General features: G+C 62.7%; 48 protein-coding genes, 1 tRNA gene and 1 pseudogene (1 of these 50 running past the window's edge). 24 read left to right on the top strand and 26 right to left on the bottom strand.

Translation table 11 applies throughout. The features are described from left to right. The first annotated feature begins 28 nt into the window (after window positions 1-28). From NKI54_RS24840 to purH, 3 genes are all read left to right on the top strand, one after another. Entirely contained in the window at window positions 29-1,375 is a 1,347-nt protein-coding gene (locus tag NKI54_RS24840; protein WP_352692619.1) for an RsmB/NOP family class I SAM-dependent RNA methyltransferase, read from the top strand. 146 nt (window positions 1,376-1,521) lie between these two features. Continuing rightward, complete coding sequence (locus NKI54_RS24845; protein ID WP_023678121.1) at window positions 1,522-3,270, top strand: heparinase II/III family protein; 1,749 nt, start codon at window positions 1,522-1,524, stop codon at window positions 3,268-3,270. 84 nt (window positions 3,271-3,354) lie between these two features. Next, entirely contained in the window at window positions 3,355-4,971 is a 1,617-nt protein-coding gene (purH, locus tag NKI54_RS24850; RefSeq protein ID WP_023678122.1) for a bifunctional phosphoribosylaminoimidazolecarboxamide formyltransferase/IMP cyclohydrolase, read from the top strand. A gap of 39 nt (window positions 4,972-5,010) precedes the next feature. On the opposite strand, the gene NKI54_RS24855 is transcribed toward purH, so the two are convergent. After that, window positions 5,011-6,387: an MFS transporter gene (locus tag NKI54_RS24855; protein WP_023678123.1), complete on the bottom strand. Its 1,377-nt coding sequence runs from the start codon at window positions 6,385-6,387 to the stop codon at window positions 5,011-5,013. 188 nt (window positions 6,388-6,575) lie between these two features. Further along, the gene (locus tag NKI54_RS24860) at window positions 6,576-11,372 is read right to left on the bottom strand and encodes an NAD-glutamate dehydrogenase (RefSeq protein WP_352594378.1); all 4,797 of its coding nucleotides are present in this window, start codon (window positions 11,370-11,372) and stop codon (window positions 6,576-6,578) included. A 130-nt stretch (window positions 11,373-11,502) separates the two neighbouring features. Here NKI54_RS24860 and NKI54_RS24865 point away from each other — a divergent pair, with 130 nt between their 5' ends. Together NKI54_RS24865 and NKI54_RS24870 are read left to right on the top strand one after the other, a co-directional pair. Then, complete coding sequence (locus NKI54_RS24865; RefSeq protein WP_023678125.1) at window positions 11,503-12,066, top strand: peroxidase-related enzyme; 564 nt, start codon at window positions 11,503-11,505, stop codon at window positions 12,064-12,066. Between the two features lie 136 nt (window positions 12,067-12,202). Continuing rightward, the gene (locus NKI54_RS24870) at window positions 12,203-12,526 is read left to right on the top strand and encodes a YciI family protein (RefSeq protein WP_023678126.1); all 324 of its coding nucleotides are present in this window, start codon (window positions 12,203-12,205) and stop codon (window positions 12,524-12,526) included. A 9-nt stretch (window positions 12,527-12,535) separates the two neighbouring features. Here NKI54_RS24870 and NKI54_RS24875 read toward each other — a convergent pair whose 3' ends face one another. Next, window positions 12,536-13,150 (bottom strand): LysE family translocator, encoded by a 615-nt coding sequence (locus NKI54_RS24875; protein WP_352623030.1) that lies wholly within the window; start codon window positions 13,148-13,150, stop codon window positions 12,536-12,538. 393 nt (window positions 13,151-13,543) lie between these two features. Between NKI54_RS24875 and NKI54_RS24880 the strand changes: the two genes are divergently transcribed. Continuing rightward, a complete protein-coding gene (locus NKI54_RS24880) occupies window positions 13,544-14,170 on the top strand; it encodes a DUF1062 domain-containing protein (RefSeq protein ID WP_352692607.1) in 627 nt (208 codons plus the stop codon). Between the two features lie 110 nt (window positions 14,171-14,280). On the opposite strand, the gene NKI54_RS24885 is transcribed toward NKI54_RS24880, so the two are convergent. Then, the gene (locus NKI54_RS24885) at window positions 14,281-15,027 is read right to left on the bottom strand and encodes a M48 family metalloprotease (RefSeq protein ID WP_023678129.1); all 747 of its coding nucleotides are present in this window, start codon (window positions 15,025-15,027) and stop codon (window positions 14,281-14,283) included. Between the two features lie 241 nt (window positions 15,028-15,268). Next, window positions 15,269-17,098 carry a translational GTPase TypA gene (gene typA / locus NKI54_RS24890; protein WP_023678130.1) on the bottom strand — a complete coding sequence of 610 codons (1,830 nt, stop codon included), beginning with the start codon at window positions 17,096-17,098 and terminating at the stop codon, window positions 15,269-15,271. 198 nt (window positions 17,099-17,296) lie between these two features. Here typA and NKI54_RS24895 point away from each other — a divergent pair, with 198 nt between their 5' ends. Beyond that, window positions 17,297-17,578 carry a hypothetical protein gene (locus NKI54_RS24895; RefSeq protein ID WP_352451242.1) on the top strand — a complete coding sequence of 94 codons (282 nt, stop codon included), beginning with the start codon at window positions 17,297-17,299 and terminating at the stop codon, window positions 17,576-17,578. Window positions 17,579-17,624: 46 nt separating this feature from the next. Here the strand turns inward: NKI54_RS24895 and NKI54_RS24900 are convergent, their stop codons facing one another. Together NKI54_RS24900 and NKI54_RS24905 are read right to left on the bottom strand one after the other, a co-directional pair. Then, entirely contained in the window at window positions 17,625-19,199 is a 1,575-nt protein-coding gene (locus tag NKI54_RS24900) for an alkaline phosphatase D family protein (RefSeq protein WP_023678132.1), read from the bottom strand. 279 nt (window positions 19,200-19,478) lie between these two features. Continuing rightward, window positions 19,479-20,762: an MFS transporter gene (locus NKI54_RS24905; RefSeq protein WP_352636916.1), complete on the bottom strand. Its 1,284-nt coding sequence runs from the start codon at window positions 20,760-20,762 to the stop codon at window positions 19,479-19,481. A gap of 82 nt (window positions 20,763-20,844) precedes the next feature. Between NKI54_RS24905 and NKI54_RS24910 the strand changes: the two genes are divergently transcribed. After that, window positions 20,845-21,450 (top strand): TetR/AcrR family transcriptional regulator, encoded by a 606-nt coding sequence (locus NKI54_RS24910; protein ID WP_352636917.1) that lies wholly within the window; start codon window positions 20,845-20,847, stop codon window positions 21,448-21,450. Between the two features lie 97 nt (window positions 21,451-21,547). Continuing rightward, complete coding sequence (locus tag NKI54_RS24915) at window positions 21,548-22,138, top strand: hypothetical protein (protein WP_352636918.1); 591 nt, start codon at window positions 21,548-21,550, stop codon at window positions 22,136-22,138. 17 nt (window positions 22,139-22,155) lie between these two features. On the opposite strand, the gene ppa is transcribed toward NKI54_RS24915, so the two are convergent. The 6 genes from ppa to NKI54_RS24945 all read right to left on the bottom strand — a co-directional run bounded on the left by ppa (window position 22,156) and on the right by NKI54_RS24945 (window position 26,625). Next, complete coding sequence (ppa, locus tag NKI54_RS24920; RefSeq protein WP_352451245.1) at window positions 22,156-22,686, bottom strand: inorganic diphosphatase; 531 nt, start codon at window positions 22,684-22,686, stop codon at window positions 22,156-22,158. 116 nt (window positions 22,687-22,802) lie between these two features. Continuing rightward, entirely contained in the window at window positions 22,803-23,309 is a 507-nt protein-coding gene (locus NKI54_RS24925) for a GNAT family N-acetyltransferase (RefSeq protein ID WP_023678138.1), read from the bottom strand. A gap of 117 nt (window positions 23,310-23,426) precedes the next feature. Then, entirely contained in the window at window positions 23,427-24,065 is a 639-nt protein-coding gene (locus NKI54_RS24930; RefSeq protein ID WP_352569496.1) for a TPM domain-containing protein, read from the bottom strand. Between the two features lie 10 nt (window positions 24,066-24,075). Next, the gene (locus NKI54_RS24935; protein WP_352636960.1) at window positions 24,076-24,918 is read right to left on the bottom strand and encodes a TPM domain-containing protein; all 843 of its coding nucleotides are present in this window, start codon (window positions 24,916-24,918) and stop codon (window positions 24,076-24,078) included. Between the two features lie 52 nt (window positions 24,919-24,970). Then, window positions 24,971-25,813, bottom strand: a complete 843-nt coding sequence (locus NKI54_RS24940; protein ID WP_352636919.1) for a TPM domain-containing protein — start codon at window positions 25,811-25,813, stop codon at window positions 24,971-24,973. Window positions 25,814-25,980: 167 nt separating this feature from the next. Continuing rightward, the gene (locus NKI54_RS24945) at window positions 25,981-26,625 is read right to left on the bottom strand and encodes a LemA family protein (RefSeq protein ID WP_352470713.1); all 645 of its coding nucleotides are present in this window, start codon (window positions 26,623-26,625) and stop codon (window positions 25,981-25,983) included. Between the two features lie 161 nt (window positions 26,626-26,786). Between NKI54_RS24945 and NKI54_RS24950 the strand changes: the two genes are divergently transcribed. From NKI54_RS24950 to NKI54_RS24960, 3 genes are all read left to right on the top strand, one after another. Then, window positions 26,787-27,038 carry a hypothetical protein gene (locus tag NKI54_RS24950; RefSeq protein ID WP_352636920.1) on the top strand — a complete coding sequence of 84 codons (252 nt, stop codon included), beginning with the start codon at window positions 26,787-26,789 and terminating at the stop codon, window positions 27,036-27,038. An 8-nt stretch (window positions 27,039-27,046) separates the two neighbouring features. After that, complete coding sequence (gene pdxY / locus NKI54_RS24955) at window positions 27,047-27,931, top strand: pyridoxal kinase PdxY (RefSeq protein ID WP_023678143.1); 885 nt, start codon at window positions 27,047-27,049, stop codon at window positions 27,929-27,931. A gap of 62 nt (window positions 27,932-27,993) precedes the next feature. Further along, window positions 27,994-28,761 carry a DUF429 domain-containing protein gene (locus tag NKI54_RS24960; protein WP_352636961.1) on the top strand — a complete coding sequence of 256 codons (768 nt, stop codon included), beginning with the start codon at window positions 27,994-27,996 and terminating at the stop codon, window positions 28,759-28,761. An 11-nt stretch (window positions 28,762-28,772) separates the two neighbouring features. Here the strand turns inward: NKI54_RS24960 and NKI54_RS24965 are convergent, their stop codons facing one another. After that, window positions 28,773-29,975: an aromatic ring-hydroxylating oxygenase subunit alpha gene (locus NKI54_RS24965; protein WP_352692608.1), complete on the bottom strand. Its 1,203-nt coding sequence runs from the start codon at window positions 29,973-29,975 to the stop codon at window positions 28,773-28,775. Between the two features lie 414 nt (window positions 29,976-30,389). Here NKI54_RS24965 and NKI54_RS24970 point away from each other — a divergent pair, with 414 nt between their 5' ends. Then, complete coding sequence (locus NKI54_RS24970) at window positions 30,390-30,794, top strand: hypothetical protein (protein ID WP_352636922.1); 405 nt, start codon at window positions 30,390-30,392, stop codon at window positions 30,792-30,794. 90 nt (window positions 30,795-30,884) lie between these two features. On the opposite strand, the gene NKI54_RS24975 is transcribed toward NKI54_RS24970, so the two are convergent. Together NKI54_RS24975 and NKI54_RS24980 are read right to left on the bottom strand one after the other, a co-directional pair. Next, window positions 30,885-32,972, bottom strand: coding sequence for a PAS domain S-box protein (locus NKI54_RS24975; protein WP_352636923.1), 2,088 nt, complete (start codon window positions 32,970-32,972; stop codon window positions 30,885-30,887). 39 nt (window positions 32,973-33,011) lie between these two features. Further along, window positions 33,012-33,791: a response regulator gene (locus tag NKI54_RS24980; protein WP_352636924.1), complete on the bottom strand. Its 780-nt coding sequence runs from the start codon at window positions 33,789-33,791 to the stop codon at window positions 33,012-33,014. Between the two features lie 46 nt (window positions 33,792-33,837). On the opposite strand from NKI54_RS24980, the gene NKI54_RS24985 reads away from it, so the two are divergent. Next, complete coding sequence (locus NKI54_RS24985) at window positions 33,838-34,524, top strand: response regulator transcription factor (RefSeq protein ID WP_292663715.1); 687 nt, start codon at window positions 33,838-33,840, stop codon at window positions 34,522-34,524. 76 nt (window positions 34,525-34,600) lie between these two features. Here NKI54_RS24985 and NKI54_RS24990 read toward each other — a convergent pair whose 3' ends face one another. Further along, the gene (locus tag NKI54_RS24990) at window positions 34,601-34,768 is read right to left on the bottom strand and encodes a hypothetical protein (protein ID WP_352451255.1); all 168 of its coding nucleotides are present in this window, start codon (window positions 34,766-34,768) and stop codon (window positions 34,601-34,603) included. A 588-nt stretch (window positions 34,769-35,356) separates the two neighbouring features. Here NKI54_RS24990 and NKI54_RS24995 point away from each other — a divergent pair. Continuing rightward, window positions 35,357-35,821: a L,D-transpeptidase gene (locus NKI54_RS24995; RefSeq protein ID WP_352569490.1), complete on the top strand. Its 465-nt coding sequence runs from the start codon at window positions 35,357-35,359 to the stop codon at window positions 35,819-35,821. Window positions 35,822-35,864: 43 nt separating this feature from the next. Here the strand turns inward: NKI54_RS24995 and NKI54_RS25000 are convergent, their stop codons facing one another. Together NKI54_RS25000 and NKI54_RS25005 are read right to left on the bottom strand one after the other, a co-directional pair. Further along, window positions 35,865-38,951: an efflux RND transporter permease subunit gene (locus tag NKI54_RS25000; RefSeq protein ID WP_352692610.1), complete on the bottom strand. Its 3,087-nt coding sequence runs from the start codon at window positions 38,949-38,951 to the stop codon at window positions 35,865-35,867. Next, the gene (locus tag NKI54_RS25005) at window positions 38,948-40,225 is read right to left on the bottom strand and encodes an efflux RND transporter periplasmic adaptor subunit (protein WP_502897348.1); all 1,278 of its coding nucleotides are present in this window, start codon (window positions 40,223-40,225) and stop codon (window positions 38,948-38,950) included. Before NKI54_RS25005 ends, NKI54_RS25000 begins: the two co-directional genes overlap by 4 nt. Window positions 40,226-40,375: 150 nt before the next feature. On the opposite strand from NKI54_RS25005, the gene NKI54_RS25010 reads away from it, so the two are divergent. From NKI54_RS25010 to NKI54_RS25035, 6 genes are all read left to right on the top strand, one after another. After that, window positions 40,376-40,912, top strand: a complete 537-nt coding sequence (locus NKI54_RS25010; RefSeq protein WP_352636925.1) for a TetR/AcrR family transcriptional regulator — start codon at window positions 40,376-40,378, stop codon at window positions 40,910-40,912. A gap of 144 nt (window positions 40,913-41,056) precedes the next feature. After that, the gene (locus tag NKI54_RS25015) at window positions 41,057-42,661 is read left to right on the top strand and encodes an inorganic phosphate transporter (protein WP_352692611.1); all 1,605 of its coding nucleotides are present in this window, start codon (window positions 41,057-41,059) and stop codon (window positions 42,659-42,661) included. A gap of 86 nt (window positions 42,662-42,747) precedes the next feature. Continuing rightward, window positions 42,748-43,773 carry a transporter gene (locus tag NKI54_RS25020; protein WP_352594108.1) on the top strand — a complete coding sequence of 342 codons (1,026 nt, stop codon included), beginning with the start codon at window positions 42,748-42,750 and terminating at the stop codon, window positions 43,771-43,773. Window positions 43,774-43,939: 166 nt separating this feature from the next. Then, on the top strand, window positions 43,940-44,584 hold the full coding sequence (locus NKI54_RS25025; protein ID WP_352636927.1) for a carbonic anhydrase: 645 nt from the start codon (window positions 43,940-43,942) through the stop codon (window positions 44,582-44,584). A 10-nt stretch (window positions 44,585-44,594) separates the two neighbouring features. Then, complete coding sequence (locus NKI54_RS25030) at window positions 44,595-45,005, top strand: nuclear transport factor 2 family protein (protein WP_352636928.1); 411 nt, start codon at window positions 44,595-44,597, stop codon at window positions 45,003-45,005. A gap of 766 nt (window positions 45,006-45,771) precedes the next feature. Then, window positions 45,772-47,826, top strand: coding sequence for a M3 family metallopeptidase (locus NKI54_RS25035; protein ID WP_352636962.1), 2,055 nt, complete (start codon window positions 45,772-45,774; stop codon window positions 47,824-47,826). A gap of 381 nt (window positions 47,827-48,207) precedes the next feature. On the opposite strand, the gene NKI54_RS25040 is transcribed toward NKI54_RS25035, so the two are convergent. The 4 genes from NKI54_RS25040 to NKI54_RS25055 form a co-directional block, all read right to left on the bottom strand. Next, window positions 48,208-49,545: an LGFP repeat-containing protein gene (locus NKI54_RS25040; RefSeq protein ID WP_352636930.1), complete on the bottom strand. Its 1,338-nt coding sequence runs from the start codon at window positions 49,543-49,545 to the stop codon at window positions 48,208-48,210. A 221-nt stretch (window positions 49,546-49,766) separates the two neighbouring features. After that, window positions 49,767-52,979 carry an AfsR/SARP family transcriptional regulator gene (locus NKI54_RS25045; protein ID WP_352692612.1) on the bottom strand — a complete coding sequence of 1,071 codons (3,213 nt, stop codon included), beginning with the start codon at window positions 52,977-52,979 and terminating at the stop codon, window positions 49,767-49,769. A 120-nt stretch (window positions 52,980-53,099) separates the two neighbouring features. Next, entirely contained in the window at window positions 53,100-53,558 is a 459-nt protein-coding gene (locus NKI54_RS25050) for a hypothetical protein (protein WP_352636932.1), read from the bottom strand. A gap of 238 nt (window positions 53,559-53,796) precedes the next feature. After that, a tRNA-Ala gene (locus NKI54_RS25055) sits at window positions 53,797-53,872 on the bottom strand. Between the two features lie 166 nt (window positions 53,873-54,038). On the opposite strand from NKI54_RS25055, the gene NKI54_RS25060 reads away from it, so the two are divergent. From NKI54_RS25060 to NKI54_RS25070, 3 genes are all read left to right on the top strand, one after another. Beyond that, the gene (locus NKI54_RS25060) at window positions 54,039-54,341 is read left to right on the top strand and encodes a YggT family protein (protein ID WP_292657287.1); all 303 of its coding nucleotides are present in this window, start codon (window positions 54,039-54,041) and stop codon (window positions 54,339-54,341) included. Continuing rightward, entirely contained in the window at window positions 54,338-54,670 is a 333-nt protein-coding gene (locus NKI54_RS25065) for a DUF167 family protein (protein ID WP_352636933.1), read from the top strand. The genes NKI54_RS25060 and NKI54_RS25065 overlap by 4 nt, the downstream gene beginning before the upstream one ends. A gap of 247 nt (window positions 54,671-54,917) precedes the next feature. Then, window positions 54,918-55,673 (top strand): haloacid dehalogenase type II, encoded by a 756-nt coding sequence (locus tag NKI54_RS25070; RefSeq protein ID WP_352636934.1) that lies wholly within the window; start codon window positions 54,918-54,920, stop codon window positions 55,671-55,673. A 16-nt stretch (window positions 55,674-55,689) separates the two neighbouring features. Here NKI54_RS25070 and NKI54_RS25075 read toward each other — a convergent pair. From NKI54_RS25075 to NKI54_RS25085, 3 genes and pseudogenes are all read right to left on the bottom strand, one after another. Further along, window positions 55,690-56,657 (bottom strand): annotated as a pseudogene (locus NKI54_RS25075) (ABC transporter ATP-binding protein). After that, entirely contained in the window at window positions 56,657-57,667 is a 1,011-nt protein-coding gene (locus NKI54_RS25080) for an ABC transporter ATP-binding protein (protein ID WP_352636963.1), read from the bottom strand. Before NKI54_RS25080 ends, NKI54_RS25075 begins: the two are co-directional and overlap by 1 nt. Continuing rightward, window positions 57,664-57,671, bottom strand: partial view of a dihydrodipicolinate synthase family protein gene (locus NKI54_RS25085; RefSeq protein ID WP_352451273.1) — the final stretch only. The gene runs 910 nt beyond the window's last position; the window shows 8 of its 918 coding nt (coding positions 911-918); its start codon lies beyond the right edge, outside the window — the gene reads right to left on this strand; the stop codon is at window positions 57,664-57,666. Before NKI54_RS25085 ends, NKI54_RS25080 begins: the two co-directional genes overlap by 4 nt.

Below are 57,671 nucleotides of genomic sequence, written 5' to 3' on the forward strand. Positions count from 1 at the left end.
CCCCCCGCCCGGCACTTTATTCCGGGTCCTGCTACAAAATTATGCCCGGGGCGGGCCCTGCGCGGCCCCCCCCCCGCGAAAGGCAGCTGCGCGCCTGCTTGCCGCCGTCATTGACGCGAAAACGCCGCTCGACGGGCTGACCGACCATGAAAACGGCCATCCACAATACAAGGCGCTCGACCTGCGCGACCGCGCCTTGGTGCGCGCCATTCTGGTCACCGCCCTGCGCTACCGCATGACCATATCAGGCCTTTTGGCCCGTCGCCTGGAAAAGCCGCTGCCGCCCAACGCCACGGCGCTTTCGCACATTTTGCATGTGGCGGCAGCGCAGATCCTGTTCCTCGATGTTCCCGACAGCGCCGCCGTCGACCTCGCCGTGACACACGCCAAGTCCGATCCGCGCACGGCGCGCTTTTCCGGCCTCGTCAACGGCGTGCTGCGCACGCTGGCGCGGGCCAAGCAGGACGAGCTCGCGGCAGCACTTGCCGCTACCGACGAGGCGCCAAAATGGTTTTCCGACCGTTTGAAAACGGTCTACGGCCTCGACAAGGCCAGGCAGATACTGCTCGCCCATCGCCATGAGGCACCGGTCGATTTCTCGGTCAAGTCGGACCCGGCGCTGTGGGCCGAACGGCTCGGCGGCTTTGTCTTGCCGACCGGCACGGTGCGGGTGGAAAAGCTCAGCGCTTCCGTGACCGAACTGCCCGGCTTTGGGGAAGGCGCCTGGTGGGTTCAGGATGCAGCGGCCAGCCTGCCGGCCCGGCTGTTCGGCGACATCAATGGTTTGCGAATCGCCGACCTCTGTGCCGCGCCGGGCGGCAAGACCGCCCAGCTGATCCTCGCCGGCGCCCACGTCACCGCGCTCGACATGTCCAAAACGCGGCTGGCACGGCTGACGCAGAACCTCGAACGGCTCGGTCTGGCCGCCGAGATCGTCCAGGCCGATCTGCTCAAATACGAGCCGAAGGACCTCTTCGACGCCGTCCTCCTCGACCCACCATGCTCTTCGACCGGCACGGTGCGGCGGCATCCCGACGTTCCCTGGACGAAGACGGCGGCCGACGTCGAAAAACTGGCCGACCTGCAACGCCGGCTGCTTGCCCGCGCCGTCACCCTGGTCAAGCCTGGTGGACGCATCGTCTTTTCCAACTGTTCGCTCGATCCGCTGGAAGGCGAAGAGCTCTATCGCGACTTTCTCGCCGGCAATGCGGAGATTGTCGACGACCCGCTTCGGCCGGGTGAGATCGCCGGCATCGACCCGTTTCTGACGCCGCAAGGCACGTTGCGCACCACGCCTGCCGATCTGGAGCTAGGCTCGCCGGGCCGCTCCGGGCTGGACGGCTTCTTCGCCGCCCGCATGCGCAGAGCCGGCTAAGGGCCGATCTTGAAGCGCCGTCCGGCTTCATGGGGCGAGGAGGCATGGAAAACAGGCTGAACGGCCCCACTGCCGCGGAATTCGCCTTCGCACAAGTTCTTGAATCATATAAACTTGTGCTTGGGTGAGGACGATCAGGAGGGGTTTTGGCAATCGCTGCCGGTAACACGACGCGTCTTTGGACGCTTGTCGCGAGGGAGTTCTGGCGCAAGACGCGCCGGCGCTTGCGCGCCGGGCCACTCTATCGCTGGCGCTACTCAGGCCGCACGCCGGAGCGCGTCCTGATCGCCCCACCGGACCTGCGGCTCGCCGATCCTCAGATCGCGCTCGAGATCTATTACGGCCGCTATCCGCTTTCGGGGCATCTGGTCGAGACCGGCGGCAAATCGCCCTTCCAGATCGACGTGCCCAATCCCGGCTGGCAAAAAACGCTGCATGGCTTTCGCTGGCTGCGCCATATGCGTGCCGCCGGTACCGAGCTCGCCGCCGCCAACGCGCGGGCGTTGGTTTCCGACTGGATTGCAATCCATGGCAGCCATATTTCCGGCGTCGCCTGGGAGCCCGGCACGACGGCCAAGCGTGTCATTGCCTGGCTGCAGCATTCCTCGATCGTGTTGCAGGGCGCCGAATTTCCGTTCTACCGCGCGTTCTTGAAATCGCTCGCCGTCCAGATCCGCTATCTGCGCGCCATGGTGCGCGAGATGCCGGACGGCAAGGACAGGCTGCGCGCCCGCATTGCGCTGGCCTTTGCCGCTTTGTCGCTGCCGGCGCCGGCCTCGGCGCTACGCGGTGCTACCCGCAATCTCGCCGAGGAGCTCGACCGCCAGATCCTGCCTGACGGCGGCCATATCTCGCGTAATCCGATGACCGTGCTTGAAATCCTCGCCGACCTTCTGCCGTTGCGCCAGACATACGCCAATCAGGCCGAGACGCCGCCGGCCGCCCTGATCGGCGCCATCGACCGGATGCTGCCGGCACTGCGCTTCTTTCGCCATCAGGACGGCAGCCTTGCCCGCTTCAACGGCATGGGCGCCACCATTCACGACCGTATCGCCAGCATCCTGCATCACGACGACACCGCCGGCGCACCGTTGCTGCACGCGCCGCATTCGGGTTATGAGCGCCTGTCGATGGGCGGTGTCACTGTGATCGCCGATACCGGCCCGCCGCCCCCCGTCGACGTATCCAATGCCGCTCACGCCGGATGCCTCGCCTTCGAATTGTCGTCGGGCCGCCAGCACTATATCGTCAACGCCGGAATAGATACTTATGGCGCCGCCGAGTTCCGGCCGCTTGCCCGCGCCACCGCCGCCCACTCGACCGCCACCATCAACGACACGTCGTCGGCGCGCTTCAATCACTCCTTGCGCGTCAACGACCTGCTCGGCACGCCTTTGATCGGCGGACCGCAGCATGTACCTTGCAAGCGCACCGACCAGAAGGGCAGCCAGGGCTTCATCGCCCGCCATGACGGCTATGTGGCGCGCTTCGGCTTCCTGCATGAGCGCGAGCTGAAATTATCGACCGAAGGCAATGTGTTTGCCGGCAGGGACCGTTTCCTGCGCCCGGGCGGCGCTTCTATCCGCAACAATGGACGTGACTTCGTCACGGTGCGTTTCCATGTCCATCCCGATATAAGCCTGCTCCAGGATGAGCATGACCGTCTGGTGCTGGCCGCCGACCATGCCGACACCTGGGTGTTTACCTCTACCGAAGTGGTGCCAGAGGTCGAGGAATCGATCTATTTCGCAGGGCTTGGCGGCCCGCGCCGCAGCCGCCAGATCGTGCTTGCGTTCAAGGCCTCGGAAATTGCCGAGGTCCACTGGCAATTGACGCGCACCATCATCGCCGGCCGTCCGGAAAAAGCTGAAGCCGGTGGCAACGGCAGACACTGATCAAGTCTTGCGGCTTGATTTCCGGGCCTCATATGCTACGGCCCGCGGACGCTCTCCAACCAGAACTGGAAAGGCCGCCAGCCCATGGCCGTCGCCGCCAAGAACATTCCCGCGCCCGACCTTGTACCCATCCGTCGCGCGCTCCTTTCCGTCTTTGATAAGACCGGCCTGATCGATTTCGCCAGGGCGCTGGCTTCGGCCGGCGTCGAGCTAGTCTCGACCGGCGGCACCGCAAGGGCCCTTGCCGAGGCGGGCATGGCGGTGCGCGACGTGTCCGAGCTCACCGGCTTTCCCGAGATCATGGACGGCCGCGTTAAGACGCTGCACCCGTCGGTGCATGGCGCACTGCTTGGCGTGCGCGACGATCCCGAGCACGCCGCAGCGATGCGCGACCACGGCATCGAGCCGATCGATCTCGTCGTCTCCAATCTCTATCCGTTCGAAGAGGTGCGTCGCTCCGGCGCCGACTACGCGGCGATCGTCGAGAACATCGACATCGGCGGCCCGGCGATGATCCGTGCCTCGGCCAAGAACCACGCCTATGTCGGCATCGTCACCGATCCCGATGACTATGCCTCGGTGCTCAACGCGCTGGAGATGAATTTCGGGTCGTTGTCGCTGGATTTCCGCAAGAAGCTGGCAGCCAAGGCCTTTGCCCGCACCGCCACCTACGATGCGGCGATCTCGGGATGGTTCGCCGAGGCGCTTGAGATCGAGCATCCGACATGGCGCGCCTTCGGCGGCAAGCTGCAGTCGGTGATGCGCTATGGCGAAAACCCGCATCAGGGCGCCGGCTTCTATGTCAACGGCGACAGGCGGCCGGGCGTCGCCACGGCGCGCCAGCTTCAGGGCAAGCAGCTTTCCTACAACAACATCAACGACACCGACGCTGCCTTCGAGCTGGTCGGCGAGTTCGACCCGTCGCGCTCCGCAGCAATTGCCATCATCAAGCACGCCAACCCGTGCGGCGTCGCTGAGGACGCTTCGCTGCAGGCGGCCTATGCCAAGGCGCTGGCCTGCGACCCGGTCTCGGCCTTCGGCGGCATCGTCGCCATGAACCGCATCCTCGATGCCGGAACCGCCGAAGAGATCGTCAAGACCTTTACCGAAGTGATCATCGCACCGGAGGCGTCCGAAGAAGCAGTCCGCATCATTGCCGCCAAGAAGAACCTACGCCTGCTGGTCACCGGCGGCCTGCCCGACCCGCGCGCGGCGGGCCTTGGCTTGAAATCGGTTGCCGGCGGTTTGCTGGTCCAGGGCCGCGACAACGCGGTGGTGGATGACCTCGAGCTGAAAGTGGTGACCAGGCGCGCTCCGACGCCGGCCGAATTGGCCGATCTGAAATTCGCTTTTCGCGTGGCAAAGCACGTCAAGTCGAACGCCATCGTCTATGCCAGGGATGGCGCTACAGTCGGCATCGGCGCCGGCCAGATGAGCCGGGTCGATTCCTCGCGCATCGCGGCGCGCAAGGCGCTCGACGCGGCCGAGGCTGCCGGCCTGACGGAGCCTTTGACCAGGGGCTCGGTCGTCGCCTCGGATGCCTTTTTCCCGTTCGCGGACGGGCTTTTGTCGGCAATCGAAGCCGGCGCCACCGCCGTCATCCAGCCCGGCGGCTCGATGCGCGACGACGATGTCATCGCCGCCGCCGACGCTCACGGCATTGCCATGGTCTTCACCGGAGTGAGGCATTTCCGGCATTGAACGCGTTACCCTCCCGCTGTGGGAGAAGGCAAGAGCAGCTCACTCCGCCGGCCGATCTGCCGGATAGGGCGTGCCGATCAGGATCGCCATGCCGGCGCCAAGGAACAGCACGATCGCCGCCATGCCGAGCCGCGCCGAGCCGCTGGCCAGGGTGATCGTGGCCACCATGAAGGGTGCGGCAAAACTGGTTGCCCGGCCGGCCAGCGCATAGATGCCGAAATAGCGGCCCGATTCGGCAGCGGAGACGCTGCGCGCCATGTAGGAGCGCGACGATGCCTGCACCGGGCCGAAAGCAAGCCCGATCAGCAGGCCGTAGAAAATGTAGGCTTTTTCCGCCGCCGTGCCGAACAATCCGCCACCATCCAGTCCGGGCATCACCCAGGCGCCGAACAGCGTATAGCCCGGTCCGGTCGAAACGATGCCGATCGTGGCAATGCTCAGCATGACCAGCGAAATCATCACTATGGTCTTGGAACCCAGCGCTGTGTCGAGGCGTGCGGCAACCAGGCAGCCGACGATGGCAACGACGTTGAGGATGATGCCGAACAGGCCGATCTCGGTAATCGACCAATGGAACATTGCCGCCGCAAACGTTCCGCCCAGCGCCAGCAGTGCATTGACGCCGTCCTGATAGATCATACGGGCGACGAGAAAGCGAAAAATGCCGCTGCGCTTGCGCACTTCGGCCAGCGTCGACTTCAGTTCCGACAGGCCTTCGCGCACCGCCGGCCCGATTGGAATGCCTTTGATCGCATCAGGCGTGAAGAAGAACATCGGCAGGATGAACAGGAAATACCAGCCCGCCGACAACGGCCCGGTAGCGCGCGCGTCCTCGCCGAGCCTGGGGTCGAGGCCGAAGATCGGGTCGAGCCCAACGACGGTCTTGCCGGTTTCAGGCGAGCCGGCCATGACGGTAACGACGAAGATCAGTGCGATCATGCCGCCGAGATAGCCGAGTCCCCAGGCCATGTTCGAGATCCTGCCGATGTCGCTCTTCGGCACCAGGCGGGGCATCATCGAATCATTGAACACGGTCGAGAATTCCGCCGCGACCGACGCCAGCGAGAACAACGCCACGACCAGAAAAAGATCAGAGCCGGGCGCGGCAAACCACAGCAGGGTGAGGCAGGTGATCTTGACCGCGGCGAAGAAGGCTATCCACGGTTTGCGTGGTCCGGTCTGATCGGCGATCGAGCCGAGGACCGGCGACAAAACGGCAATGACGAGGCCGGCGGCGGCAATGCCGTAGCCCCAGGCCGCTTGCCCGGTCTCCGGATTGCTGGCCATACGCGAGACGAAATAAGGACCGAAGATGAAGGTGGTAACGACCGTGAAAAACGGCTGTGCCGCCCAGTCGAACAGCATCCATCCCCAGATGCCGCGTCCCGATGCCCGCTGCACTGCCATCTCAGCCATGTCCCTCCGCTGGAGCTTGCTCCATGCCGATCGAATCGGAATGATGCTCCGTCTTCTTGTTGAGCACGATCTTGTCCAAAAGCCGATCGTCACTTTTTGGGATCATGGTCCGGCGCCCCCCAAAGCAGCGCGCCGTTTGCTCTATAGCGCGGTTCTTGCCGGCAATCCCGCGCGATATGGAAGACGTCTCACAGCTGCGTCAGATCACTCATCAGGCCGGATGCCACCGACAGCCGCGACACGGTGATGTCGCCGCCCTCGGTCAGAGCCTGCAACCGCTCGCGGATGCGTCCGACCCGTTCGCCGCCGGCCTCCAACCATGCCGTCACCGGATCCGCCGCCTCGGCATGGCCGGTCAGCGCCGCCACCGCGATGCCGCGCCTGGCCGCGCCGATCGTGTCGGTGGCGCGGGAAAGCGCCAGTTGATCGTAATAATCCGAGGGCGTGATCGAGCGCGCCGCATCTTCGACGCGCGGGATGCGGAAGACATCGCTGACTGCAAAAAACGCCTTGGCGGCAGCGACGATGCCGGCATTTGCCGTCCGCGCCGTCAGCGCTATGTCGGGGATGAGTTCCGCCACATCGGTCAACGCCAGTTGCTCGGCAAGGCTCTCGGGCGCGCCGCCCTTCGACAGGCTGTGCCGCCGCTCCTCGATCCGCTCGCGCGAGAAGGCCGGCAGCAGCGAAACGAGCTTCGGCTCCAGCGCCTTGCGCGCATCCTGCAACTCGGCAATCCGCTGCCCGAGCAGTGCAGTGTCGGCATCGTTCTTCAGGTACCAGCCGCTGGTCACATAGATCAGCCGGCTGACCGCCTGATAGAGGTCGAGCTGGATCTGTCCGTCGATCTGGTTGTCGAGCGCGTCGATCTGGCGATAGAGCGCCGGCAGTGCAAAGCCATCCCGCACCACGGCGAAGGTGCGCACGACATCGGCGGCACTGCGCCCGGTCGCTTCCTGCAGCCTGTTGACGAAGGACGGGCCGCCGCGATTGACCAGATCATTGGCGACGACACGGGCGATGATCTCGCGGCGCAGGCGATGGCCGTGGATTTCCGCCGCATATTTCTTTGCCATGCCGTCGGGAAAGTAACCCATCAGGTCGCGGTCGAAATGCGGATCGTCCGGCACGTCGCTGGCGACGATATCGGAAAACAGCACGATCTTGGCATAGGCAAGCAGCACGCCGAGCTCGGCCCGGGTGAGCGGCTCGCCGCGCGCTTCGCGCTCGGCAACAGCCGCCGGCGACGGCAGCGTCTCGACGGCACGGTCGAGCAGCCCGCGCGCCTCGAGCGCCTCCATGAAGCGGCTCTGATGGGCAATGTCGGCAAGGCCGCGCTTGCGAGCAAGGGACAGCGCCAGCGTCTGCTGGTAATTGTTGGACAGCACCAGGGCGCTGACCTCGTCGGTCATCTCGGCCAGCAATTTGTTGCGCGACGGCCGCGTCAGCGATCCCTTTCGCATGGCGGAAGCCAGCGCGATCTTGATGTTGACCTCGACGTCTGAGCAGTTCACGCCGCCCGAATTGTCGATCGCATCTGAGTTGCAGCGGCCGCCATTCAATCCGAATTCGATGCGCGCCCGCTGCGTGACGCCGAGATTGGCGCCTTCACCGATGACCTTGGCACGCAGGTCGAGCGCGGTGATGCGGATCGCGTCATTGGCACGGTCGCCGACGTCCTGGTTGGTCTCGCCCGATGCCCTGACATAGGTGCCGATGCCGCCGAACCACAAAAGATCTGCCGGCGCCTTGAGGATGGCACTCATGATCTCGACCGGCGTGGCCGTTGTCTTGCCGAGGCCGATAGCTGCAGCCGCGGCGGCCGGCAAGGTGATCGACTTCTGGCTGCGCGAGACGATGATGCCGCCTTCGGACAGCTTCGTCTTGTCGTAATCCTGCCAGCTTGAGCGGGCGAGAGCGAACATACGCCGGCGCTCGGCCATCGAAGCCGCCATGTCGGGATCGGGATCGATGAAGATGTCGCGATGATCGAAGGCGGCGATCAGCCGGGTCTGCTCCGACAGCAGCATGCCGTTGCCGAACACGTCACCTGACATGTCGCCAACGCCGATGGCGGTGAACGGCGTGGTTTGGATGTCGCGGTTCATCTCGCGGAAATGCCGCTTGACCGCTTCCCAGGCGCCCTTGGCGGTGATGCCCATCTTCTTGTGGTCGTAGCCGGCCGAACCGCCGCTGGCGAAAGCGTCGTCGAGCCAGAAGCCGTGCCTTTCGCTGATGGCGTTGGCGATGTCCGAGAAGGTCGCCGTGCCCTTGTCCGCGGCGACGACGAAATACGGATCATCCTGATCGCGCCGCACGACGCCGGCTGGCGGGATGACGCCGTCCAGCCCGATATTGTCGGTGATCGACAACAGGCTGGAAACGTAATTCTTGTAGGCGGCCGTGCCGGCCTCGAAAATTGCGTCGCGCCCGGCGCTCATCGGCAGCTTTTTCGGGTAGAAGCCGCCCTTGGCGCCAACCGGCACGATCACCGCATTCTTGACCTGCTGTGCCTTGACCAGGCCGAGCACCTCGGTGCGATAGTCCTGCGCACGGTCCGACCAGCGCAGGCCGCCACGCGCGACCGGGCCGAAGCGCAGATGCACACCCTCGACCTCGGAGCCGTAGACGAAGATCTCCCGCCATGGCCGCGGCGCCGGCAGCCCGTCGACCGATTGCGAATCGAGCTTGATCGCCAGCGATTGGCCTTTCTGTTTCGTATCGGAAACGAAATGATTGGTGCGCAGCGAGGCTTCGATCAGGTTCAGATAACGGCGGATGATGGTGTCGTCGTCAATGTTGGGAACGTCTTCCAGCGCATCCGTGATCTTGGCTTTCAGATGTTTGGCCTGAACGACGCCTTCCGTCTCGGCCGTCGGGCTGAGGCGGGCGACAAACAGCGCATGCAGGCCGCGGGCGATCTCGGGATAACGGTTGAGTGCGGCGGCGATGAAATCCTGGCTCTGCGGGATGCCGGCCTGCTGCAGATAGCGGCCATAGGCGCGCAGGACGGTGATCTCGCCCGACCACAGGCCGGCGGTCTGGGCAAGGCCGTTATAGCCGTCATTGTCGACATCGCCGCGCCAGACGGAAAGGAACGCATCCTCGAACAGCGCGCCGCCATTGCCGAGGTCGATCGGCCTGCCGTAGCTGTTCTCGAGTTCCATGTCGTGGATGAAGACCATGCCGGATTGAATGTCGCCGACCTCGAAAGTGCGCTCGCTGATGACGCGGAAACCGATGTTTTCCAGCACGGGCACGCGCCGCGACAGCGCCACCGGGCTGCCATGGTGATAGATCTTCAGCGCCGCCTGATGCGGCTTCTGGACGGTGTGACGGTAATAGTCGATGGCGATCGGATTTGACGCATCGAGCTTGGCGATGCGCCTGGCGTCGGCAAGCGCCACGGCCGGCGGAAAACTGTCGCGATAACTTTCCGAAAAACGCGAGGCGATGGCCGTGAGTCTCGCATCGGCGCCGGTCTCTGTCGCGGTCTCGCGCAGTGCATCGTCCCAGGTCCGTACGATGTCGCGGATCGCCGCCTCGATCGTCGCCTGCTCGACCTTCGGCGTCTTGCCGCCGGAGCGGCCGATGATGAAATGGACGCGCGCCAGCCCGCCTTCCGGGAAGGCCGGATAATAGGCCGACAGCCGGCCTTCGAAGACGGTCTTCAGATAGGTGCCGATCTTCTCGCGCACGACGCTGTCGTAGCGGTCGCGCGGCACGAAGACGAGCACGGAGACGAAGCGGTCGAACTGGTCGACACGCACCAATGCCCTGACGCGCGGTCGCTCGATCAAGCCCAGTATGGCTTCGGCATGCTTGCGCAGGATCGGCACCGGAACCTGGAACAGCTCGTCGCGCGGATAGCTCTCCAGCACGTTGATCAAAGCTTTGCCGGAATGGTCGCTTGGATTGAAGCCGGATTTGGCAATGACGGTTTCCGCCTTCGAGCGCAGGTAGGGGATCTTCATCACCGAGCGCGTATAGGCAGTCGAGGTGAACAGGCCGACGATACGGAGCTCGCCTGAAAGCACGCCTTTGCCGGTGTAGGTCTTGACGCCAATGTAGTCGAGGTAGATGCGGCGGTGCACCGATGACTTGGCGTTGGCCTTGGTGACGATCAGCGGTTCCGGCCCATGCAGGAAGGCACGGATTTCCGGCGTCGTGCTCACCGCTTCGGTGCCGCGCCTGAGCACCAGCACGTCGGGATCGGAAAGGATGCCGAGGCCGGGCTTTTCGGCGCGCTCGAGCATGCCGCTCGTCTCGCCGCCGGTGTAGTTGAATTCGCGCATGCCGAGAAAGGTGAAATTGTCGTCGCGCAGCCATTCGAGGAAGGCGATCGCCTCGGTGACATGGGCCTTGTCGAGCGGCACTGGCGAGTAGCGGAATTCCGAGATCGCCTGGTCGAGGCGGGCAAGCATCGGCTTCCAGTCGGTGACGGCGGCTCGCACCTGGCCGAGCAGCTTCGTCAGGCGTGCGGCCAGGCCTTCGGCCTGCTCGGCCGAAAGGCGGCCGATATGGACATGGATGACGCTCAGTCGGTCATGGCTGTGGTCGCCCTTGGCATAACCGCCATCGCCGAGGATTTCCTCGACGCCGTTCTTGCCGTGCCTGACGACTATGACCGGATGGGTAACCAGCAGCGGCTCGCCGGCGCTTTCTGTAATCTCGCCGAGGACGGAATCGAACAGGAACGGCATGTTGTCGTTGACGACGGTGATCACCGTCATCGGCCGGCGCTGGCGGACGACACCGGAATCAACGTCTATAGCAACGACGCAGTCGTCCTTCTTGTGCCTGGCCACTGCGCGGCCGGCGAGTTCGGCAGCGCGTTCGAGATCGATGACGTCGTAGGCGGCGACATCTTCGGCCGGAGCTCGGGCCAGCAAGTAGTCGGCAAGCCTGCCGGGCTTTTCGCCACCCGCGGCTTCACCCCTCGTCACGCCGGCTTTTTTCAACCGGCTCGCTGACTTTACGCTGGCCATGAGTCCCTCCCGTCACATGTTTTTGCGGCTATGCTAACAGATGACGGGTATTTGGCGACAAAGGTTTGACGGCTTGCGACGAAATGTCGAAATTCACCGGCAGCCTGGCGAAAACGAGGAGAAATCCGCCATGACGGAGAAAATTACCGCGCTTGACCTGGCACCGGCGGAGCTGAGCGACGCGACCAAGGCCTATTTCGCCAAGTGCCGGGAGAAGCTCGGCCTCGTTCCCAATGTGCTGCTCGCCTATGCCTTCGACGAGAAGAAGCTGCGCGCTTTCACCGACATGTACAATGATTTGATGCTGGGTGAATCCGGCCTGTCGAAACTCGAGCGCGAGATGATCGCGGTGGCCGTCTCGTCGATCAACCATTGCTACTATTGCCTGGTCGCGCATGGCGCGGCGGTGCGCCAGCTTTCCGGCGACCCGGCCTTCGGCGAGATGATGGTGATGAATTTTCGCGCCGCCGAGCTGTCGGACAGGCAACGCGCCATGCTCGAATTCGCGGTGAAGCTGACCGGGCAGCCGGCAAAGATCGTCGAAGCGGACCGGGCGGCGCTGCGGCAAGTCGGCTTTTCCGACCGCGACATCTGGGACGTCGCCTCGACCGCGGCGTTCTTCAACATGTCGAACCGGCTGGCATCGGCAATCGACATGCGGCCGAACGATGAATACCATGCGATGGCGCGATAGGCACCGCCGTTGCGAGCCAACCACACATTATATTAGCTACTTCGCATTCTCGTTGCTTGTTTGCCGGTTTGGTCCGATGATCGGCATGCGGCATGACCGCATGCCGGTTCGATGCCGCCGATCAAAGGAGGAGAACATGGCGAAATTTCTCTACGTCTATCACGGCTCGGGCAAGATGCCGACCGAGGAGGCCGAACGGAAGGCAGCGATGGATGCCTGGAACGGCTGGTACGGCAAGCTTGGCTCAGCCGTGGTCGACGGTGGCAATCCAGTCGGCATGTCGAAGACCCTGCTGCCCGGCGGCAAGGTCGAGAACAATGGCGGTAGCAATCCGACCGCCGGTTACACCATCATCGAAGCGAAAGACATCGACGATGCCGTCGGCAAAGCCAAGGATTGTCCTATCCTGACGGACCCGGGTTTCAGCGTCGAGATTGCGCCGATAATCGAAATGGGTTGACGCGCCGGCTCAGGACCGCGCCGCGATAGCCGCCGCAGCGCCGGCCATGGTTCCGGCGCTGACGCGGTTGGCGATCTTCATCGCCCGCTTGCTTTTGAGCAGCTTGCGCGCCTGTGATGCGGCGAGCACCCAGGTCAAATCGATAGCGACCAGGACAACGGCCATGGTCGCGGTCAGCTCGACCCAGCCGATCATGCTGACCGAACCGAGGTCGATGATGGTCGGCAGCAGCGCCAGGTAGAACATCATGATCTTCGGGTTGCCGAGCGTCACCGCCATGCCGGCAAAGAACAGCTTGACGGGCGAATCTTCGCGCGGCAGCGAACCTTCTTTTGCCTCGACCGGCGCCGTCCACATCTTCCAGGCCAGCCAGGCGAGATAAGCAACGCCAACCCATTTCACGACGACAAAGGCAAAATGGAACGTCTGCGCCACCACGGCGAGGCCAAACACCGCCAGGGACAGCCAGATCGCTTCGCCGATCCACATCGCAAGCAGGAACGGAAACACGTCGCGAAACCCTTTCGAGATGACCCGCGCCACAAGAGCGGCGATCGATGGGCCGGGCGAGCCGGCTGCAACAAGCAGGGCGCCGGCAAAAATCAGCAGCGACGTGAAATGCATGACGCGGTCTCGTTTGACATGTTTGGGTCGTTCAACATAACCCAACTGTTCCGGCGACGGTAGCGTCTACCGAAAGAAGGCTTGTCGGCCAGGCACCTCACGGCTAGAGATGTCGTTCCGAAATCCTTTCCGAGCTTCACTTTGCCTACGTAACCGCCGGTCTCGTCAACTCCCCCAACACAGAGCAGGGCGTCGCAGTCGCGATGCCTGTTTTCACATCATGTGTTCCTCGGGTGGCGGTTCGAGACCGGTTTGGCACTGCTGAACCGCTGTCGCGCATAACCACCCGCGACACCTGATTTCCAACTGCCGCAGTCTCTCGCCACGCCGTGCCCGCAAGGGTTCTCGATATCGCCGATCTGACGAACTTCCCGACGGGAAGGGCTTTTCGGCATGCCTTCGATATTGCGTATCCGCTGGGCGATCACATCCAAGACCGCACCTCGACCTCACCTCAACTGCAATCGCTGCGGCGGCCTGAAAGCCTATCGCTGCAGCGGCAAATTCCGGGTCAATGCCAACGGCAAGCGCATTGACGCCTGGTTGATCTACCGCTGCATCGACTGCGACAATTCCTGGAATTTCGGCATTCTGGAGCGCTCAAGCCGCCGCGATATCGAACCGGCAATATTGCAGGCGCTCGAAAGCAATGATCCGGTCCTGGCGCGGCGCCATGCTTTCGATGTTGCCGCATTGCGAAGCAGGATCGGGCGCGTCGAGGCGTTTCCTGAAGCCATCGTTCATAAGCAGGTGCTCGGGGACAGGCCGGAAAATACCAGCGCTCTCGAACTTCAGCTCTGGCTCGAAATGCCGACAACGCTGCGGCTCGACCGGTTGCTCGCCAACGAACTCGGTGTCTCGCGATCGCGGCTACAGGTTTGGGAAGAGAAGCGATTGCTGGTCATTGGTCCGGACGGGGGCAAAGCCTTGCGCAAGCCGGCTCGAACGGGAACGACGATCCGCGTCTATCTCGTCGGCGAGCCCGACCGGGAAGCCATCATCTCGGCTGCCGGCGGATGAAACAACGAGGGAAGGGAGCACACGAGTGCTCCCTTCCCTCGTTGTTGTAGACTACAAGAAAGAAACTTGCGCCGCGCCGACCACTTTCGCCGATTTCCCGAAACGCAATCCTAAGCTGTTTCCAAATCCTTGGCATTTTTCCTTCGCTGAAACGCGCCAAGGAATCGCAAGGGAAGAGTAAGCATCGATAGATTGGGATGTGCCTTGCGCATCATTTTCCATGCGTAACGGTCTGCCTGCCGTTCCTGATCAGGATCCTGTCCAGATTCGACATGCTGCAGCGCGTGGTGTCCTACCTCATGATAGAGCGTTTTCTCGATCATGAATCTCCGAACTACGTTCCCAATCCTGTGCTCGGACGGGCGTCGCCAGACAATCTCGATGACCGATACCGCCTGGAGGTAGGTACCGGCGAATTCGGGCTCGGGAGGTTCCGGGATTATGTAGATTCGCGAAATGCCAACCAGATCGGCTTCAGGTACATTTGCGAGCCAGCGGCCAACGTGCCGAGAGGCTTCAAAGCGACTGTCGAGCTTGCCATGCTCCAGAACAATGATGCCGCCGACCGAAGACCGCCGCCAGTCGTCCATTGTAAAGCGGACGATGCTGCGGAGCGCAGCTCGCATGAGGGGAGTTATCGGTCTTGCGAGCGAAGCCGACATATATCGTCGGGATGCGTCTTCGTTGATATCGTGCAGAGCAGTAGCGAGGCCCGCCACAAGCGTTGTGATTTCGTGATGAGAAACCTTGCCTAGATCGATCCTTGCAAGTTCGTGCTCGATCGCTGGCAATACTGCATTGCCAAATCCAACAAGATTCTTGTGAGCAACGAGCCTTCGCCGCATGTCATCTTGCATAAGGCTCCGGACGAAAGCCAGAACGGCATTTCCCACACCCGTTTCCCCGCCTTTACCCACAGCTAAACTACCGTGACAAAGAAGGAGAGAGCGAAAATATCATGGTATTGCGACGACTCCGCTGTAGCCTCTGAAGAGACACTGAGCGGCCGGCGCCACATTCCTTCTGGCGACAAGCCGTGTCCGCTCAGCGGGAAGGAACGCGTGTTTCGCCCCTCCATTCCGCCCAGAATAAAAGCTCTTACGCCGCGCCGACCACTTTCGCCGACTTCTCAAAACGCTTGCGCTCGTTCGGATCGAGATAGAGCTTGCGCAGGCGGATGGTCTTCGGCGTCACTTCGACCAGCTCGTCGTCCTGGATCCAGGCCAGCGCGCGTTCCAGCGTCATGCGGATCGGCGGTGTCAGCTTCACCGCCTCGTCCTTGCCGGCGGCGCGGATGTTGGTCAGCTTCTTGCCCTTGAGCACGTTGACTTCGAGGTCGTTGTCCCTGGAATGGATGCCGATGATCATGCCCTGATAGACCTTGACGCCGGGGTCGATGACCATCGGGCCGCGGTCTTCCAGGTTCCACATGGCGTACGCCACCGATTCACCCTGTTCGTTGGAGATCAGCACGCCGTTGGTACGGCCCGGCAGCTCACCCTTGTAAGGTTCATAGGCATGGAACAGCCGGTTCATCACAGCGGTGCCGCGCGTGTCGGTCAACAGTTCCGACTGGTAGCCGATCAATCCGCGCGTCGGTGCGTGAAAGACGATGCGCTGGCGATTGCCGCCCGAAGGGCGAAGCTCGACCATCTCGGCCTTGCGCTCCGACATCTTCTGCACGACGACGCCGGCATGCTCCTCGTCGACGTCGATGACGACTTCCTCGACCGGCTCCAGTAATTCGCCGCTGTCGCCCTTCTGCATGACAACGCGCGGCCGCGACACGGCGATCTCAAAACCTTCGCGGCGCATCGTCTCGATCAGCACGGCCAGCTGCAATTCGCCGCGGCCGGAGACGAAGAACGAATCCTTATCCGGCGATTCCTCGATCTTCAGCGCGACATTGCCTTCGGCCTCGCGCAGCAGGCGGTCGCGGATGACGCGGCTGGTCACCTTGTCGCCTTCGGTGCCGGCCAGCGGCGAATCATTGACCAGGAACGACATCGTCACGGTCGGCGGATCGATCGGCTGCGCATGCAGCGGTTCCGTCACCGACGGGTCGCAGAAGGTGTCGGCGACGGTGCCCTTCGACAGGCCGGCAATAGCGACGATGTCGCCCGCCTGCGCCTCGTCGATGGGCTGGCGCTCGAGCCCGCGGAAAGCGAGGATCTTCGAAATGCGGCCGGTTTCGACCTGGGTGCCGTCATGGTGCAGCACCTTGACAGCCTGGTTGGATTTCAGCGTGCCGGATTCGATACGGCCGGTGATGATGCGGCCGAGGAACGGATTGGCTTCCAGGATGGTGCCGATCATGCGGAACGGGCCGGGATGAACGGTCGGCGCCGGCACGTGCTTGATGACGAGGTCGAACAGCGGCGCCAGAGCCTGGTCCTTCGGACCTTCGGGGTTTTCCGAGACCCAGCCGTCGCGGCCTGAACCATAAAGGATAGGGAAGTCGAGCTGCTCGTCGGTGGCGTCAAGTGCTGCAAAAAGATCGAACACCTCGTTGACCACTTCGACGTGACGGGCATCGGGCCGGTCGATCTTGTTGATGACGACGATCGGCTTCAGTCCAACCTTGAGCGCCTTGCCGACGACGAATTTGGTCTGCGGCATCGGCCCCTCGGCGGCGTCGACCAGCACGATGGCCGAATCCACCATCGACAGAATGCGCTCGACCTCGCCGCCGAAGTCGGCGTGGCCGGGCGTGTCGACGATGTTGATGCGGGTGTCCTTCCAGTCGACCGAGGTCGCCTTGGCCAGGATGGTGATGCCGCGTTCCTTTTCGAGGTCGTTCGAATCCATGGCGCGCTCGGCGACGCGCTGGTTGTCGCGGAACGAGCCGGACTGTTTCAGAAGCTGGTCGACAAGGGTGGTTTTTCCATGGTCGACGTGCGCGATGATCGCGATATTGCGGATTTTCATGTTTCGGTCTCGGGAGCGTTGCAGGCAGCAGGCCAAAAGGCGCTGCCTCTTTCGGTTGGGCGGCTCATACAGGGTTTTTCGCAATTGCGAAAGAGGAGGCGAGCCACCAAATAAAGTCACCAAATCTTAAATGTCTTGGTGTGAAGTGGAATTATTAACCAAGGCGGAACCTTTCATGGTCCGGACAGTTCGAATTTCATGATCGAGATAGGCATCAAACTCCGGCCGATTTTGGCATGTACCGCGCTCGCCGTCCTCCTCGCGGCCGGCGCGGCGCAGTCGGCGGCGTCGTTCAAGGAGACGCGGTCTGCTTTGCCGTCCGACAAGCCGTCGGCGGAGCAGCTTTTTGCCGATGCTCCCGATGGCGTCGATCCGGTGGTGACCGGGCCGGTCAGCGCCGCCTTCAAGCAGCGGCAGCAAAATGCCGGATGCGACAGCGCCGTCTGGCCCAACATTCCCGTCGTCTGCTATCCCGATTGATATACGCCCTACCCTCGGGCTGGCCCGAGGGTAGTGGCGCCGTCGCTCACGCCGACCGCACCGGATCGAGCGTGACCTTGTAGAGTTCGCTGTCGTCGCGATCCATCAGCCGCACCGTCAACTGCTCGGTGGCGCCATCGATTTCGACGAGCCCGAAGAACTGCAGGCCGGCCGAAGGCGCCAGGTTTTGACCCTGTTCGGCAGTTGGTGCCTTTATGAACTTCAGCTCCGGGCCGAATGTCATATCGAAACCATTAGGCCCGAACGTGCCGGAATGGATCGGACCCGAAACGAATTCCCAAAACGGATTGAAGTCCTGGAACTGCGCCTTGTCCGGATTGTAGTAATGCGCGGCTGTGTAATGCACGTCTGCGGTGAGCCAGACAGTGTTGCTGATACCCGCATTCTTTATATAGCGAAGAAGGTCGGCAATTTCCAGCTCACGCCCTTTGGCCGGGCCATTGTCGCCATTGCTGACCGCCTCGGCCCCTACCTTCTTGGTGCCGTCGTTCCAGACGACGAGGCCGAGCGGCATGTCGGCGGCGATGATTTTCCAGGTTGCGTTGGAATTCGCCAGTTCACGCTTCAGCCATTTGATCTGCTGTTCACCGAGGATGCGCGATTGCGGCGTCATCGTCTCCTGCATATCCGGACCGTTGGGGCCGCGGTAGGAACGCATGTCGAGGAAGAACACGTCGAGCAGCGGACCATAGGCGATCTTGCGGTAGACGCGGCCGGGCTCCGACGGCTCGTAACGGATCGTCGTCATTTCGTGGAAGGCGCGCGCCGCACGTGCCGTCAGCACATGGATGGATTTTTCAGTGTAGCGATCGTCGGCGCTCAGGTCCTTCGAGTCCGACCAGTTGTTCAGCACCTCGTGGTCATCCCACTGATAGAAGGTCGGACAGATGGCGCTGAGCGCCAGCACATGCCTGTCCATCATGTTGTATTTCCACTGCGCCCGGTATTCGTCCAGCGTCTCGGCAACCTTGCGCTTCTCGTCGATCAGCACTTTGTTTTTCCACTTGCCGCCGTTGGGCAGGTCGACCTCGTCCTTCATCGCACCATCGGCATAGATCGTATCGCCCGAATGCAGGAAGAAGTCGGGCGTGTGCTTGGCAATGGTGGCGTAGGTCTTCATGCCGGTCTCGTCGATGCCCCAGCCTTGGCCGGCGGTGTCGCCCGACCAAGCAAAGCGAATGTCGCGCTTCGAGGCAGGTGCCGTGCGGAAGCGGCCGACGACCGGCTCGGAAACGGCGTTGATGTCGGCAAGATCGGCCGCGACCATGCGGTAGAAGATGTCCTGGTCGGAGGCGAGATCGGTAAGCAGCCGCTTCACCGTATAATCGCTGGCCGGCGAGGTATCGAGCGGCGCCAGGCGGACGGCATTGGTGAAGCTTTCGGTCGGCGACACCTCGAACATGACGCGCGACGGCCGGTCGGTGCGTGTCCAGACCATGCCGCTGGTGGCGTCGACGTCGCCGGACTGGATGCCATGGGTGAAAGCCGGGCGCTGATTGGCGCGCGAGTAATAGGGAAGCGCCAGGCCCGAGGCGCCGACCAGGCCAACGGCGCTGGCCGACGTGACGAAAGCGCGCCGCGTCATCGAAATCTTGTTCATGGCTGTCTCCTGGATGGCATTGAACGTCGCCGCCAAGCTCCAGCTTCAATGTTTCAGGCACATTTCGAAACGATGAAGGTTTCGTAACAGTGAACAGGCTGGCGAATCTCCCTCCTCGAGGGGGAGATGTCGCCGAAGGCGACAGAGGGGGTCGTCTCGCGCGGAGCGCCGGCCTCCTGCATCGGCGATAAGGGGCCGAGCCCAGTCGGACCGACCCCCTCTGGCCGCTTCGCGGCCATCTCCCCCTCAAGGGGGGAGATTAGCACGGCCGATCGCGCCCTACGCCGCTTGCGGTTCCGGGTCGAACGCCGGGCGGCTGGTGTTGATCAGCAGCGAGATGCAGGCGGCGGCTATTGCCGTCATACCGGCGATCAGGAAGGCAAGCTCGTAATTGCCTTGCAGCTCGCGCATGGTGCCGCCGAAGAAGGCCGCTGTCGCGGCGCCAACCTGATGGCCTGCGACGATCCAGCCGAAGACGATCGGCCCGCTGCGGTCGCCGAACGCCTCGTTGGAAAGCCTGAGCGTCGGCGGCACCGTGGCGATCCAGTCCAGTCCGTAAAACACGGCGAAGATGATCAGGCTGGTCGCCGAGAAGCCGGAATAGGGCAAATAGATCAGCGACAGGCCGCGAATACCGTAATAGACGCCGAGCAGCTTGCGCGGGTCGAAACGGTCGGTGAGCCAGCCCGACAGCGTCGTGCCGATAAGATCGAAGATGCCCATCATCGAGAGCAGGCCTGCAGCCTGCACTTCGCCAATGCCCATATCGCCGCAAAAGGCGATCAGGTGAGTGCCGACCAACCCGTTGGTGGTGAAGCCGCAGACGAAGAAAGTGGCGAACAGATACCAAAAGACGCGCGTGCCGGCGGCGCGGCGCAGCGTGCTCATCGTATGCGCGAGGAAATTGCCTTGCGCGGCAGGTGGTGACGGCGGCACGTCGTCGAGCTCGGCGCCATAGCGCACCATGCCGATGGAGGCCGGCCGCTCCGGCACCAGCAGCCAGACCAGCGGCAGCAGGCAGGCGGTGGCAACCGAGACCGCGATGACAATCGGCCTCCAGCCGCCCGACTGGGCGAGCGAGGCGAGCAGCGGCAGGAAGACCAGCAGCCCGGTGGCACTGGACGCCGACATCAGTCCCATCACCAGGCCGCGATTGGTCTTGAACCAGCGGTTGACGATGGTCGCGCCGAGCACGGTGGCGACGGCGCCCGAGCTGACGCCGGAAAACACGCCCCAGGTGAGGAGCAGATGCCACGGTTTGGTCATCAACAGGCTGAGCGCGGTCGATCCCGACATCAACAGCAGCGCGGCAAGCAAGGTGCGGCGCAGCCCGATCCGCTCCATCAGCGCCGCGGCAAACGGCCCGGTCAGGCCGTAGAGGAAGATGCCGGTGGCCGCCGCCAGCGACACCACGTCGCGCCGCCAGCCGAAACTGTTCTCCAGCGGCAGCATCATGACTGCCGGCGCCGAACGCAGGCCCGCTGCGATCAGCAGGCAGAGGAAGATGACGGCGACCACGACGAAAGCGTAGCGCTGGCCAAACGGGCGGGATTGAGCTATCATGTTACTGACCGGTACGTTGCAGGAGCGCGAAACATACGTACCGACCGGTAACATTGTCAACCAGCTAACCGGCAGACCAGGCATGAAAAGCATTGAACCAACGATCAAGGCGAATGACGCACCGCCGCCTCGCGCCGCCGAACGGATTCTCCAGGTCGCGCGCGACCTGTTCTACCGGCAAGGCATCAGGGCGATCGGCGTCGACGAGATCGTGCGGCGTGCCGGCGTCACCAAGCCCAGCCTCTACCGCAGCTTTCCGTCCAAGGACGAGCTGGCCGCATCCTACCTCCGGCACTATGACCTCGAATTCTGGGAGCGTTTCGACGAGGCGGTGGATGCCCATCCCGGCGATCCGCGCGCGCAGATCGTCGCTTTCCTGACGCGTGTCGGCAAGCGCACGCAAAAGCCCGACTATCGCGGCTGCGGCATGACCAATGCCGCGGTCGAATATCCCGAACCTGGCCATCCGGCCCGCGTCGTGAGCGAGGCCAACAAGCAGGAATTGCGCCGCCGCTTGCGCGCCATGGCGGCGGCGATGGGCGCCGGCGACGCCGACACGCTGGGCGACGGGCTGCTGCTGCTGATCGAGGGCGCCTATATTAGCGGCCAGCTGTTCGGTGCCGGCGGGCCGGCGCAGTCGGTGGCCCGCAACGCCGATCTTCTGATAGAGGCAAGCTTGAAGAAATAGTGTTCCGTTTACCAGACCACTGTGCGCAGCCTGACTTCCTCTAGGCTGCTGCTAAATTTGACGGTACGCTGCGCCCCCCGAACTGAGTTGTTCCGCCATGCGCGCTCTCCTGATCCCGCTTGCCCTCGCCGGTTTCTGCCAGGCGGCCCGGGCCGGCGACATATCCAGCGTCTATACCGATCTCGATTGGGAGAAGGACTGCGTCACCTATGCCCAAGCGGAAGAAGGCGACGGGGACTGGGCCGATCTCGCCTGTTCGGGCTATCGCGGCTACCCTGTGCTGGTTTCCTACGACGACGCGCGGGAATCGCTGTTCTACGGCTTTCCACCTGGCGACATGACCACGGTCTGGGAAAGCTTTTCCGGTATCAATTCGGCTGGACCCAAGGTCGAGTGGCGGATCGAAACCAACGGCAAAACTGCCATTCCCTTCGCCGTCATTCATCGTCGCTCGATCAGCGATACCGAGGGCGAGAACAAGTCGACGGAAGTGCTGATCGTCGCCAAGGTTGCCCAGCCTGACGCCCACGAAGGCTGCGCGATCGGCCTTGTGCTCGCCACCGGCAATCCCGCCGCCAACGATCAGGCGCGCAAGCTTGCCGACGAGAAGGCACGCACCTTCGCCTGCGGCAAGGACAAGCGTGAGGTGCTTGGCGACGCGCCCGCTTTCGGCCGCGTCGACAACTGATTATTTGCGCCCGACAATTACTTGCGCCTGGCCCGCTCGATTGCCTCGACGATCATCTTCTTGGCATAAGCCGCATCGTACCAGCCTTCGATCTTGACCCATTTGCCGGGTTCGAGATCCTTGTAGTGCTCGAAAAAGTGCTGCACTTGCTGGCGGGTGATGTCGGGCAATTGCGTGTATTCGTGGACGTCCTCATAACGCAAGGTCAGCTTGGGTGAAGGCACCGCGATCACCTTCTCGTCCTGGCCCGCATTGTCCTCCATCACCAGCACGCCGATCGGCCGTACATTGATGACGCAGCCTGGCACCAGCGCGCGCGTGTTGCAGACCAATACGTCGATCGGGTCGCCGTCGCCCGATAGCGTGTGTGGTACGAAACCGTAATTGCCGGGATAGCGCATCGACGTGTGCAGAAAGCGGTCGACGAACAGCGTGCCGGCTTCCTTGTCCATCTCGTACTTGATCGGCTCGCCGCCGATCGGCACCTCGATTATGACGTTGACGTCCTCGGGCGGGTTCTTTCCGCTGGCAATCGCTTCGATACGCATCGCTTTATCCCTCTCTCGATTGCAGATCGATAGCGGGCGACGGCGAATGGTGCAATGCGGCGAATGGTACGGGGAGATCGTCCGAACCGAAAACCGGCCGGATCATGCGCTGGCCGTCATTCCCAGACGAAAGCGACCTTCTTCAGCGCCTTCTGCTCGAATATCTCGACGCCTTCGGCAACATCGCGGCCGCCGGCGCCGGCATAGAAGGCAAGTGCGTTCTGATTGTCTTCCAGCGCCCAGACCACCATGCCTTTCAGGCCATGGTCGGCCAGCCGTGCCCGCGCGGCCGAGAACAGCCGGCTGCCGAGCCCGATGCCTTGATATTCCGGCCGCAGGTAAAGTTCGTAGATCTCGCCCTGCTGCCTGAGTTCGCGGGCGCGGTTCTTGCCGATCGTCGCATAGCCGGCAATTTTGCCGCCGATTTCGACGACCAGGACGGTGGCAGCGCGGCGAATGGCATTCGCCCACCAGTCGGCGCCGCGGCGGTTGATCATCGATGTCAGCGTGCGGTGCGGGATGATGCCCGAATAGGCGCCGCGCCAGGCCTCGAGATGCACGTCGGCGATGGCGGCTGCATCGCGCGGTTCGGCTTTCCTGATGTCGATGCTCAGCGTATTCATGATTGGTTAACCATAAACCCGCTGCGCCCGATTGCAAGAGTCCGGTCAACCGCCGCGATGCTTTCACACAGCCGGACGGTGCGTCCTTGAGACGCTGCGAAACCGCCTTTGGCGAGATCAAATCTCGACCAGATGGTCGTCCAGTTCGTTGCTGTCGCCGGTCGAGACCGGAAAATGCTCGGCCAGTACCGCACCGACTGCTTGGATCGCCTTGACGAACCCCTCGGCAAGCCGATCGTCGCCGGCATGCGCCGTAAGGTCGCGGACGACACCGTCCCAGACATGCTGGCCGACACAAGAATCGATCCCGCTGTCGGCGACCACCTCGGCGTAGCGCTCGGCAATCGAGACGAACACCAGCACGCCAGTGCGCGCCGTGGTGCGGTGGACGTTGCGGGCGAGGAACTGCTTCATCGCATTGGCGTGGGCGGCCTGGTAGCGCAGCCGCCTCGGCACCAAATGGATGCGCAATGCCGGCAATGCCCACAACAGGATGAGCACACTGGCAAGCGCCAGAAGCTCGGCGATGACGAAATGCGGCAAGCGGATCGACAGCCACCAGGCTTCCAGCCCATAACCGACGGCGAGGCTGACGACGAGCATGCCGAGCATCGCCATGAAAGCGGCCGGAAAGAAATAGCCGTCGCTGGCATGCGCCACGACGCAGTAGATCTCGCCGTCGGTCTTTGATTCGGCAGCGCGGATCGCATCGGCGATGCGCTCATGATCCTCGGGGCTGATCGGTCGTGTTGCCATGATTGATGTCTCACCAGCTTCCTGAAGAACCGCCGCCGCCGGACGAACCGCCGCCGCCTGAAAACCCGCCGCCGGAACTTCCGGACGACCAACTGCTGCCGGAACTTCCAGACGACCAGCCACTGCCGGACGAGGTCCCCGACGTCCAGCCACCGCCACCGGAGGATGACGAAGCTGGCCCACGGCCGTAGCGAAACGTCATGCCCAGCCACTTGTACACGCCCGGCGACAGTTTCGTGCCGAAGATCGGCGGCAGGAACGCCATTGCCAAGCCGCCGAAGAACATCGTCGCCCACAGGACAATGAACAGCATGAAGATGGGATCGACAGGATTGTCATTCGCCGGATTGCGCTTGCCGCGCGCCTCCAGTTCTTCGGGATTGCCTTCCAGCACCATGATCATGTCGTCGACGGCCTTGCTGATGCCGCCGGAGAAATCGCCGGCACGGAAGGCCGGCACCATGTCGTTTTCGATGATCAGCTTGGTGTGCAGGTCGGTCAGCGTGCCTTCCAGCCCATAGCCGACCTCGATGCGCATCTTGCGGTCGTTCGGCGCCACCAGAAGCAGGACGCCGTTGTTCTCCTTCGCCTGGCCGAGTTTCCAGGCGCGGAACAGCCGGTTGGCGTAAGGCTCGATCTCCTCGCCGTCGAGGCTGGGGATGGTCGCGACGACGATCTGGTCGGACCCTTTCGTCTCGAACTCGGCAAGCTTCTGCGTCAGCGCCGCCTCGGTCGCGGCATCGATGATGCCGGCATTGTCGACGACCCGTCCGGTCAGCGCCGGCAGTGCGGCGGCGAAGGCCGCGAAGCCGACCAGCAGCACCGCCATGGCCAACAGCGCGGTGCCGATCATTTTGATGAAACGGCCGGATTCCACCGGGCTGATGGCGTGTCTTGTCATCTCGTCACCAACTTCCCGAGGAGCCGCCGCCGCCGGACGAACCGCCGCCGCCGGAAAACCCGCCACCGCTTGAACCCGACGACCATCCCCCGCCGGAACCTCCCGACCAGCCGCCGGACGACCGCCGGTTTGGCTCGAAGGTCATGCCCAGCCAGCGATAGCGGCCGGGACCGATCTTCTGGCCGAAGATCGGCGGCAGGATGGAGGCTGCGAGGCCGCCGAAAAAGATGATTGCCCAGATGGCTATGAAGATCGTGAAGAACAGATCGTCGCTGTTGAACGGCGGCTGCTGGTTGCGTTCGCCGCGCGCCTCCAGTTCTTCGGGATTGCCTTCCAGCACCATGATCATGTCGTCGACGGCCTTGCTGATGCCGCCGGAGAAATCGCCGGCGCGGAAGGCCGGCACCATGTCGTTTTCGATGATCAGCTTGGTGTGCAGGTCGGTCAGCGTGCCTTCCAGCCCATAGCCGACCTCGATGCGCATCTTGCGGTCGTTCGGCGCCACCAGAAGCAGGACGCCGTTGTTCTCCTTCGCCTGGCCCAGTTTCCAGGCGCGGAACAGCCGGTTGGCGTAAGGCTCGATCTCCTCGCCGTCGAGGCTGGGGATGGTCGCGACGACGATCTGGTCGGACCCTTTGGTCTCGAACTCGGCAAGCTTCTGCGTCAGCGCCGCCTCGGTCGCGGCATCGATAATGCCGGCATTGTCGACGACCCGTCCGGTGAGGGTTGGCAGTGCGGCGGCGAAGGCGGTGAGAGGGAGGAGGAGAAGGCTTTGGAAGACGAGCAGGAAGGCCAGGCTGGCGTTCTGTCGCGCCCCCCTCTGTCCTGCCGGACATCTCCCCCTCAAGGGGGGAGATCGGCTGTCACGGCTGTTTTCGCCAATCTCCAACGTTGCAGGATGGGCGGTGAGGCCAAAGCTGCCAATCTCCCCCCTTGAGGGGGAGATGCCCGGTAGGGCAGAGGGGGGCGCTACGGAGTGCAAGGCCAATAGGGACCACGCTCACCGGCTGTTCTTCACCCGCCTTGCGTGGTGTTGGTGCCGAAATCGACCTTCGGCGGCTGCATCTTATCCTCCTCGATCGTGAAATTCGCAAACGGCTGGTTGCCGCGGAACCACAAGGTCGCCCAGATCACCGACGGGAAGGTCCTCAGCGTCAGATTGTACTCTCTCACTGCCTGGATATAGTCGCGGCGGGCGACCGTGATCCGGTTCTCGGTGCCTTCGAGTTGTGCTTGCAGCGCCAGAAAGTTCTGGTTGGCCTTGAGATCGGGATAGTTCTCCACCACCGCCAGCAGGCGCGACAGCGCGCTGGTCAGGCCGGCCTGGCTGTCCTGGAATTTCTTGAAGGCTTCCGGATTGTTCAGCGTTTCCGGCGTCACGGTCACCTGCGTCGCCTTGGCGCGCGCTTCGACCACGGCATCGAGCGTGTCCTTCTCGTGCGCGGCGTAGCCCTTGACCGTGTTGACCAGATTGGGGATGAGATCGGCGCGGCGCTGGTATTGATTCAACACCTCGCTCCATGCGGCCTTGGCGTTTTCCTCAGCCGTCGGAATGGTGTTGTAGCCGCAGCCGGCAAGCAGCGGCAGCATGACGGCCATGACCAGGAACGCAGCTAGATTACGAAAGATTGGCGGCGAAGAAAGGCGCTGGGCAAGCATGATAAGTCCCCTCGATAGCATTGGCAGGCGAAGCATTAGCACAATCCTTGCGTAAGAAAATGACTTCGGCCGAGAAGTGTTACTGGTTTCTGCCATTCGCCGTCGGGCCCTGTGACAGACGAGGCGAACGGGTTAAGCTCGGCATAAAACGGGACATCACCATGGCGAAACGCCACGACAGCGACGCGGAATCGCGCCGCATCATCGAACGGGTGGCGCGCGAGACCGACCCGGGGGGCACCCCGTTCCTTGCACGAACCACTAAAGGCGCGCGCGACTACGTCACCGCGGCCGATGCCGACCGGTCGGACCCGATCGAATATTGGGGCACCCGCATCGGTCGGGCAGCGGGCTTGCTTATTGCCATCGGCCTGTTGATCTGGCTCGTGCTTTTCGTCACCAGGGGCAGTTAGGAAAATCAATGAGTGCCGAAAAAACCGAGGCGCCGCGCGCGGTCATCGTCGTCTCCAGCCATGTCGCCCGTGGCTCGGTCGGCAACCGTGCCGCTGTCTTTGCGCTGGAGACGCTCGGCTTTCCGGTTTGGGCGGTACCGACCGTCATCCTGCCCTGGCATCCGGGCCATGGCCGGGCCACCCGCATCGTGCCGCCGCTGGACCAGTTCAAGGCGCTGATGGCCGACCTTGAGCGCGCGCCGTGGCTGGGCGAGGTCGGCGCCGTGCTGTCCGGCTATCTCGGCGAGGCTGGCCAGGCCGAAGCCGTCGCTTCGCTGGTCGGCGCAGTGAAGGCGAAGACGCCGGACGCCCTCTATATCTGCGATCCGGTGATGGGCGATTCGGGCGGGCTCTACGTACCTGAGCCGACCGCAATCGCCATGCGCGACCGGCTGATGCCGATCGCCGATATCGCCACGCCCAACCGCTACGAGCTGGAATGGATGGCCGGAGCGCCGCTGCCCGACTTGAAATCGGCAATGGCTGCGGCCCTGCAGGCCGGCCCACCGGCCATGCTGGTCACATCGGCGCCGGCGATGATGGCCGGCGGCACCGGCAATTTACTGCTCGCCGGCAGAGAGGCACTGCTTGCCGAACACCGGCTCATCGACAAGCCGCCGAATGGGCTCGGCGACCTGACGGCGGCCGTCTACCTGGCGCGGATCCTGTCCGGCCAGCCGGCCGCCAAGGCGCTGCAATCGACCACGGCGGCGGTCTACGAGATCCTGGCGCGGACCGCCAAGCGCGGCGGCGACGAGTTGCAGCTCGAGACCGATGCCCAGAGCCTGTCGCACCCGATGGCGATGGTGCAGCTTCGCCATCTCCTGCATCCGGAACGGGACCGCCGGGCGTGACGCAGGCCGAAGACGCCGTGCCCCAGGATGGTGCGCCCAAGGATGTTGCGCCCGACGATGTTATGCCCTGGGGTGTTGTGCTTGTCGGCGTCGACGGTTGCAAGGCCGGCTGGATAGCCGTCCGCCGCGATCCCGGTGCGGCACCGTCGACAGCCGTTTTCCCAAGCTTCGCGGCGTTGCTCGACCGACTGCCCGCCGACTCGTTGGTAGCGGTCGATATGCCAATCGGCCTGCCCGATTTCTCGCAAAGAGGCGGTCGCGGCCCGGAGGCGCTGGTGCGGCCGCTGCTTGGGGCCCGGCAGTCCAGTGTCTTTGCCATCCCCTCCCGCGCCGCGCTCTACGCGGAGATCGAAGCCTTCACCACGGTCGACGCCTGGTACGCCGCACATCGCAAGGCAAGCGAGGTAGCCAAGACGACCTCAGATCCGCCGCGCGGTGTCTCGATCCAGGCCTTCGGCATCTTCGCCAAGATCCGTGAGATCGATTCGCTGCTGATCGCGCGCCCCGAACTACGCAGCCGCGTGTTCGAATCGCATCCGGAAGTTGCCTTCTGCAAACTGAACGGCGACCGGGCGATGCGCCTGCCGAAGAAGATCAGGGGCAACATCAATCCGGCCGGCATGGCCGAACGCAAGGCGCTGCTTGCCCGGCATGGCTATAGCCAGGATTTTCTCGACCAGACGCCGCCGCGCGGCGCGGCCGCCGACGATTTCCTCGATGCCGCGGCGATGATGCTGGTTGCCGGACGCATCGTCAAAGGCGAGGCAATGCCGTTTCCGGATCCGCCGCTCGCCGATCGTTTCGGCATTCCCGTCGCCATCTGGGCCTGAGGACCAGGGCGTCAGGAGCGTGATCTGAACGCCTCGTTGAGTGCCCACATATCCTTCTCCTCGGGCGCGGTCTCCAATCCGAGCACGGGAACTTGCTTGCGCAAATGGTCGTGGTGGGTGCGCACGCCATATTCGAGATCGGAGAGGTAAAAACCTCCGAAGGCTTCGGACAGCATGGATTCGTTGGACCATATCGAAAGCTGTACATCCTCGGCCAGCGTGTCGCGGTCGATGCGGTAGGATAGGTAGCGGGCTGCCGCCTGTCGCCTGGTCTCGTCGCGATAGCGGTAGATGGCGCCGCGCAGCAGCGTCTCACCCGTCGACAGCGGAAATTCCTGATAGAACTGCACCGATTCCGGCATGATCGACAGCGCGTTGTTCGGGAAGATGCCGTAGTAGATCCAGGCCTTGCGCAGGTGTTCCGGCAGGTGCTTCGCCTCGGGTGCGAGCTTGATGTATTGCGCGACGCTCCAGCGCCGTCCGGCATACGGATTGTAGGTGGCGAACGAGCGCGACACGCCGTTGACGAACGGCTCGTCGAAATAGGTCGCACCGTAAAGGTCCTGCAGCGCCGGATGCGCCATGGCGACGTGGTAGCCTTCATTGTCGACATCGCGCACCGATTTCCAGTTGACCGGCGTCTTTTGGGTCCAGATGCCCCAGGACGGCACCATCTCGACGACGCCGTAATGGGCAATCTCGGCTTCGATCGGCTTCAACAGCTCGGCCACCGATGGCTGCGTCCCACCCTTGCGGAAACGGATGAAGATGAAGCCCATCCAGATTTCGAGCTCGAGCGGCATCAGGCCGAATTCGGTCTTGTCGAGGTCGGGGAAGGAACGGGGGCGGGCAGCACCGCGCAGCGTGCCGTCGAGATTGTAGACCCAGCCATGAAAGGGGCAGACCAGCGCATTCTTGCAAGTGCCCTGGCTGTCGGCAACGACGCGACTGCCGCGGTGGCGGCACATATTGTTGAAGGCGCGCACAACGCCATCCTTGCCGCGCACGATCAGCGCCCGCTCGCCGACCACATCCATCGTCAGATAGTCGCCGGCGTTCGGCACGTCGCAGACATGGCCGGCGATCTGCCAATGGTTGCGGAAGACGTGCTCTTTCTCGAGTTCGAGCAAGGCGTCGGAATGATAGCTCCAGCCCGGCAGCCCCCGCCGATCCCAATCGTTGGGGATTGCCACGTCACGCAGATGCGGGTTCATAAAAGGCTCTTTATTTATTGAATGCTCGTTCAATAAAAGCATATTTTCCGTTGAAATGCAATGGCTTGGGAAAATGGGGCGAATTCTTTACGGGAAATCGAGCGGGATTCGAGAGCCCAGTCCGAATGATCGAAGCCGGGAAAATCCCGGGAATTCCAGACGTTAATCCCCTTACACTTGTTGAGCGCCCGACGCTCTGTGGGCCTGGAAAAGCGACGTGGATCTGGTGCCGTGGGTAGCGGAAACGAGAATGCCACCGGTGCTGCCAGCTACGCCTGATCGGTTTGCCCAGGAATGGCCGCGGGCTTGGTTTCATGCCGGTTACACAATCGTTAATCCATCATCGTTGGCCGGTTACAAGGTGCGATTAAGTTCGTTTCAACAGGGAAAAGAAGAAGACCGAAGGAAACGACGATGCGTACGAAAATCCAGATCACCGATACCGACCTTCGCCAGCAGGGTCCCCAGCGTAACGACCGGCGCCCGAAGCTGGCGCTGCGCCAGCGCGCCAGTGATCATCCGATGGCGATGTTCATGCTGCTGGCGGCTGCCGCATTTGCCGGCATGGCGTTGACGCCGACCGTCGGTCCGGCCTTCGCCTCACTGAACCCGCCGGCCAACCTCATCAATGGCGCGACAACCACCACCAAGACGGCGCGCCTGCCGATGCCGGAGATCGATTTTGCCTGCAAGGGGCAGGCCTGGGGCGCCGAGAGCCTGGATTGCCTGCGCGTCATCGCTGCCCAGTCGGGCAAGGCACGACCGGTCCGCATGATCGCCAATGCCGCCCCGCTGGCCGATACGCCGAACGTTTTTTGATTTTTTTGCGAGCGCCCTCCAGCACTCCAGTCAGGCTCCCGCCGCAATGTCGGCCGGGAGCCTTTTTCTTCCGGGGCGAGATCGCGGAGTCTAGCCGCCCAGAGCGGCCTGCTCGGCAATGGCCGAGAGCACGCCGCGCACATCCAGCGTGCTGAACGGTTTTTCGAGGATCGGTGGTCGCTGCTGCGCCGGCAGCGCTTCGATCTCGCCTTTCGCGCCGATCAGATCGCCGGTGACAAGCACGAAGCGCCGCGCCAGACCCGGCATTTCGGCGAGTAGCTCGCGATAGGCGGCTATGCCGCTGGTGCCGGGCATGCGCAAATCGGAAAACACGATGTCCGGCGGCACATGGCCGCTCAGCGTCGCGGCGGCCGTGACCCAGGCCGGCACGACCCGCGACTTGATGCCCATCAGCTCCAGAATATCGGACAGCGACGCGGCGACATCCGGCTCATCGTCTATGATCAGCGCGTGACGCAAGCCGCTCGACCGCGACGGAGCTTCGCCGGCGGCGGCCGCGCCGGCAGCGATCGCCGGCAGCTGCACGACAAAACGCACACCTCTCGGCGAAACCTCCTCGAACCAGATATTGCCATTGTGCCGCTCGATGATCGATTTCGAGATCGACAGGCCGATGCCGGTACCGACACCGACCGGCTTGGTGGTGAAATAGGATTCGAATATGCGTGAGCGTATCGCTTCCGGCACGCCTGGCCCGTTGTCCTCGACCGAGAATCCGGGATTGCCGCGGTCGCTGCGAAACGTCCGGACCTTGATCCGGCGGTCGCCGGCAACGCCGGCCAAGGCGTGCTGGCTGTTGATGAGGAAGTTGGCGGCCACCTGCGTCACGTGGTCGGCATCGGCCATGGCCAGCAACGGGCCGCTGGCGAAATCGGTGTCGATGATGATGCCGCTCGACCGTGCACCATAGGCGGTCACTTCGAGTGCGGCACGGATCACCTGGTTGAGGTCGGTTTCGGCTTGTGCGGCCGGGTGCAGGCGGACCATCGACAGGAAGCTCTTGACGATACGGCCGCAGCGCTCGGCAGCGGCGCGCACCTTTTCGGCGCGCACCTTGGTCTGCGGATCGGCGGCGAATTCGTGCAGCAGCGTCGACTGGGCGACAACCACGGCCAGCGGATTGTTGAGCTCGTGCGAAACGCCGGCAAGCAGCGAGCCCATTGCCGCCATCTTCTCGTTCTGGTGCAGTTTTTCGCGCTGGCGGTTGATTTCCTCCTCGGCCCGCAATCTGTCGCGCAGGTCGCGGATAGAGCCGAAGATCAGCTGGCGATCGGCGACCCGCATCTCGGTTGCCGTCAGCTCGATCGGAAAAACCTCGCCGGCGGCGTTCTGGGTGACCGTTTCGAGCCGCTGGCCGACCATCGGCGCGCCGCGGCCCGACATATATTCGGCGCCGGACGCATAGCCCTTGCGGTAATATTCCGGCACGACCGTGTCGAGCAGGTCCTTGCCGAGGATATCGCTGCGCCGATAGCCGAACATCTTCTCGGCGGCCGGATTGAATTCGATGATCGAGCCGGTCTCGTCGATGACGATGATGGCGTCGAGCGAGGCCTGCAGCATGGTGCGGCGAATGACGTCACTGGCATGCGCGTCGGAGGGCGATCGTTCGATGGCATCGCCAATAGCGAGTGCCACCATGTGCAGCGCCGCCTCTTCCTGGTCGGTCCATTCGCGTTCGTTAACGCAGTCGTTGACCGCCAGCGTGCCCCACAAATTGCCGTGCGAAAAGACCGACACCGACAGGAACGACTTGATGTTCTGCTTTTCGAAATCGGTCCGCAGAAAGCCTTCGAGATCGCGTGTGTGCCCGGCGAAGATCTTGCCTTGACGCTCGTCCTCCGCCAGCCGTTCCAGCAATGGGTCCGAATCGACGACCGACTGCACGATGACGGTCGGTGATGCCAGCTCGCCGCCAAACCGGGGGGCGATCCAATAAGCGGCGACCGACTGGGCGAAGCCCTGGCCGGGCAGTTCGCGCAGGCGAAACAGGATGCCGCGGTGACAATCCATGGCTTCGCAAAGCGTTTGGAGAATACCTTCCATCTCGCGCTGCCAATCGCCGGCTTCGCGCAGCCGGCGAACCACATGCACGGCCACCATCGCCGCACCCTGCCTGGCGCCCTGCGTGTCCGCGCGTGCTGTTTCAGCCGTCATGGTCATTTCCTGGCCTTGGCTTGCTCAAGCCGCCAGGCCTCAGTTATTTTCACCGACCGGCAGCGAGAAGATATAGCCTTCGCCGCGCACCGTGCGCAGGAATTTCGGGTTGGCTGGGTCCGCTTCGATCTTCTTTCTCAGCCGCATGATGCGGATGTCGACCGCGCGGGACGATTCCGGGTCCTCGACGAAACCGATCGCCTCGGAGATCGCCGCCCGCGTCAACAGCCGGTTGGCGCGCGTCAGGAACACCTCCAGCACGTCGAACTCGCTCTTGGCCATGTCGATGACCGCGCCGTTGGCGCCGGTGACGAGCCTGCCGTCGAGATCGGCGTGAAAAGGTCCGAAGCTCACGGACCGGCGGCCGCCGGATGTTTCAGCCTTGGCTTTTTGTGGCTCGGTCGGCTCCGGAACGCGGCGCAGCACGCTGCGCACCCTGGCCAGCACTTCGCGCAATTCGTAAGGCTTGACGATGTAGTCGTCAGCGCCGAGCTCCAGTCCGACGATGCGGTCGAGCGCGGTACCGGCGGCCGTCGCATAGATGATGCCGATCGGCATTTTCGACCGCATCCAGCGGCCGAGCGACAGGCCGTCCTCGCCCGGCATGGCGATGTCGAGAATGGCCAGATGGAAGGACTGGGTTTCCAAAAGGCCGCGCGCCGCCGCCGCACTTTCGGCCGTGGCCACATCATAGCCGCTGGCGCCGAGATACTCGGCGACCGCATCCCTCAGGTCGGGCTCGTCCTCGACAATGACAATTCGTGCCCGCACGATGCTTTCGCTCCCGCTTTCAGCGGAAAGTAGATTGGGTATAAACATGATGTCCAGCACTCTTCTTGGGTTGCCGTATGCGGGGTAGAAAAACATGGCTGCACGATCCGTTATCGCGCTTGTTTCCGTCGCTGAAGTAATTGCGACCGATCTCGCCGATCATCTCGAGCGGCGCGGTCATGACGTCCGCGCGGCGCGACAGCCGTGGGAGGCCGAATCGCTGCTTTCGGAAAAGGGTATCGATGTCGTGGTTGTCGGCGACAGCGTCAGCCAGGCAGAGGGGCGCGACCTGCTCAGGCGACATGGCGGCGAAGGTGGACCGGATTTCATCCTGATCTGCCGCCCGGCCGATCTGGTCGACAAGGTTCTGGCGCTCGAACTCGGCGCCGCCGACGTCGTCGAAAGCCCGCTCAATGTCAGGGAGCTTGCCGCTCGCGTAGGCGGCCTTCTGGCTCGGCGCGGCAGGAGCGCCGGGGAACTGATCGTGCTGGAGAACGCGACCGTCGATCTCCGATCGGCCATCGTCATGCACCGCTCGGGCACGGAAGAACAGCTGTCCCCCGGGCAGGTGGCGCTGCTCAGGCTGTTCCTGGCCAGCCCGCGCAAGGTGCTGACGCGGGACGACATCATCGCCGCCGCGCCCGCCGAAAATGCCGAAGCCTTCGACCGGTCGATCGATTCGCGCATCGTGCGGCTGCGCCGCAAGCTCGATACCGAAACCATCACCACCATACGGGGTGCGGGTTACCGGTTCGATCCGCCGACGCAATTCGCCGATTGAAGGCAGGACGGCCACCCTCTTGTCTTGAGCATCGGATTTTCCCAAAACCGGTTTCCACCTTGGGGTCCGATGCTCTTCAGCGCACCACGAGAAGCGACGGGCCGGACAGCATGTCACTGTTCGTGCTGACCTCGCCGGCATGGGCACGTTCCTTCAGCAGCACGGTGGCGAGGCCGGCAATGCCGAGCAGCCCCTGGACGTAAAGCAGCGCGGAAAGCACGGAAGCGGCGAATTTCGTTTTCATCCTGTTCGTTCCTCAAAATTGGAATTTACGGGCACTTCAGGGGAACCCCCGAAGCGCCCGCGCCGCCAGCGGAGCCCCCCGTTGCGGCGCGGGCCTTCGGTCCTCTCGGCTGCAAGTTGCCGGAGGCGCCGCGCATCCTCAACGGCCCTAAGCCGCCCCCGCCAGAGGGGCTTGAGCCGGTCGACGCGCAGGCTGGAAACTGTCCAGACCAATCCAGACCGTAGCGAAAACAGTGTTGGCTTCCGATCGTTCGTTGCCGGCTGTTTTCGTTAGGTCAACTTTGCCTGTTCGCTGTATCCGGATCATGCCGCCGAGGCTGCGCTTTGTTGCAGCTCGGTTTCGGAGTCAGGTGAATTCCTATCAAACGAAAGGCAATCGCGTATTCGCGCCGCGGTTTGGCCGATCCGCCTAGGCAAACACGCCACCGTCATGACGACGTCGTGCAACTGCAAGCTGCTTTGCACGGACCTTTTCTGTTAACCAGGGGAAACAGAATCGAAACACAAACGAGCACGTAGCGAAATCGGCTTGAAACATGACGCCCCATCGAATTGAGCCGGCCCCGACCGGCAGAATAGGGGAGACATCATGTACACTGCCATTTCCGCCAAGCTCATCAACATCGCCGCCGCCCTCATCACCGGTACTGCCTTGCTTGTCAGTGCCGGCAACGGCGCAGCCCACGCCGCCGCCAACAAGATCGTCGCGCGTGTGTCGCTATCGCAGCAGACCATGGAAATCCTGGTCGACGGCCGGCCGACATTCGCCTGGAAGGTCTCGACCGGCGACAGGACGCACGTCACGCCGACCGGTTCGTTCAAGCCGACCCGCATGCATGAAATTTGGTATTCGAAGAAATACGACAACGCCCCGATGCCGCATTCGGTGTTCTTCAGCGGCGGCTACGCCGTACATGCGACAAGCGCCATCAAGCGCCTCGGCCAGCCAGCCTCGCATGGCTGCGTGCGTCTGCATCCGGACAACGCCGCCGATTTCTACCAGCTCGTCGAGGTCTTCGGCCCGGCCAACACCAGCATCGTCATCGTCAAGTGAGCGATGCTTCTCGTCGCTCCCAGGGGCCGGAAATTAGCGCAGTCTAATCCGGCATTACCGGCATCAGCTTCGGATCCGGCTTTTCGGCGTGATGCGGCAGGTCCTTGCTGGCGATAAAGGTGTAGAACATCGGCACCACGAACAGCGTGAACATGGTTCCGACCAGGATGCCGGTGAAGATCACCAAGCCCATCGAATAGCGTGCCGCCGCACCGGCGCCGCTGGAGATGATCAGCGGCACCACGCCGAGCGCCATCGCCGCCGTCGTCATCAGGATCGGCCGTAGCCGCACCTTGGCCGAGGCGATGATCGCATCACGCCGCCGCATGCCGTGCATTTCACGCTGCTGGTTGGCGAACTCGACCAGAAGGATGCCGTGCTTGGTGATCAGGCCGATCAGCGTGATCAAGCCGACCTGGGTGTAGATGTTGAGCGTGCCGAGCCCAATATTAAGCGGCACGATCGCGCCGAAGATCGACAGCGGCACCGCCATCATGATGATCAGCGGATCGCGGAAACTTTCGAATTGCGCCGCCAGCACCAGATAGATGACGAGCACCGCCGCCGCAAAGGCGATGATGATCGTGTAGCCCTGTTCCTTCTCCTGCCGCGATTGACCGGTATAGTCGATGAAGAAGGTGTCGGGCAGGCTTTGCTTGGCAATGTCCTCGATCGCCTGTAGCCCATCCCCGGTGGTGATGCCGGGCCGCGGCAAGGCAGAGATCGTCGCCGAGTTGAGCTGGTTGAACTGCTCGATGGCGGCCGGCGACGCGTTGGTCGAGATCTTCACCACCGCCGAGAGCGGCACCATCTCGCCCGATACGCTGCGCACGAAATACTCGCCCAGTTTTTCGGGATTGTCGCGGAATTGCTGCGGCACCTGCGGAATGATGTCGTAGCTATTGGATTCGCGGTCGAATTGCGCCACTTCGGCGCCACCGACCAGGAGCGTCAGCGTCCGGCCGATGTCGGCTATCGGCAGGTTGAGCGCGGCGGCGCGATCGCGGTCAATCGTCACTGTCACTTGCGGCGCGTCGAAGGTCATCGAATTCTGCACGACGATGAAGCGGCCGGAGGCCTGCGCCTTGTTCTTGATGTCTTCGGCCGCCTCGTACACCTGCGAGGCGTCGCCGGTCGAGCGCACGACCATCGTTATCGGCAGGCCGCCGCCGGAGCCGGGCAGCGTCGGCGGCGCGAAGACGAAAGCTTCGACGCCCGCCACCTTGCTCAGGCGGGCCGTAATGTCTTGCTGGATTTCCTTCGAGTTGCGCGTGCGGTCAGCCCAGTCCTTGAACGCAAAGCCGACGAAAGCGCTGTTCGTCTGGCCACCACCGAAGGCGACCGCGGAGAACTGTGCCCGCGTCTCAGGCAGATCCTTGACCAGGCCGAGTATCTGATTGACGTAGGTTTCGGTATAGTCCGACGTCGCGTACCGCGGCGCGGTCACCAGCGAAAGCAGGAAACCCTGGTCCTCTTCCGGCGCCAGTTCGCTCGCGGTCTTGGTGAACATGAAACCGGTCGTGGCGACCAGCGCGAGGACGATCATCAGCGTCACCGGGCGATAGTTCAACGAACCGGTGACGAGCCGCTCATAGATGTGTTCGACGCGCCCGAACGTATTGTCGACAATGCGCTGGAAGCGGCTGTGCGAGCCGGACCTCAGGATACGTGCCGACATCATCGGTGTGATGGTGAGGGCGACGACACCCGAAAGCACCACCGAGCCGGCAAGCGTCACCGCGAATTCGCGAAATAGTGCGCCTGTCAGGCCGCCGGTGAAGGCCAGCGGCGCGAACACGGCGGCCAATGTTATCGTCATGGCGACGACGGCGGACGAGATCTCGCGCATGCCGTTGAACGCCGCCTGCATCGGCGACAAGCCGTCTTCCTCCATATGGCGGTGGATGTTTTCCACCACCACGATGGCATCGTCGACGACAAGTCCGATCGCCAGCACCATGGCCAGCAACGACAAAAGATTGATCGAATAGCCCACTGAAAACAGCAGGAAACAGACGCCGATCAGCGACAGCGGAATGGTCACGATCGGCATCAGCACCGAGCGGAACGAGCCGAGGAAGAGCAGGATGACGACGATGACGATGGCGACCGCCTCGCCGATGGTCTTGAATACCTCCTCGATCGACGCGCTGATCTGCTCGGTTGAGTCGTAGACGATCTCCATCGTCATGCCGAGCGGCAGCGTCTCCTGAATGGTCGGCACAATCTTGTGGATTGCCGCCGCGGTGGTCAGCGGATTGGCGGCCGGCGTCGGAAAGATAGCGAGAAAGATGCCGGGCTTGCCGTTGAAGCTGACCCTGGTGTCGGTGTTCGCCGCGGCGAGTTCGACGCGGGCCACGTCGCGCAGTCTCACCACATTGCCGTCTTTCGAGCGGAGCGGAAGGGCAGCGAAAGCCTCCGGGGTCTGCAGCGTCGAGCGAACGGTGATCGAGGAAACCACATATTCGTTTTCGGTGTCGCCGGGCGCGGAAAGGAAATTCGATTCGTTGATGGCGGCCAGCATTTCCGCCGCCGTCACGCCGCGCGCCGCCAGTTTGATCGGGTCGATCCAGACCCGCATCGAATATTCGGCTGCGCCGAAGATCTGCACGTCGGCGACGCCTTCGACCGTCGAGATACGCGGCCGCACGACGCGCTCGATATATTCGGTGAGCTGTTCCGGCGTCATGTTCGGGTTCTGCATCGAGATGTACATCATCGCGAACTGCTGGCCGGTGCCCTTGACGATCACCGGGTCCTTGGTTTCGTCCGGCAGATCGCCGCGAACGCTCTGCACCTTCGACAAGACTTCGTTCAGCGCGACGTCGGGGTCGGAGCCGAGTTTCATCTGCACTGTCACGGTGCTGGATGACGGCCGGCTCGCCGACGTGACATAGTCGATGTTTTCGGTCGACGCGACGGCACGCGCGATCGGCGCGGAAATGAACCCCTGGATCAGGTCGGCGCTGGCGCCGGGATAGGCAGTGGTGATGGTGATGGCCGTTTCTTCAACCTCTGGATACTGCCGGATCGAAAGGTTGAAGATGCCCTGAAAACCCAGAAGCAGGATCATGCAGGCAAGCACGGTCGAAAGGACCGGGCGGCGGATGAAGAGGTCGGAAAAGCTCATTGCTGGGCTGCCTGCTGGTTCCCTGGCTTGCTCGGATCGATCGTGTTGTCGACGGCAACGGACATTCCGTTGGAGAGCCGGTTCTGGCCGGCGGTAACGACTTCGTCGCCTGGCGCGATGCCCTCCAGAATCTCGACCAGGCCGGCGTTGCGGCGGCCTGGCTTGACGAACACCTGGGCTAGCACGAGCTGCGGCTTCTGTTCTTCCGCTGCCGGCTTGGCTTCCTCTGCCGGTTTGGCTGGGGTAGCAGCCGACTTTTCGTCGGGTTTTGCCGCGGGTGCTTCGGCTGCGGGCTTGGCAGCATCTGCAGCCGGCTTTTCTTCCGGCTTTGCCTCGGGCGCCGCGCCGTTGGCTTCGGCGGATTTGGCCGGGCGCACTACGAAGACGAAGTCGCCGTACAGACTGGAGGTCAGCGCCGTCTGCGGCAGCGCCAGCACGTCGTTCTCCTCGGGCAGTTCGACGCGCACCTGGACGAACTGGCCGGGCGTCAGCTTGCCTTCGGGATTGCCGACCTCCGCCCTTACCGTCACCAGCCGGCTGGTCGGGTCGATCTTCGGATCGATACCGCGGATGCTGCCGGTGAACGGCATGTCGCCGCCGCCGACGCCCAACCGCACCGTCTGTCCGATCTTCAGCTGCGGAAGCTGCTGCTCCGGGACGGTGAAATCGACACGCATCGTGTCCATGTCCTGCAAGGTCACCACGGCGGTGCCGGGTGTGAGATACTGGCCAATGTCGATTTTCGGAATACCGACGGTACCCTTGAAAGGGGCCGTCAACTGCTTTTGGTCGAGCACCGCTTGCAGCTTGTTCACCTGCGCGGCGGAGACCGATGCTGCTGCCTGCGCTGTGTCGAGCGTAGCGTCGGTGCCGACCCCGCGCTTCTGCAGCTCAAGCGCGCGCATCAGCGTCGTCTGGTCGGAGGTGGCCTGCGCTTTCGATGCCACGAGGTCGGCCCGCTCGACTTCATCGTCGAGTTGCAGCAGCACGGCGTTGGCGGCGACCTTTTGATTGGCATGGAACAGGATGTCCTTGACGATGCCCGCGGTTTCGACGGTGAGGTCGACGCCCCGTACGGCACTGACAGTGCCGATCGCCTCGATGCCGGGCGTCCAGGACATCGGTTTGACGATGACCGTCGACACGGTCGCGGCCGGCGGCTTCATGGTGGCGAAGAACTGTTTGATCGCATTGTCGCGAAACAGGTTGAAGCCGACGATGCCGCCGCACACCAGCACGAGCAGAATGAAGGCGATGATGAAGCGCTTGATCACGAACAGTCCCCTCGGCCACGGCCCAGCATAACGGTCGGACGACCGGAACACATACCTGTGACTGGTCCCAATTTCAAATGACGGCGATCTTACTGTACCGTCTGGACGGTCTTGTCAATTCCGCCTAAGCTAATGAATGGGGAACCCTTGATGAAAGTCCGCAGAGCAAATTCGCGCGAGAAGATTCTCGCCGCCGCCGCCGCCGTGGCGCGCGAGACGGGTCCTGGCAGCCTGTCGCTGGATGCGGTCGCCAGCCGTGCCGGCGTGTCGAAGGGTGGTCTTCTCTACAATTTCCCGACCAAGGCGAAATTGATGCAGGCGCTGGTAGAGGATTACCTGCGCGCCTTCGAGCAGGCCCTGGAGTCCGCCCGCACGGCCGGCGTCAACGGCGAAAGCCCGCTTGCAACTTATATCAAGCTGTCGGCCGAGCATGCCGAGGAATCGAAACCGTCGGCATCCTGGATATTTTCGGCGATTGCCGAGGATCCCGATTTCCTGACCCCGATAAAATCGTTCAGGCGGCAGCTGTTCGAGCGGCTGAAGCAGGAAACGCCGAACCTCAAGGCGCTGCTGGTCTGCTATCTCGCCATCGAAGGGCTTCGCAGCATGAACCTGTTCGGTTCGGACATTCTCTCCGCCGAAGAGCGCCGGCTGCTGATATCGACCCTGCTGGAGATCGCGGAATAGTCTAGGAATGCGCTGGCCGGGTTCAACTGCCTCGGTCGCGTCGATCGCCCGTTGCGTCAACCCAAAGTGCCTGCCGTCACACAGGCTTCATCGTGCCGACATAGCGTCCTCCCATTCTTTGCTGCAACGCAGGAGGAGTGGGGTGTGGTCGATATTGTTTCAAGCGAGGCAGGAATTCCAAGGCCGGAGCATCCGCTTGACCGGCCAAACGACACCGGTAAATGGTTTCTGCCGGCCTTTGCCGTCATCATTCTGGGCGGCCTTGCCTATGTCGGCTACGCGCTCAGCCAGGACCTGACCAGCACCATCGCGGTGCCGTGGATCCTGCTTGGGCTGGCGCTGCTGATCGCGCTCGGCTTCGAATTCGTCAACGGTTTTCACGACACTGCCAATGCGGTGGCAACGGTGATCTACACGCATTCCATGCCGGCCGAGCTTGCAGTGATGTGGTCCGGCTTCTTCAATTTCCTCGGCGTGCTCACCGCCAGCGGAGCAGTCGCCTTCGGCATCATTTCGCTGTTGCCGGTCGAGTTGATCCTTCAGGTCGGATCGAGCGCGGGGCTGGCCATGGTCTTCGCGCTGCTGGTCGCGGCGATCATGTGGAATCTCGGAACCTGGTATCTCGGCCTGCCTGCCTCGAGCTCGCACACACTGATCGGTTCGATCATCGGCGTCGGTCTCGCCAACCAGTTCATGGCCCCGGCCGGCTCCGTCACCAGCGGCGTCGACTGGTCGCAGGCGTCCAATGTCGGCCTGTCGCTCCTGATCTCGCCGCTGGTCGGTTTTGGCCTGGCTGCACTGCTGCTTCTGGTGATGAAGCTGCTGGTCAGGAACCGCGAGCTCTACGAGGCGCCCAAGTCGAGCGCGCCGCCGCCGCTGTGGATTCGGGCGCTGCTTATTTTCACCTGCACCGGCGTCAGCTTTGCCCACGGCTCCAATGACGGGCAAAAGGGCATGGGCCTCATCATGCTCATCCTGATCGGCGTCGTGCCGACCGCCTTCGCGCTCAACCGCACACCGGACGTGAACTATCTCGAAGCTTACAAATCGGCGGCGACGCAAGTCGAAACGGTACTCGGCAAATACGTCAAGCCCGGCGTCGTCGTGACTGACGCGGCGACCGCGGTCGGCGACGCCGTTCGCACCAAGACCTGGAAGGACGAGACCACGCCTGCCCTGCAGAGCTTCATCCACGACACCAGCGCCATGTTGTCGCCCTATCCGTCCGTGGAAAAGCTGCCGACAACGCTGGTCAGCAACGCCCGCAACAACATCTATCTTATCGGTGAAGCGCTGAAGCTGATCGACAAGAAGAAGCTGCTGCCGATGGAGGCAGACGACCTGAAGGCGGTGACGACCTACCATAAGGCGGTCGACAACGCGACGAAGTTCATCCCGCTCTGGGTCAAGGTCGCCATCGCGCTGGCGCTCGGCCTCGGCACCATGGTCGGCTGGAAGCGCATCGTCGTCACCGTCGGCGAGAAGATCGGCAAAAGCCATTTGACCTACGGTCAGGGTGCGTCCGCCGAGCTTGTCGCGATGGCGACGATCGCATCGGCCGACTATCTCGGCCTGCCGGTCTCAACCACCCATGTGCTGTCCTCGGGCGTTGCCGGCACCATGGCGGCGAACGGCTCGGGCCTGCAATGGTCGACGGTGCGCAACATGCTGATGGCCTGGATACTGACCCTTCCGGTCTCCATCTGTCTTGCCTTCGTGTTGTTCGTCATCTTCCGCCAGGTGTTCTGAGCGGGGGCAGGGTTTGACCAGAATGTCGCGGCACCGGCCCCGGCGCCGCCCTGATCACCTGAACGTGCATCGTTTCGGCGGCGGCCATGAATGACGCATCGCATCTGACATTGCTTGCCGCGGACGACCAGCATCATGCTCCCGGGCTGGTCTGGGCCTATCATGCCGCTCCCGGCAAAGCTCCCGAACCGCTGGCGCCCCGAGACATAGAGGCCGCGCTGGCCTCAGCGGGCGGCTGGGTCTGGCTGCATGTCGACCTTGTCGACCGGCGCGCCCATTCCTGGGTCAGCCATGCCTGCGCGCTGCCGGCGTCGGCTCATGCAATCCTCGAAGGACATGAGGACAGCCTAGTGCTGGCGCATGAGAATGGCGTCGTCCACGGCATTTCGGCCGATCTGCATGGCGAGATCACCCATCAGTCGACGACCATCGGCAGATTGCATTTTGCGGTCTCGGAACGGCTGCTGGTCACCGGCCGCCGGCATCCGCTGGCGGCAGTGGAGGAAGTGCACACGGCCCTTGCCGCGGGGCTGCGGCCGGCCACGGCATTCGAGCTGTTCGAAATGCTAGTCATGGCTTTTTGCAAGACCACCAGCCTGCGGCTCGCCGCGGCAACGAAGCGGCTGGATGCAGTCGAGGATCATCTCGTGACCGAGCGGCTTGCCGACGAAAAACGGCAGCTGAAGGATGTGCGCCGCCTTGCCGTATCCCTGCATCGGCCGATCTCGGCCCTGGCAGCGCTTTTCCAGGACGAAGACCGTTCCGCCTGGAACCTTTCCGCCGGCGCACATGAAGTTCTGCGCCGGCTTGCTGCGCGCCTTGAACGGCTCGACCGCGAGGTCGTCATGATCAACGACCGGGCAAGGCTGCTGCAGGAGGAGCTTGCGGCTGAGCTTGCCGACGAATCGAACCGTAGCCTCAAGGCGCTGGCGGTGATGAGCGCGCTGCTTTTGCCAGGAACCCTGATCGTCGGCATTTTCGGCATGAACACAGGCGGACTGCCATTTGCCGAGAGTCCCAGCGGCTTCTTCCTGGCGATGCTGCTGGCGGTTGGCGCGACCGGCCTGTTCTACTGGCTCCTACTGCGCGCCGGCGCCAATCTGCGGTTCTGAGGCCGATTAATGGCGGCGTTCGTTCACCTGTGTCAAAATACGGGCTGCCACCTCGAAACCACGCCATCCCGCCTTCCGAAAATCGGTTCCGATTTTCAGGCCGATGCGCTAGAGCCTTTCGGGATTGAACCGTGCCTTTAACCCGGAAAGGCTCCCACCGCTGCCCATGCCCCATCTTCCCGAGCATCTTCTCACCGGCTACCGCAATTTCATGAATGGCCGCTATCTCACCGAGAGCGGGCGTTATCGCTCGCTGGCGCGAGAGGGCCAGGCACCGGAAACGATGATCGTCGCCTGCTGCGATTCCCGTGCCGCGCCCGAAGCGATCTTCGATGCCGGGCCGGGCGAGCTGTTCGTGCTGCGCAATGTCGGCAATCTAGTGCCGCCCTATGCGCCAGACGATCAGTTCCACTCGACATCGGCGGCGCTCGAATTTGCGGTGCAGAGCCTCAAGGTCAAGAACATCGTGGTGATGGGCCACGGCCGCTGCGGCGGCATCCGCGCAGCGCTCGACACCACGGCCGCCCCATTGTCGCCGGGCGATTTCATCGGCAAATGGATGAGCCTGATCGCGCCGGCGGCCGAGACCGTGTCGTCGAGCACCTTCATGACGGCGACCGAGCGCCAGACGGCGCTGGAGCGCATCTCGATCCGCTATTCCATTGCCAATCTGCGCACCTTTCCTTGCGTCTCGATCCTCGAAGGCAAGGGGCGGCTATCGCTGCACGGCGCCTGGTTCGACATCTCGACCGGCGAGCTTTGGGTGATGAACAAGGACACCGGCGATTTCGAGCGGCCGGAGATGGAGTAGGAGACAAGGCATGACGCGACTTCGGGACGCGTTCGCGGCTGCGGCACTGCTGTGCTCGGCAGATTTCGCCCGTGCCGACGATAGCGCGATCATCGATCGCTGGTATTCGGCACTGCTCGTCGCCGACCGCAGCGAATTGTCGGACCTGCTCGCCGACAACGTCCGCATCAAGCTCGACGACCTCGGCGTCGTGCAAAGCAAGCAGGAATTCATCGCCTCGATCGCCGAGTGGCAAGGCGCCGTCGCCGGGGCCGAAATCCGCCACCGGATCGAGAAATCGGAGAGCGGCGTCACCACTGTGATCGCCTGCTATGATTTTCCCAGCAACGACATGCTGATGCAGGAGACCTTTGCCGTCGCCAACGACCAGATCACCGCCAGTTCGCAGGCCGCAATCGCCGAAAACTGCGACGGCTACTGACGGAGTTTTCCGCCCAGGGCTTTTTTGGTGACGGGCGCTGGAATTGCCGCGTTATCTCGCGTCTAAAAAGCGCACTGTCATCGTAATTCCCGTAATTCCACCCAATATCGAAGTCTCTAAAACGATATAGACGACACGATTGCTCGGGCAACGTCCAATTCTTTCAGACAATCCGTGTCATTAGCCATACCGACGTATGTCATAAATACAACATCATTCCCATTCGACAAATACCAGGCAGATAGCAATTGATCCACGGCCTCTGACAATACGCCAACAGAGATTATACCTTCAGACTCGTTGTTTGTGATATGACCTACATCTATGGAATTATTTTGGCAAAACTGAATCATAAATGGTCTCAGAACGTTAAAGTCTACGGTTGTTTTTCTCCGCTACGATACTTCGCAATAGAGAATTGAACCGCGCCGCCGCCGTCCGTTTCTTTGGCTAAGGTAGGTGGCGACCCCTCTGGAAGATCGCCGGTTATATCTACCCATCCGGCAGGTAGGTCGAACGTGAGGCCATAGAATTCTACTCTCATTAAGGTTCCTTTGGATCAGATGTCAGGATACGAGTGGAAGCCTCAGTCGAAGGAAAATGCAGGTTACAAGATAATAATCTTGGTACGCATAGAATTCGGCTCGAACGATACTCACGGCACCATGTGGGCACGCGTCGGCGTTAACCAGGCGTGCTGTTGCGCGCAACCGGCCGGCGCCTTACATCGGTGACGATCCGCCTCCTCCCGCCACTCAGCGAAAGTTTGCCCATGCCGTCCACCGTCGACCTCGCCGCCCATCCGCTGACCGCATGGCAAGGGCCGCTCGGCCTGCCCGATTTCACGCGCATCGGCGACGGCGATTTTTCTCCGGTCTTCGACGCGGCCCTCAAGGCGCATGAGGCCGAGATCGAGGCGATTGCCGGCAACACCGGGACACCGACGATCGAAAACACGCTTGCCTCGCTCGAGCTTGCCGGCGAGGCGCTCGACCATATCTCCTCGATCTTCTGGTGCCGCGCCGGCGCTCACACCAACGAGGCGATCCAGGCGCTGGAGCGCGACATCTCGCCAAAGATGTCGCGGCACTTCTCGGCAATCTCGATGAACGAACGCCTGTTCGCCCGCATCGACCACCTCTATCAGCACTGCGATGCTTTGAAGCTCGATGCCGAAACGCTGCGGGTGCTGGAAAAGACCTGGAAAAACTTCGTCCGCTCCGGCGCCAGGCTCGACGCCGAAGGCAAGAAGCGACTGGCCTCGATCAACGAGGAATTGTCGTCGCTCGGCACCAATTTCAGCCAGAACGTGCTTGCCGATGAGCGCGACTGGGCGTTGTTCCTCGACGAGGCCGACCTTGCCGGCCTGCCGGAGTTCCTGAAAAGCTCGATGGCGGGAGCCGCCGAGATGCGCGGCCAGAAGGGCCGCTACGCCGTCACTTTGTCGCGTTCAATCTACGAGCCGTTCTCGACCTTCTCAGAGCGCCGCGATCTACGCGAGACAGCGTTCCGCGCCTTCATCATGCGTGGTCAGAATGGCGGCGCCACCGACAACACGGACGTGGTGCGCGACATGCTGCGCCTGCGCGCCGAGAAGGCGAAGCTGCTCGGCTATGCTTCCTACGCCGCATTGAAGCTCGACGATACCATGGCCAAGACGCCGGAGGCGGTGCACGCGCTGCTCGATCCGGTCTGGGAAAAGGCGGTGGAAAAGGCCGCAAGCGACCAGGCCGAATTGCAGCGGCTGGCGGCCGAGGCCGGCAGCAACGAGAAATTCGCTGCCTGGGACTGGCGCTTCTATCAGGAGAAGCTGCGCGCAGAGAAATTTGCCTTCGACGAGGCCGAGCTGAAGCCGTACCTGCAGCTCGACCGCATCATCGACGCCTGTTTCGACGTGGCAACACGATTGTTCGGCATTTCTTTCGAAGAAAAGAAGGGCATTGCCATCTGGCATCCGGACGCACGTGTTTTCGTGGTGAAGAATGCCGACGGCAGCGAGCGCGGCCTGTTCCTCGCCGATTACTTCGCGCGGCCTTCGAAGCGCTCCGGCGCCTGGATGAGCGCGCTGAAATCCGGCTACAAGCTAGGCGATGGCTCCAAGCCGGTCATTTACAACATCATGAATTTCGCCAAGCCGCCGGCCGGCGAGGCCGCCTTGCTGTCGGTCGATGAGGCCAAGACCCTGTTCCACGAATTCGGTCATGCCCTGCACGGCATGCTGACCGACGTCGCCTGGCCGTCGGTCGCGGGCACCTCGGTCAGCCGCGATTTCGTCGAGCTGCCCTCGCAGCTCTACGAGCACTGGCTGACGGTGCCGGCGGTGCTGGAAAAACATGCGCTGCACGTCAAGACCGGCAAGCCGATGCCGAAGGCGCTGGTCGAGAAGATGCTGGCGGCGCGCACCTTCGGCGCCGGTTTCGCCACGGTCGAGTTCACCGCCTCGGCGTTGGTCGACATGGCCTATCACGCACACCCGGATGCGCCGGACCAGCCGCTTCGTTTCGAAGCCGAAACGCTCGAAAAGCTCAATATGCCCGACACCATCGCCATGCGTCACCGCACCCCGCATTTCGGCCATATCTTTGCCGGCGATGGCTATTCTGCCGGCTATTACTCCTACATGTGGTCGGAAGTGCTTGACGCCGATGCTTTCGCCGCCTTCGAGGAAACAGGCGATCCCTTCAACCCGGCGCTGGCCGAGCGGCTGCGCAAGAACATCTACGCCGCCGGCAGCTCGAAGGACCCCGAAGAACTTTACACCGCCTTCCGCGGCAAGATGCCTTCCCCGGAAGCGATGATGGCCAAGCGCGGACTGGTGTGATGCATGCCCGCTCTTGTCACCGTTCTCTTTCCATCCTGATTGATCTCGGCTGTCATGGCGGCGGGTTGCGCACCGCCTGATCCGGTTTCCGCCGATCCCGCTCGGCCCCGTTGGCCGGTCGCGTCGTTGAGGTGACTGCACTTAATGCGGTCTCCATCGTTCCGGCCGAAGGAGCCGCGTTCATGGCGGCACTACGGGCTGTGCGGGGTTAGGCAACGACAGCTTGCCCGCTATGCTGATCGGCCGCTGCCGCATCTGGACCGCGCCTTGCGACGACCGCTACGGAAATAAATCTCTCAGTCGCGAACGTCAGCCCCGCCAACGGAAGGCGGGGCTGGTAAGTTGATTGTCCCGGCAAGCTTTTTTGCCGGGGCGATTGGCCTAGGCAGGCACAAAGCCAAAATAGGCTTTGTAGGAAGCCCCCTCGCCGGAAATCAGGGGCGTTTCCACTTTGAACCCAATCCCGCTGAAGGTGGTATTGTTCGTGCGTGCCGCGAGCAACACCATCTGCTTTGCGGAGATGGTCACTGTCGCGCTCCCGATCCTGTCATCGCCCCAATCGAAGAGATCGCTGATGGCGCCGCCGATCGATGGCATCAAGGATCCCAGGGCGGGGCCGGCTATCGCGGCAATGATAGGTCCTGCCACCGGAATGAGGCCCAAAGCCAGCGTGCCCGCCGTATGGACGCCCATGACGATCTTCTGCACCTCGTCCTTGTATTTGTTGGGGTCGCCAAAATCGTTTTCCATCAGCACCGTGCCGATATTGATGCCGTAGGGCTTGCCTCGATAGATTTCCATAAGGTCGGGTCTCGTATCTCCGGCATCGACGTCGCCATAGACCTGGCTGCGCCTGGTGTCGGCGATCTGCGGCGTTGTCACGCTGACGATGACATAGGGTTCGTCCGCACTCGATCCCTGATCCCAGTCGGTTTCGCCGAAGCAATGGAGGCCGGTATAGTGGACGACGACATCTGGAAGGTCGATCGCGCCGGTGTCGGGCCACCAGTATATGCCGCCGTTTTCAAACAGATTGGCACGGCCACCATCGGCAAATTCGGTCTCGTCGGTCGTGGGATAGCCCAGATATGACTGTTCCCAGCCCAGGCTCTCCCACTTCTTGCGGATGTCACCGTACACCACGTTGGCTCCTGTGTTCGGTGTCCAGTAGATCGAGCCGGCATTGGCAAAATGGTTGTAGCGCCCGACGCCGTCGGGAGTTCCGGTTTCGTCGGTGACCGGATAGCCGAGAACCGAGCGCTCCCAGCCCATTGCTGCCCATTTGCCGCGAATTGCCCCCCAAATCGCTTGAGCACCGGTATTCGGTGTCCAGTAGATCGAAGCGGTATTGTTGTTGAAGTGATTGTATCGGCCGACGCCGTCGGGAGTTCCGCTTTCGTCGGTGCAGGGAATGCCCCACGCGAGACCGCCAAGCGCAATCCACTTCCTGTAGATTTCGCCATGGATCTCAAAGGCGTCGTGCATGGCATCGTTGTAACAAATGCATGAGCCGTTCTTGAGATACCAGGCTTTTCCAGTGTCCTTCCTGTCGATCTCGGCGAAGCCGGCGCCTCCAAGGGAGTTGTACTTTTGCTGTATGACAGCTTCGGGCGAGAGGAGCGACCAAGGCCCGATCCTGAGCTGGTCGGAAAGTCTTGTGGCTCCAGCGCGGATGGTGCCGGCACGCACTCTCGAAGTTGCTCTGGCAGTATACGGCATGACCTTTTCCTTCCTGTGAGTGTTGGTATCGGGGGCTTCAGGCCTCCGGTGATCGGTTTTGATCGACGGGCCGAGGTTCCCAGACCGCGACTTACGGACGGCTTACGGAGTTCCGAGCTGCGCCAGAGCAATTCCAGGAAAAGTGTGGAACGGTTTTCCGTCCGGAATTGCGCAAAAATAAAGAGATAGAGCGGTTCGGCGTTTCCGTGAAACGAACCGGTCTAGAGAAACGGGCGCACGAGCGAACGCAGCAAAGGCGAGGGCTCGTCGTCGCCGGTCGAAGCGAGCGCGCGTTCATAGCGCCGGTAATCCTCGATGGCGCCGGCATGGTCGTTCCTGGAGAGGCTCTCCTGGATGAGCGTGCCATGGAGTTTGGCCGATTCCGGGTAGAAATCGAGCGCACGCCGGCACGCCTGGCGTGCCCGATCCGCGTTGCCTTGGCTCTGCCAGTGTTTGGCGATCCGCACGGCAAGCTCCACAAACCCGTCCCGCACCCGGTCGGCCGCGGCGTTCGACCAGGCAGGCATCGGGCCATTCGAGAAAAGCGGGCCGACAAAGCCTTCCAGCAGCATTTTCTGCTCCTCGATTGCGCTGTCTCTTTGGCCCGACAGGACGCGTTTCAGCCGGTCTTCCCAATCCTGCAGATCGATCCAGACCTTGTCGGCAGCGAGCCGCAAACGGCCTTCTCTCAGCGTCACGAGTTCGCCTTGCCCGAGCAATTTGCGCAGACGATGCAGCGCCTGCTCCAAGGCCGCTTTGGCCTGGTCGCCGTCGAGGTCGGGCCAGAGCCAATCCTGCAGGGTTTCCACCGAACAGACCTGGTCCCTCGACAGGCAGATAATGCGCAATATGTCGAGCGCGCGGGTCGGTTTGGCACCGGGCGCGACCTCGGCGCCATCGATTTCGAGGCGGAAGCCTCCCATCAAGTGGATCCTGAGCGGCCAAGGCCACTGGGCGGGTCGGCCAGCGGGCGGGACCAGATATCGCGCCCGAACGACGCGGCGGCAGAGATCGATGTCGATCTTTCGCTCCAGCGCATCGGCGACCAGATCGGCCAATAGGTCCGGCAGGTTGAGCAGGATTGCGGAGGGGTTGACCTGGCGCAACGCCTCCATGAATTCAGCCAGACGACTGCCATAGGACGCGCCGCCGTTCCACTTCTGCTCCAGGGCCTGAGCGGCCAGAATGTTGAGTTCGACGCGCTGGCGAGGGCCGCCGCTCAGCCTTTCGACGATCTCCTGGAGTAGCGCAATGGCCTCCGCTGGACGCCGATCGGCCAGCAGGACCTGGTATTTGGTGACGTAATGCGGCCAGCGTTCGATCATCGGCTCATTCGCCCGCTCGATCGCATCCATGAAGGCATCGCAGTCGAGATAAGCCTTGACGAAGTCGCCGTTGCGCGTGTGCATCGCCGCGTGGCAGTCGGCGACTACAGCGACCTGGGTTGTGAACCTGCTGTCCGCGATCTCGCCCAGCCGGGAGACGAGCGCATTGAATTCCGAGAACCTGTTGTGAAGCTTCATCAGCAATTGAAGCTGATAGAGGGCGCTGAACTCGACGCCCCGTAAGGCGTGCTGCTCGCCTATCGCCGTTGCGCGTCGCAACGCATCCTCGGCCGAGGCATAGACAAAACCGCGCCGCGAATAGGGGAAGTAACGGCCGCTGGCCGAGCCAAAGGACACCAGCCACATGCCGAGCACCAGTGGCGGGATATCCGGATGTTCGAGATCGGCGGCAACGCTGTCCACGGCATTGGCAAAAATGTCGCGCTGCCCCGACGAGGTCGCGTAGTCGATGAGCGCTTCGCTTGCCAGCAGGCGCAACTCGACCGAATCCTCGATCGGCAGATGTGTCAGGCGCTGCTGGATATCATCCACGAGGCGCTTCGCGTCATGGGCGTCGAATTCGCCAGGTTCGGCGAAATCGACGGCCCGCAGGATGCCGAGCCTGACCATCATGAGTTCCTCCGGATCCAACTCCGGCAATCCCTTGGCAAGAACCTGTGAGGCTCGGCGCGTCCAATCCGCCAGCCCCTCATGCGTACGCCAGCTGGCGGTCTTGACTACGACCGCCCGCGCGACCGTCAGGCATTGGCCGCGCATGTCGGTGTTCTCGAATGCTTGCCATGCCTTGGAGAAGTGCGGTTCGGCCTTCGCATCGTCCGATGCGAAGGCGACGCCCAGCCAATAATGGACCCACCCGTCCATCTGGTCGGGGGGCAGCCTGTTGCACCATTCGACGAAGCTGGCCCTGCGCCCTTGCGAGAGAACGCCGTTAGCGCACTCCAGAATGAGCTGGCGTGCCAGCGGCCAGGCGCCCGCCTGCAACGCCAGCACGATTGCCGCGTCGGTTTTGTCTGCCTCGTGCAGGACCTTTGCTGCCTGCTCGCGCAGCCTGGAACGGTCCGCTTCCGTCACGCGCCGGTCCAGTAGGCCGGCAAGGTATTCGCGCAACAAGTCATGCAGCTGGAAGGCGGCGCCGCCCGGACCGTCGCGCGTGATCAGCAGCTGGCGATGCTGCAGCCGCACCAGCAGGCGAGCAGCCTGCGGCGAGCCCAGGAACGCATCGGCAAGCTCCGTGCTGATCTCCGGCAGAACGTTGAGCCTGATAAGCAGATCCTGGTCCTCCGGCGCGATGTCGCGCAGGAAATAACGTCCGACAATCTCCCGAAGGCCGGCGCCTCCGGCAAGGCCGGTCTGCGAAAGCGGGTAGTACATTCCGGCGTTGGCCAGCAGGAGAAGGCCCACCGCCCAGCCGCGCGCCTCCGAAATGTCGCCGACCTCGGACGGCGATTGCGAGCGGGCGGTGACGAGGTTGCGAGCCTCCGCAGGCGAAAACTCCAGCAGTGTTTGGTTGAGGACCGGCAACTGTCCCGACAGCACGAGGTCGGCGACATCGCCCTCGGGCAGCATCCGCGATGTGCAGATGCAGCGGACGGTGTTGGGGCGTTCGCGCAACAGGATCGCCAGCGTCCGGCGAAAGCCTGGCGCATCGGCACGATGCAGATCGTCGAGGACCAGGATCGTGCCCGGATCAAGCCGCGAGAAATAGGTGCGGAAGAACAGCCGCGCGAAATCGTCGGAATTGTCGGCATATTCCGGACCAAAAACCGGCATGCCGGCATGCCTGCCGTCGAGCGACAGCGTCAGATAGTGGAAAAGGCGCGCAACGTCCTGGTCCTCAGTGTCGACCCGATACCAGTTGTACGCCGATTCGCCTTGCTTCAGGCCGCCTTGTTCCAGCCCGCCGTGTTCCAGAAAGTCGATCACCTCGGTGGTCTTGCCGTATCCACCAGGCGCAGCCAGCCAGCATGCACCGCTGTCGAGGGCCTGCGAAAGCAGCGCCACTACGCGCGGACGGCTGACAATTCCCACTGGCCGGGGTGCCGAGAGCTTTGCTATCTCGCGCGGCGCGTCCCGGAAGGATTTATCCATTGTGAGGACTCTCGCAGCGCAGTCGCCTCGCGAAAACAGGTAATCGGTTCGCCCGCAACAACAAATCGCCGGCCGGCGTTGTGCTCGCCTGACGTGCCGTGCTCGCCGGCAAGGTCGCGGTTATCCCTTGTGCGACATGATATGCGAAACCCCGACACTCACGTCGGCGGTGTGTCTTGCCATCACTGCGTTCATTCGCATTGCAATCGTCGCATAGCCGTTTCGTTCGTGGTCGGTAACTTCCGAGGGCTTGAAGAGCCAAGGAAGGGGTGCAACCTGCGCGTCCGCGAAATTGGCCGGCAGGTTCGATGGCAAGGCCTTTTTCCCTAAAGGCAGCTCTAGCCCAAGGTCGCTAAATTCCTCCTCGAGACTGGCGTGCAGATGAGAAAGGACCACATAGATCGCCAGCTTTGATCTAGTCCTTTCTGTGTTGTTTTGATTGTACTCTTGAAGAACCTCATCGAACGATGGCGATACGTCGCTTTCCGCAGCGGTAGCTCGTGTTGCAACAGCACCGGCCAGGGCAGTCGCTGCCATTCCTGTAAGACCTACAAAATCACGCCTTGTCGCGCTGGTCATGGTGAATTCCCCTCGGTTTTGAAGACGGACCAAGTCTGGCAAGGACGAGGCGCAGTGGCAATAGGCCGCATACGCTACTGGTGTAGAGGGTCTTTACGTCGCCGATGTGAACCACCCGGCGATGACAGTGCCAAGCCGGCAGAGGCTCGCGATGCATTCGGTTGCTTCAGCTGAGGATAGCCATGGACTCCAAGCGGGTCTTCGGCATGCAACCAGGCAAGGGATTCTAAAAATCCGCTGGTGGAGCTGAGGAGGATCGAACTCCTGACCTCGTCATTGCGAACGACGCGCTCTCCCAGCTGAGCTACAGCCCCGTCCAGCGGATGGGGCTTTTATCGGCCGCTGCGGTTTCCTGTCAAGGCGGTGCGTGTCGTCGAAATGCCGCTCGGCCGTTTGTCTGGCTTCGCCATGCGGCGGAAGGCGGCTCTTGCCGCTTTCACCTACAGTGGCTACATGTCGGGCGTTCGCAAGGAGCAACCGATGATCGCAGTCTTTTATACGCTGCATGCCGCGATTAATATCTATTGGTACATTGTGATTGGTGCGGCTATCTTCTCGTGGCTTTACGCCTTCAACGTCGTCAACTCGCGCAACCAGCTTGTCGACTCTATCGGCAACATGCTTTATCGGCTGACCGAGCCGGCATTGCGGCCGATCCGCCGCGTCCTCCCGGACCTTGGCGGGATCGATATCTCGCCGATCATCCTGTTGCTTGCGCTGACATTTATCAGCGTGTTCCTAGACACGACCGTTCAGCCGATGTTCGGTATCGGATCGATGTGAGTCACGGGACGAACCGTTTCTTTCGACTTCGCGCCGACGGCATCGACCTGTTCGTCCGGCTGACGCCGAAAGCGGCGATGGACAGGCTGGAGGGCATCGAAACATCGGTGGATGGGCGAAGCTATCTAAAAGCCCGCGTCCGCGCCGTGCCGGAAAACGGAGCCGCCAATCGAGCGCTGGAAAGGCTGGTAGCTAAGGCGCTTGGCGTGCCGGCATCGGGCGTCTCGATCGCCGCCGGCGGCACAGCTCGGCTGAAGACGCTGCGCGTGCTTGGCGATCCCGCGGCGCTGGCGAAACGCATCGATACGCTGGGTACGCCTGCGCCATGATCTCGGCTCGCTCACTTACCCCGCAAAAAAAGGCCGGGCTGCAAAGCCCGGCCAGATGTGAAGGTCGAAAACCTTCAGAGGGGAACGCGCCGGATGAATGGGAGGAAACATCCGACGCGGATTGCATATGGGTTGGCGTCGATGACGTTTCAATGAGCCCGGGGGAACCACCTTCGCGATCAGGCTTTTAAACATTTCGACTATCTGATCAGCAGCTCGACGAGGTCGATCCGTCCTATCGCGACTGATGCGGCAGGACACCAACCGCAACCCGACCGGAAAGCTCAATATGACCGCCACTCGAGTCCTATTCTTCGATGTTCTGGGAACCGTCGTTGACTGGCGCAGCGGTATCACAAGGGAGGCCGGCGCCTTCCTCGCGCGAGTTGGTGCAGAGCAGGTCGATCCCGGTGAATTCGCCGACGCATGGGCGTCGCGCTATGACGCCTCGACCGAGGCGGTGCGGACGGGGCACCGGCCTTTCGTTTCACTTGACGTGATCAACAGGGAGAATCTGGACGCCACCCTCGTCCAGTTCGGGCTGGCCCCATCCGAGCTGCCGACCACCGAACTTGAGGAACTCAACCTCGCCTGGCACCGGCTGGAGCCGTGGCCCGATTCGCTGAAAGGCCTTGCGAGGCTAAAGGAACGCTTCATCATCGTGCCTTTGTCAGGGGCCAATACCCGGCTGTTGCTGGATATGGCCAAGCGCGCCGGCCTGCCTTGGGACACCGTCCTTGGCTCGGATGTGTTCGGCACCTACAAGCCTGCGCCGCAGGCTTATCTCCGCGCAGTGGAGATCCTGGAGGTGCGACCTGCGGAGGCCGTGTTAGTCGCCGCGCATAATGACGACCTGGCTGCGGCACGAAAATGCGGTATCGGAACCGCCTTTGTTGCTCGGCCAAAAGAGCATGGCCCGGCGCAGACGACCGATCTCTCGCCTCTTGAGAGCTGGGACTTTGTGGCCGACGACCTTGTCCATCTCGCCCAAGTTCTCCCGTAGGGCGAGGGCAAAAAACCTAAGCGATGTCGTCGCGGATGCAGGCCTTCAGATGGCCCTCGGCTGTCGCCCTCAGCGGCGGTACAGCCCCGGCGCAAGCTTCCAGCGCGAACGGGCAACGGGTTCGGAAAACGCAGCCCGACGGCGGGTTTGCCGGGCTTGGAATATCGCCCTTGAGCACCTGCCGGCCTTGCCTGGCCAGCGGATCGAGCGACGGAATGGCTGACAGCAGCGCGCGCGTGTAGGGATGCTGCGGCCGGGCATAAAGCTCGGCCGCCGGCGCAACCTCCATGATGCGCCCTAGATAGAGCACGATGACCGTGTCGCAGATGTACTCGACGACAGCCAGATCGTGCGAAATGAACAGCATGGTCAGCCCGAGCCGGAGCTGCAGGTCGCGCAACAGATTGATGATTTGCGCCTGGATCGAGACGTCGAGTGCCGAGACCGGCTCGTCGGCAACGATGAATTCCGGCTCGAGCGTCAGCGCCCGGGCGATGCCGATGCGCTGGCGCTGGCCGCCCGAAAATTCATGGGCGTAGCGGTCATAGGCGTCGACCGGCAACTCGACCGCGGCAAGTGCCGTCTCGGCCTTCGCCCGCCGCTCGGACTTCTTGCCGATGCCTTGAATGTTCAGGCCTTCGGTGAGGATCTGCCCTATCGTCATGCGCGGCGACAGGCTGGCGAAGGGATCCTGGAAAATATACTGCATCTTGCGGCGCTGGCGGCGCAACTGGGCGGCACCCAGCCTGGTGATGTCGGTGCCGTCATAGTTGATTTGGCCGGATGTCGGCTCGATCAGACGCAGCACCGAGCGGCCGATCGTCGTCTTGCCGGACCCGGATTCGCCGACCAGCCGACCACCTGGCCACGCCTGACATCGAAGGAAATATCCTCTAACGCCCTTACGACGGGTCCGCGCGAGAACGCTGTCGGCGCAAAATGCTTGGTCAGGTTTTTGACCGAAAGGAAAGGGGCGTCGGCCATCAGAGCTCCTCCCAGCGCAGGCAGCGGCTTTGCTGGGTCGGCGTCGCCCCAAACAATGGCGGGACCGCGGCGCGGCAGGCAGCGATAGCCATCGGGCAACGCGGCGCGAAGGAACAGCCCTTGGGCAGCAAGGCGAGCGACGGAACATTTCCGGCAATGGTCGGCAGCGGCGTTCCCGCCGCCTTCAGCGCCGTGGCCTGGCCGAGCCGCGGCACCGAGCGCATCAACCCTGCCGTATAGGGATGACGCGGACGGGCGAACACTTCGCTCACCGGACCTGTTTCGACGATACGCCCGGCATACATCACCGCCACCCGGTCGGCGATTTCGGCGACGACGCCGAGATTGTGGGTGACGAACAGGATGCCCATGCCGCGCTGCACCTGCAGTTCGGCCAAAAGATCGAGAATCTGGGCCTGTATGGTGACGTCCAGCGCGGTCGTCGGCTCGTCGGCGATCAGCAAGCCCGGATCGCAGGACAGGGCCATGGCGATGGTAGCGCGCTGGCGCATCCCGCCCGAAAGTTCGTGCGGATATTGCCGCGCCCGCCGCTTCGGATCGGGAATGCCGACCTGTTCCAGCAGCCGCACCGCGTCTGCTTCTGCCTCGCGGTGCGATTTGCCGAGATGGATGCGGATCGGTTCGGCGATCTGCTCGCCGATCGTGTAGACCGGGTTGAGGCTGGTCATCGGCTCCTGGAACACCATGCCGATCTCATTGCCGCGTATCTTGCGCAGCGACTCGGCATCGAGGCTGGTCAGCTCGGTGACCGTGCCGTTCTTGCGCCGCAGCGCGATCGACCCCTCGGCGATATGTCCGACCCTCTTTGGCAACAGGCCGATGATCGACAGGCTGGTGACGGATTTGCCGGACCCGGATTCGCCGACGAGCGCCACCGTCTCGCCGGAGCCGATCGTCAGGTCGACGTCCCTTACCGCCGCGATGTCGCGCCCCGCAATGCGGAACACCGAGCGGAGGCCGGAAATCGAGAGGATCGGCGCGGCACTCAGCGGA

This window comes from Mesorhizobium sp. M0663, assembly GCF_040320585.1.
In the GTDB taxonomy this organism is placed as follows: Bacteria; Pseudomonadota; Alphaproteobacteria; order Rhizobiales; family Rhizobiaceae; genus Mesorhizobium.

Bases quoted from the DNA above. Each gene is read 5' to 3' on its own strand.
- NKI54_RS25020 (WP_352594108.1), top strand. From the start codon at position 42,748: ATGAATGACGCATCGCATCTGACATTGCTTGCCGCGGACGACCAGCAT.
- NKI54_RS24880 (WP_352692607.1), top strand. From the start codon at position 13,544: ATGCCTTCGATATTGCGTATCCGCTGGGCGATCACATCCAAGACCGCA.
- NKI54_RS24900 (WP_023678132.1), bottom strand. From the start codon at position 19,199: ATGAACAAGATTTCGATGACGCGGCGCGCTTTCGTCACGTCGGCCAGC.
- pdxY (WP_023678143.1), top strand. From the start codon at position 27,047: ATGAGTGCCGAAAAAACCGAGGCGCCGCGCGCGGTCATCGTCGTCTCC.
- NKI54_RS24930 (WP_352569496.1), bottom strand. From the start codon at position 24,065: ATGGCAACACGACCGATCAGCCCCGAGGATCATGAGCGCATCGCCGAT.
- ppa (WP_352451245.1), bottom strand. From the start codon at position 22,686: ATGCGTATCGAAGCGATTGCCAGCGGAAAGAACCCGCCCGAGGACGTC.
- NKI54_RS24945 (WP_352470713.1), bottom strand. From the start codon at position 26,625: ATGCTTGCCCAGCGCCTTTCTTCGCCGCCAATCTTTCGTAATCTAGCT.
- NKI54_RS24870 (WP_023678126.1), top strand. From the start codon at position 12,203: ATGGCGAAATTTCTCTACGTCTATCACGGCTCGGGCAAGATGCCGACC.
- NKI54_RS24905 (WP_352636916.1), bottom strand. From the start codon at position 20,762: ATGATAGCTCAATCCCGCCCGTTTGGCCAGCGCTACGCTTTCGTCGTG.
- NKI54_RS24970 (WP_352636922.1), top strand. From the start codon at position 30,390: ATGCGTACGAAAATCCAGATCACCGATACCGACCTTCGCCAGCAGGGT.
- NKI54_RS24990 (WP_352451255.1), bottom strand. From the start codon at position 34,768: ATGAAAACGAAATTCGCCGCTTCCGTGCTTTCCGCGCTGCTTTACGTC.
- NKI54_RS24875 (WP_352623030.1), bottom strand. From the start codon at position 13,150: ATGCATTTCACGTCGCTGCTGATTTTTGCCGGCGCCCTGCTTGTTGCA.
- NKI54_RS24935 (WP_352636960.1), bottom strand. From the start codon at position 24,918: ATGATCGGCACCGCGCTGTTGGCCATGGCGGTGCTGCTGGTCGGCTTC.
- NKI54_RS24885 (WP_023678129.1), bottom strand. From the start codon at position 15,027: ATGCAAGATGACATGCGGCGAAGGCTCGTTGCTCACAAGAATCTTGTT.
- NKI54_RS24865 (WP_023678125.1), top strand. From the start codon at position 11,503: ATGACGGAGAAAATTACCGCGCTTGACCTGGCACCGGCGGAGCTGAGC.
- NKI54_RS24855 (WP_023678123.1), bottom strand. From the start codon at position 6,387: ATGGCTGAGATGGCAGTGCAGCGGGCATCGGGACGCGGCATCTGGGGA.
- NKI54_RS24860 (WP_352594378.1), bottom strand. From the start codon at position 11,372: ATGGCCAGCGTAAAGTCAGCGAGCCGGTTGAAAAAAGCCGGCGTGACG.
- NKI54_RS24925 (WP_023678138.1), bottom strand. From the start codon at position 23,309: ATGAATACGCTGAGCATCGACATCAGGAAAGCCGAACCGCGCGATGCA.
- typA (WP_023678130.1), bottom strand. From the start codon at position 17,098: ATGAAAATCCGCAATATCGCGATCATCGCGCACGTCGACCATGGAAAA.
- NKI54_RS24895 (WP_352451242.1), top strand. From the start codon at position 17,297: ATGATCGAGATAGGCATCAAACTCCGGCCGATTTTGGCATGTACCGCG.
- NKI54_RS24980 (WP_352636924.1), bottom strand. From the start codon at position 33,791: ATGTTTATACCCAATCTACTTTCCGCTGAAAGCGGGAGCGAAAGCATC.
- NKI54_RS24960 (WP_352636961.1), top strand. From the start codon at position 27,994: ATGCCCTGGGGTGTTGTGCTTGTCGGCGTCGACGGTTGCAAGGCCGGC.
- NKI54_RS24965 (WP_352692608.1), bottom strand. From the start codon at position 29,975: ATGAACCCGCATCTGCGTGACGTGGCAATCCCCAACGATTGGGATCGG.
- NKI54_RS25010 (WP_352636925.1), top strand. From the start codon at position 40,376: ATGAAAGTCCGCAGAGCAAATTCGCGCGAGAAGATTCTCGCCGCCGCC.
- NKI54_RS25000 (WP_352692610.1), bottom strand. From the start codon at position 38,951: ATGAGCTTTTCCGACCTCTTCATCCGCCGCCCGGTCCTTTCGACCGTG.
- NKI54_RS24950 (WP_352636920.1), top strand. From the start codon at position 26,787: ATGGCGAAACGCCACGACAGCGACGCGGAATCGCGCCGCATCATCGAA.
- NKI54_RS25025 (WP_352636927.1), top strand. From the start codon at position 43,940: ATGCCCCATCTTCCCGAGCATCTTCTCACCGGCTACCGCAATTTCATG.
- NKI54_RS24995 (WP_352569490.1), top strand. From the start codon at position 35,357: ATGTACACTGCCATTTCCGCCAAGCTCATCAACATCGCCGCCGCCCTC.
- NKI54_RS25070 (WP_352636934.1), top strand. From the start codon at position 54,918: ATGCGGCAGGACACCAACCGCAACCCGACCGGAAAGCTCAATATGACC.
- NKI54_RS24915 (WP_352636918.1), top strand. From the start codon at position 21,548: ATGCGCGCTCTCCTGATCCCGCTTGCCCTCGCCGGTTTCTGCCAGGCG.
- NKI54_RS25040 (WP_352636930.1), bottom strand. From the start codon at position 49,545: ATGCCGTATACTGCCAGAGCAACTTCGAGAGTGCGTGCCGGCACCATC.
- purH (WP_023678122.1), top strand. From the start codon at position 3,355: ATGGCCGTCGCCGCCAAGAACATTCCCGCGCCCGACCTTGTACCCATC.
- NKI54_RS25060 (WP_292657287.1), top strand. From the start codon at position 54,039: ATGATCGCAGTCTTTTATACGCTGCATGCCGCGATTAATATCTATTGG.
- NKI54_RS25050 (WP_352636932.1), bottom strand. From the start codon at position 53,558: ATGACCAGCGCGACAAGGCGTGATTTTGTAGGTCTTACAGGAATGGCA.
- NKI54_RS25030 (WP_352636928.1), top strand. From the start codon at position 44,595: ATGACGCGACTTCGGGACGCGTTCGCGGCTGCGGCACTGCTGTGCTCG.
- NKI54_RS24910 (WP_352636917.1), top strand. From the start codon at position 20,845: ATGAAAAGCATTGAACCAACGATCAAGGCGAATGACGCACCGCCGCCT.
- NKI54_RS24975 (WP_352636923.1), bottom strand. From the start codon at position 32,972: ATGACGGCTGAAACAGCACGCGCGGACACGCAGGGCGCCAGGCAGGGT.
- NKI54_RS25045 (WP_352692612.1), bottom strand. From the start codon at position 52,979: ATGGATAAATCCTTCCGGGACGCGCCGCGCGAGATAGCAAAGCTCTCG.
- NKI54_RS24985 (WP_292663715.1), top strand. From the start codon at position 33,838: ATGGCTGCACGATCCGTTATCGCGCTTGTTTCCGTCGCTGAAGTAATT.